The sequence below is a fragment of the Limnohabitans sp. Jir72 genome (assembly GCF_003063575.1).
GTDB lineage: Bacteria > Pseudomonadota > Gammaproteobacteria > Burkholderiales > Burkholderiaceae_C > Limnohabitans_A.
In genome coordinates this window covers 279271-328190 of sequence record NZ_NESC01000003.1, presented here as the reverse complement: position 1 = coordinate 328190, position 48920 = coordinate 279271, and the positions used below count along the sequence as shown (strand labels likewise).

At 61.0% G+C, this 48920-nt stretch carries 45 protein-coding genes, 1 tRNA gene and 1 pseudogene (1 of these 47 running past the window's edge); 32 read left to right on the top strand and 15 right to left on the bottom strand.

Translation table 11 applies throughout. The features are described from left to right. Positions 1-129 precede the first annotated feature (129 nt). The 3 genes and pseudogenes from B9Z52_RS06350 to B9Z52_RS06340 all read right to left on the bottom strand — a co-directional run. Positions 130-962: pseudogene (locus tag B9Z52_RS06350) on the bottom strand (IS3 family transposase); the annotation flags it as partial. A gap of 48 nt (positions 963-1010) precedes the next feature. Then, positions 1011-1271 carry an IS3 family transposase gene (locus B9Z52_RS18095; RefSeq protein ID WP_233251837.1) on the bottom strand — a complete coding sequence of 87 codons (261 nt, stop codon included), beginning with the start codon at positions 1269-1271 and terminating at the stop codon, positions 1011-1013. 279 nt (positions 1272-1550) lie between these two features. Further along, on the bottom strand, positions 1551-2120 hold the full coding sequence (locus B9Z52_RS06340) for a DUF2889 domain-containing protein (RefSeq protein WP_233251836.1): 570 nt from the start codon (positions 2118-2120) through the stop codon (positions 1551-1553). A gap of 60 nt (positions 2121-2180) precedes the next feature. Between B9Z52_RS06340 and B9Z52_RS06335 the strand changes: the two genes are divergently transcribed. Beyond that, entirely contained in the window at positions 2181-3752 is a 1572-nt protein-coding gene (locus tag B9Z52_RS06335; RefSeq protein ID WP_199222045.1) for an acyl-CoA synthetase, read from the top strand. 21 nt (positions 3753-3773) lie between these two features. On the opposite strand, the gene gndA is transcribed toward B9Z52_RS06335, so the two are convergent. Continuing rightward, positions 3774-5183, bottom strand: coding sequence for an NADP-dependent phosphogluconate dehydrogenase (gene gndA, locus B9Z52_RS06330; protein WP_108413021.1), 1410 nt, complete (start codon positions 5181-5183; stop codon positions 3774-3776). 199 nt (positions 5184-5382) lie between these two features. On the opposite strand from gndA, the gene B9Z52_RS06325 reads away from it, so the two are divergent. From B9Z52_RS06325 to B9Z52_RS06245, 17 genes are all read left to right on the top strand, one after another. Then, entirely contained in the window at positions 5383-6186 is an 804-nt protein-coding gene (locus B9Z52_RS06325; protein ID WP_199222044.1) for a GntR family transcriptional regulator, read from the top strand. Positions 6187-6208: 22 nt separating this feature from the next. Further along, a complete protein-coding gene (locus B9Z52_RS06320; RefSeq protein ID WP_108412979.1) occupies positions 6209-7411 on the top strand; it encodes an ABC transporter substrate-binding protein in 1203 nt (400 codons plus the stop codon). 26 nt (positions 7412-7437) lie between these two features. Further along, a complete protein-coding gene (locus B9Z52_RS06315) occupies positions 7438-8310 on the top strand; it encodes a branched-chain amino acid ABC transporter permease (protein ID WP_108412978.1) in 873 nt (290 codons plus the stop codon). Next, the gene (locus B9Z52_RS06310; protein WP_108412977.1) at positions 8307-9299 is read left to right on the top strand and encodes a branched-chain amino acid ABC transporter permease; all 993 of its coding nucleotides are present in this window, start codon (positions 8307-8309) and stop codon (positions 9297-9299) included. Before B9Z52_RS06315 ends, B9Z52_RS06310 begins: the two co-directional genes overlap by 4 nt. Continuing rightward, the gene (locus tag B9Z52_RS06305) at positions 9296-10072 is read left to right on the top strand and encodes an ABC transporter ATP-binding protein (RefSeq protein WP_108412976.1); all 777 of its coding nucleotides are present in this window, start codon (positions 9296-9298) and stop codon (positions 10070-10072) included. The genes B9Z52_RS06310 and B9Z52_RS06305 overlap by 4 nt, the downstream gene beginning before the upstream one ends. Beyond that, the gene (locus B9Z52_RS06300) at positions 10069-10779 is read left to right on the top strand and encodes an ABC transporter ATP-binding protein (protein ID WP_108412975.1); all 711 of its coding nucleotides are present in this window, start codon (positions 10069-10071) and stop codon (positions 10777-10779) included. The genes B9Z52_RS06305 and B9Z52_RS06300 overlap by 4 nt, the downstream gene beginning before the upstream one ends. A 74-nt stretch (positions 10780-10853) precedes the next feature. Next, positions 10854-11777 (top strand): tripartite tricarboxylate transporter substrate binding protein, encoded by a 924-nt coding sequence (locus B9Z52_RS06295; RefSeq protein ID WP_108413019.1) that lies wholly within the window; start codon positions 10854-10856, stop codon positions 11775-11777. After that, complete coding sequence (locus tag B9Z52_RS06290; protein ID WP_108412974.1) at positions 11774-13060, top strand: 3-isopropylmalate dehydratase large subunit; 1287 nt, start codon at positions 11774-11776, stop codon at positions 13058-13060. The genes B9Z52_RS06295 and B9Z52_RS06290 overlap by 4 nt, the downstream gene beginning before the upstream one ends. Beyond that, positions 13057-13560: a 3-isopropylmalate dehydratase gene (locus B9Z52_RS06285; protein ID WP_108412973.1), complete on the top strand. Its 504-nt coding sequence runs from the start codon at positions 13057-13059 to the stop codon at positions 13558-13560. The genes B9Z52_RS06290 and B9Z52_RS06285 overlap by 4 nt, the downstream gene beginning before the upstream one ends. Positions 13561-13592: 32 nt before the next feature. Then, positions 13593-15257: a hydantoinase B/oxoprolinase family protein gene (locus B9Z52_RS06280; protein WP_108412972.1), complete on the top strand. Its 1665-nt coding sequence runs from the start codon at positions 13593-13595 to the stop codon at positions 15255-15257. Beyond that, positions 15254-17326, top strand: a complete 2073-nt coding sequence (locus tag B9Z52_RS06275; RefSeq protein WP_108412971.1) for a hydantoinase/oxoprolinase family protein — start codon at positions 15254-15256, stop codon at positions 17324-17326. The genes B9Z52_RS06280 and B9Z52_RS06275 overlap by 4 nt, the downstream gene beginning before the upstream one ends. Then, on the top strand, positions 17323-17925 hold the full coding sequence (locus B9Z52_RS06270; protein ID WP_108412970.1) for a cysteine hydrolase family protein: 603 nt from the start codon (positions 17323-17325) through the stop codon (positions 17923-17925). Before B9Z52_RS06275 ends, B9Z52_RS06270 begins: the two co-directional genes overlap by 4 nt. A 4-nt stretch (positions 17926-17929) precedes the next feature. Then, positions 17930-19330 (top strand): FAD-dependent oxidoreductase, encoded by a 1401-nt coding sequence (locus B9Z52_RS06265; RefSeq protein WP_108412969.1) that lies wholly within the window; start codon positions 17930-17932, stop codon positions 19328-19330. Continuing rightward, the gene (locus B9Z52_RS06260; RefSeq protein WP_108412968.1) at positions 19327-20208 is read left to right on the top strand and encodes an oxaloacetate decarboxylase; all 882 of its coding nucleotides are present in this window, start codon (positions 19327-19329) and stop codon (positions 20206-20208) included. The genes B9Z52_RS06265 and B9Z52_RS06260 overlap by 4 nt, the downstream gene beginning before the upstream one ends. Continuing rightward, positions 20205-21278, top strand: coding sequence for an amidohydrolase family protein (locus tag B9Z52_RS06255; protein WP_108412967.1), 1074 nt, complete (start codon positions 20205-20207; stop codon positions 21276-21278). The genes B9Z52_RS06260 and B9Z52_RS06255 overlap by 4 nt, the downstream gene beginning before the upstream one ends. 23 nt (positions 21279-21301) lie before the next feature. After that, a complete protein-coding gene (locus B9Z52_RS06250; RefSeq protein ID WP_108412966.1) occupies positions 21302-22282 on the top strand; it encodes a tripartite tricarboxylate transporter substrate binding protein in 981 nt (326 codons plus the stop codon). 43 nt (positions 22283-22325) lie between these two features. Beyond that, positions 22326-23111: a fumarylacetoacetate hydrolase family protein gene (locus B9Z52_RS06245; protein WP_233251835.1), complete on the top strand. Its 786-nt coding sequence runs from the start codon at positions 22326-22328 to the stop codon at positions 23109-23111. A 20-nt stretch (positions 23112-23131) separates the two neighbouring features. On the opposite strand, the gene B9Z52_RS06240 is transcribed toward B9Z52_RS06245, so the two are convergent. Next, a complete protein-coding gene (locus B9Z52_RS06240; RefSeq protein WP_108412965.1) occupies positions 23132-24352 on the bottom strand; it encodes a polyhydroxyalkanoate depolymerase in 1221 nt (406 codons plus the stop codon). A 131-nt stretch (positions 24353-24483) separates the two neighbouring features. Between B9Z52_RS06240 and B9Z52_RS06235 the strand changes: the two genes are divergently transcribed. Continuing rightward, entirely contained in the window at positions 24484-25140 is a 657-nt protein-coding gene (locus tag B9Z52_RS06235) for a glutathione S-transferase (protein WP_108412964.1), read from the top strand. A gap of 49 nt (positions 25141-25189) precedes the next feature. Here B9Z52_RS06235 and B9Z52_RS06230 read toward each other — a convergent pair whose 3' ends face one another. Both B9Z52_RS06230 and B9Z52_RS06225 read right to left on the bottom strand, forming a co-directional pair. Next, entirely contained in the window at positions 25190-25612 is a 423-nt protein-coding gene (locus B9Z52_RS06230; protein WP_108413017.1) for a cupin domain-containing protein, read from the bottom strand. Positions 25613-25789: 177 nt separating this feature from the next. Beyond that, a complete protein-coding gene (locus B9Z52_RS06225; RefSeq protein WP_108412963.1) occupies positions 25790-26617 on the bottom strand; it encodes a 2-keto-4-pentenoate hydratase in 828 nt (275 codons plus the stop codon). A 111-nt stretch (positions 26618-26728) separates the two neighbouring features. Between B9Z52_RS06225 and B9Z52_RS06220 the strand changes: the two genes are divergently transcribed. Continuing rightward, positions 26729-26805 (top strand) — tRNA-Met (locus tag B9Z52_RS06220). A 71-nt stretch (positions 26806-26876) separates the two neighbouring features. Here the strand turns inward: B9Z52_RS06220 and B9Z52_RS06215 are convergent. After that, positions 26877-27656 carry an enoyl-CoA hydratase gene (locus tag B9Z52_RS06215; protein ID WP_108413016.1) on the bottom strand — a complete coding sequence of 260 codons (780 nt, stop codon included), beginning with the start codon at positions 27654-27656 and terminating at the stop codon, positions 26877-26879. Between the two features lie 171 nt (positions 27657-27827). Between B9Z52_RS06215 and B9Z52_RS06210 the strand changes: the two genes are divergently transcribed. Genes B9Z52_RS06210 through paaK form a run of 3 tightly spaced genes read left to right on the top strand, consistent with a single transcriptional unit; the run spans position 27828 to position 30422 of the window. Continuing rightward, positions 27828-28631, top strand: a complete 804-nt coding sequence (locus tag B9Z52_RS06210) for an enoyl-CoA hydratase-related protein (protein ID WP_108412962.1) — start codon at positions 27828-27830, stop codon at positions 28629-28631. Beyond that, complete coding sequence (gene paaI, locus B9Z52_RS06205; RefSeq protein WP_233251834.1) at positions 28631-29068, top strand: hydroxyphenylacetyl-CoA thioesterase PaaI; 438 nt, start codon at positions 28631-28633, stop codon at positions 29066-29068. Before B9Z52_RS06210 ends, paaI begins: the two co-directional genes overlap by 1 nt. A gap of 52 nt (positions 29069-29120) precedes the next feature. Further along, on the top strand, positions 29121-30422 hold the full coding sequence (paaK, locus tag B9Z52_RS06200) for a phenylacetate--CoA ligase PaaK (RefSeq protein ID WP_108412960.1): 1302 nt from the start codon (positions 29121-29123) through the stop codon (positions 30420-30422). Between the two features lie 123 nt (positions 30423-30545). Here the strand turns inward: paaK and B9Z52_RS06195 are convergent, their stop codons facing one another. The 5 genes from B9Z52_RS06195 to B9Z52_RS06175 all read right to left on the bottom strand — a co-directional run bounded on the left by B9Z52_RS06195 (position 30546) and on the right by B9Z52_RS06175 (position 35750). After that, positions 30546-31511 carry a putative transporter gene (locus tag B9Z52_RS06195; RefSeq protein ID WP_108413015.1) on the bottom strand — a complete coding sequence of 322 codons (966 nt, stop codon included), beginning with the start codon at positions 31509-31511 and terminating at the stop codon, positions 30546-30548. Between the two features lie 11 nt (positions 31512-31522). Beyond that, a complete protein-coding gene (locus tag B9Z52_RS06190) occupies positions 31523-33292 on the bottom strand; it encodes a M61 family metallopeptidase (protein ID WP_108412959.1) in 1770 nt (589 codons plus the stop codon). A gap of 85 nt (positions 33293-33377) precedes the next feature. Next, complete coding sequence (locus B9Z52_RS06185) at positions 33378-33836, bottom strand: DUF3429 domain-containing protein (protein ID WP_108412958.1); 459 nt, start codon at positions 33834-33836, stop codon at positions 33378-33380. Continuing rightward, entirely contained in the window at positions 33833-34540 is a 708-nt protein-coding gene (locus B9Z52_RS06180) for a DsbC family protein (protein ID WP_108412957.1), read from the bottom strand. Before B9Z52_RS06180 ends, B9Z52_RS06185 begins: the two co-directional genes overlap by 4 nt. Positions 34541-34583: 43 nt before the next feature. Then, positions 34584-35750 (bottom strand): FAD-dependent monooxygenase, encoded by a 1167-nt coding sequence (locus tag B9Z52_RS06175; protein ID WP_108413014.1) that lies wholly within the window; start codon positions 35748-35750, stop codon positions 34584-34586. 186 nt (positions 35751-35936) lie between these two features. On the opposite strand from B9Z52_RS06175, the gene B9Z52_RS06170 reads away from it, so the two are divergent. The 5 genes from B9Z52_RS06170 to ychF all read left to right on the top strand — a co-directional run bounded on the left by B9Z52_RS06170 (position 35937) and on the right by ychF (position 41407). Further along, a complete protein-coding gene (locus B9Z52_RS06170) occupies positions 35937-36968 on the top strand; it encodes a rod shape-determining protein (RefSeq protein ID WP_108412956.1) in 1032 nt (343 codons plus the stop codon). Then, positions 36943-38049 carry a hypothetical protein gene (locus B9Z52_RS06165; protein ID WP_158270516.1) on the top strand — a complete coding sequence of 369 codons (1107 nt, stop codon included), beginning with the start codon at positions 36943-36945 and terminating at the stop codon, positions 38047-38049. The genes B9Z52_RS06170 and B9Z52_RS06165 overlap by 26 nt, the downstream gene beginning before the upstream one ends. Positions 38050-38255: 206 nt before the next feature. Then, entirely contained in the window at positions 38256-38705 is a 450-nt protein-coding gene (locus B9Z52_RS17835; protein WP_158270515.1) for a nuclear transport factor 2 family protein, read from the top strand. Positions 38706-38797: 92 nt separating this feature from the next. Continuing rightward, a complete protein-coding gene (locus tag B9Z52_RS06155) occupies positions 38798-39970 on the top strand; it encodes a L,D-transpeptidase family protein (protein WP_233251843.1) in 1173 nt (390 codons plus the stop codon). Positions 39971-40315: 345 nt separating this feature from the next. Next, positions 40316-41407 carry a redox-regulated ATPase YchF gene (gene ychF / locus B9Z52_RS06150; protein WP_108412952.1) on the top strand — a complete coding sequence of 364 codons (1092 nt, stop codon included), beginning with the start codon at positions 40316-40318 and terminating at the stop codon, positions 41405-41407. Positions 41408-41473: 66 nt separating this feature from the next. Here the strand turns inward: ychF and B9Z52_RS06145 are convergent, their stop codons facing one another. Both B9Z52_RS06145 and B9Z52_RS06140 read right to left on the bottom strand, forming a co-directional pair. Further along, entirely contained in the window at positions 41474-42427 is a 954-nt protein-coding gene (locus B9Z52_RS06145) for an alpha/beta fold hydrolase (protein WP_108412951.1), read from the bottom strand. After that, positions 42424-42906, bottom strand: coding sequence for a YqaA family protein (locus B9Z52_RS06140; RefSeq protein WP_108412950.1), 483 nt, complete (start codon positions 42904-42906; stop codon positions 42424-42426). The genes B9Z52_RS06145 and B9Z52_RS06140 overlap by 4 nt, the downstream gene beginning before the upstream one ends. Before the next feature lie 189 nt (positions 42907-43095). On the opposite strand from B9Z52_RS06140, the gene B9Z52_RS06135 reads away from it, so the two are divergent. From B9Z52_RS06135 to dusB, 4 genes are all read left to right on the top strand, one after another. Continuing rightward, positions 43096-45300, top strand: coding sequence for a TonB-dependent siderophore receptor (locus B9Z52_RS06135; RefSeq protein ID WP_108412949.1), 2205 nt, complete (start codon positions 43096-43098; stop codon positions 45298-45300). 11 nt (positions 45301-45311) lie between these two features. Beyond that, complete coding sequence (locus B9Z52_RS06130) at positions 45312-45866, top strand: YfiR family protein (protein WP_158270514.1); 555 nt, start codon at positions 45312-45314, stop codon at positions 45864-45866. 60 nt (positions 45867-45926) lie between these two features. Then, positions 45927-47873 carry an ATP-binding protein gene (locus tag B9Z52_RS06125; protein ID WP_158270513.1) on the top strand — a complete coding sequence of 649 codons (1947 nt, stop codon included), beginning with the start codon at positions 45927-45929 and terminating at the stop codon, positions 47871-47873. A gap of 125 nt (positions 47874-47998) precedes the next feature. Beyond that, on the top strand, positions 47999-48920 hold the 5' portion of the coding sequence (gene dusB, locus B9Z52_RS06120) for a tRNA dihydrouridine synthase DusB (protein WP_108412946.1). It continues 110 nt past the right edge of the window; only the first 922 of its 1032 coding nucleotides appear in the window; the start codon lies at positions 47999-48001; the stop codon falls past the right edge of the window.

The following is a 48920-nucleotide window of genomic DNA, read 5'->3' as shown; positions in this document are numbered from 1 at the left end:
GCCAGATCGATGCCTACTGTTGTAACCTTCATGTCGGACGCTCCTGTCTGTTCAAGTGGTTGATTTGCATCTCCACTTTGGCACATTTCGATGCCGTGTAGGTGGGAGCGTCCATCCCATTGCTTACGAACTGATGTATTCCGGGCCGTTGTCACACCGAATCACCTGTGGCTTTCCTCGCCACGAGATGATCTGCTTGAGCTCCCGAATCACCCGCTCTGAGGGCAACGAGAAGTCGACTTCCATACCAATGGCTTCGCGGTTGAAGTCGTCAATGACATTGAACAACCGAAACGTTCTGCCGTCTTCGAGCTGGTCGTGCATGAAGTCCATCGACCACACCTGGTTGATGCCCTGTGGCAGCGTCAGCGCCTCAGGTTTCTCGCGCACCAGCCGCTTGCGGGGTTTGATCCGCAAATTGAGCTCCAGCTCCTTGTAGACGCGGTACACACGCTTGTGGTTCCATTTGAAGCCATTGACGTTGCGCAGATACAGGTAACACAGGCCAAAGCCCCAGCTGCGGTGGTTGTCCGTCAGCTTCATCAGCCAATTGGCCACCTCGGCGTTCTCGGCATCGAGTTTGCGCTCGTAGCGGTAGCAAGATTCGCTGATGCCAAACGCTTGGCACGCCTGCCGTATGCACACGCCGCGTTCTGTCACTGCTTTTTGGGCCATCTCCCGTCTGCGAGATGGCCTCACCACTTTTTTTCGAGCGCCTCCGCCACGATCTCGGCCTTGAGCTTTTCCTCAAGGTACATCTTCTTGAGCCGCCGGTTCTCGTCTTCCAGCTCTTTCATGCGCGACATCATCGACACGTCCATGCCGCCGTATTTGGCCCGCCACTTGTAAAACGTCGCGGTGCTGATGCCCAGCTCCCGACAAATGTCGGGCACCGCAAAGCCCGCTTCGACCCGTTTGACCGCATCCATGATCTGGCTGTCGGTGAACTTTGACTTTCTCATGTAGAACCTCTTCCGTTGGAAAAAATTCTACTTCTCAGCCCTTTGGTTCTAGGGGACGATTACCATGAGTCGCGCGACACGGTTTTCTCCGCAGGCCACACCTGTTTCACGCAGGTCACAGAAGATGCGCGGACTGCTGTAGATACCCATACGCTGGTCATAGAACTCTTTGATCTTCAGAGTTAACCCCTCGTTGAGTTTGGCACGAGGTGATAACGGCACGTGCAGCCAGGCATAGAAACCGCTGCGGTGAGCCCTGAGGTCTCGGCACATGCTGGTGAGTTTGAATTCGGATCGGTGGGCTTGCATGAACGCATACTTCACCCGGACTGTTTTGCAAAGTACGCTGCGGCCTTTTTTAGGATGTCGCGCTCCTCAGTGGTGCGCCTTAACTCAGCCTTGCGCTTGGCCACTTCGGCCTGTATCGCTCGCATGCCTCCCAACGGAACACCATCAGCGGCCTTGGACTTGCGAACCCACTTGTACAAAACTCCTTCGACCGATCCTAGGCGGGAGGCAGCACCTCTTTGAGGTAAACATGCGGATTATGACCGTTGAGCCTGGCCGACTGGTAATCGGGTAAGTGATTTACTCGGCCTTCGGCTTGAAAAACATCGGATACGCCCTCTGCACCGTCGGGCTGTCATAAGCCCAGCTGTGGCATTGGCCCAGGTGGTAGGGCGGTTTGGTGATTTCTGGTTGCGGCTGGCCGGCTTGTTCGCGGCGGTGCCATTGGCCTGCGGGCAGGGTTTGGTAGGCGGCGGTCGCCATGTTGAACAACAGTTCTCGCAGGTGGGTGCAGCCTTCGGTGCCGCCCACGTGTTCGTTGATGATCTTGCGCCAGCCCGGGCCCATGGTTTGGCCGATCAGTTTGTGCATGCCGTGCGGGGCACCCGCGCATTCGGGGTGGGGGATGTCGTCCATCGCGGTGACGATGTCCTGGATGACCATTTTGTTGTTGAGGGTGACGCGGATTTTCAGGCCATGGATGGGTTCGTTGGCCGGGAAGGGCCGCTCGTTGGGCACCTGAAAGCCAAAGGTTTTCACGTCGGTCAGATCGGCTTCGATGTCCCACAGACCGTCTTCGCGGTCATAACCGTTGTAAACGACGGTTCGCGTATGTGACAGTTTTCGGGGGGATGATGGGGGTAGTGCCAATGGAATTCTCGCGGGTCTGGTGTTCAATCTTCCGATCATATCGATGCAGGAGCCCACACCATGTCGCACGCAGTCCAAACCGCCATCCACCCCGCCGTTCGCCGACAGACCATTGCCGATGCCCTGCGCCGCACCGCAATCCGCTTGCCCGCCAAGACCGGCATCGTGTGCGGTGCAACCACCTGGACCTATGCCGAGTTCGATGCGCTGGTCAGCCGCCTGGCCGCTGGCCTGGCCAGCATCGGCGTGGCCGAGGGCGACAAGGTCGCGGTGCTGGCCCGCAATTCACACGGTTTTGCGGCGCTGCGCTTTGCGCTGGCCCGCCGGGGCGCGGTCATGGTGCCGATCAACTTCATGCTCAAGTCTGAGGAAGTCGCCTACATCTTGCGCCACGCAGGGGCCAAGACCCTGGCCACCGACAGCGGCTTGGCCGAACTGGCGCAAGCCGCATCCAAGCTGGACACCAAAGTCGAGCAATTCATCTGGCTGCCCTCCGAAGACCCGAGCCAGCCGGTGGCGGGCATGCACAACTTTGACACGCTGGCCGCCTGCAGCGATGCACTGCCCGACTTGCAGTTGGGTAGCTACGACGTGGCCCAGATCGTCTACACCAGCGGCACCGAGTCGTCGCCCAAAGGCGCACAACTGACGCACGATGCGGTCATGTGGCAATACGTGAGCTGCGTGATCGATGCCGAAATTGCCGAGGCCGACCTGGCCCTGCACGCGCTGCCGCTGTACCACTGCGCCCAGCTCGATGTGTTCTTTGGCCCGGCCATTTACATGGGCAGCACCAACGTCATCACCTCCAAGCCCACGCCCGACAACCTGCTGCCGATGCTCGAGAAGTTCGGCATCACCAGCTTCTTTGCGCCGCCCACGGTGTGGATCGCGCTGCTGCGCTCGCCGCTGCTCGATGCCGACAAGCTCGCCCAACTGGCCAAGGGCTATTACGGCGCGTCCATCATGCCGGTCGAGGTGCTCAAAGAGCTGGCCTCGCGCCTGCCCAAGGTGCGTTTGTGGAACTTGTATGGCCAGACCGAAATCGCGCCCCTGGCCACCCTGTTGGGCCCCGACGACCAACTGCGCAAACCCGGCTCCTGCGGCAAGGCGGTGCGCAACGTCGAGACCCGCGTTGTCAACGACGACATGCAGGACGTGGCCGTGGGCGAGGTGGGCGAGATCGTGCACCGCTCACCGCATTTGATGTTGGGCTACTTCCACGACGACGAGCGCACCAAAGCTGCGTTTGAGGGCGATTGGTTCCACAGCGGGGATCTGGGCATCATCGACGAGGAGGGTTACATCACCGTGGTGGACCGCAAGAAAGACATGATCAAGTCCGGCGGCGAAAACGTGGCCAGCCGTGAGGTGGAAGAGATGATCTACCGCCTGCCGCAAGTGAGCGAAGTGGCGGTGATCGGTTTGCCCGACCCCAAGTGGGTGGAGGCGGTGACAGCCGTGGTGGTGGTCAAGGCCGGGCACACGCTGGACGAGGCGGCGGTGATCGCGCACTGCGCCCAACACATGGCCGGCTTCAAGACACCCAAGCGCGTGGTCTTCACCGACGCGCTGCCCAAGAACCCCAGCGGCAAGCTGCTCAAGCGCGACTTGCGTCTGCGCTACGCCTGAACGTTAGCCAGGCTGGGGACGTCAAGCGCCCCAGCGGGTGTGAAATTTGCCGGGCCTGTCGGTGCGCTGGTAGGCGTGTGCACCAAAGTAGTCGCGCTGCGCCTGCAGCAAGTTGGCGGGCAGGCGGGCCGAGCGGTAGGCGTCGTAATACGACAGCGCGCTCATGAAGGCGGGCACGGCCACGCCGTTCAGGGCGGCCATGGCGACCACTTCGCGCAGGTCTTGTTCGCAGTCGGCCATCACGTGGGCAAAGTGGCTGTCCACCAGCAGGTTAGGCAAATCGTTGTTTGCGGCCAAGGCGCGGCGCATGTCTTCCAGCAGGTGGGCGCGGATGATGCAGCCCGCACGCCAGACCGAGGCCACCTTGGCCATGGGCAGTGCCCATTGGTGTTCGCGGTCAGCGGCTTTGAGCAGCGCAAAGCCTTGCGCATAGGCGCACAGCTTGGCGGCCAGCAAGGCGCGCTGGATCTTGGGCAAGACGTCTTCGCGCTCGCCCGCCACCTTGGCCGCAGGGCCTTTCAAGATGTGGGATGCGGCCGCCCGCTCGGGCTGGATGGCGCTGATGGTGCGGGCAAACACCGCGTCGGCAATCGTGGGCGCGGTCACGCCCATGTCCAGCGCGATCTGGCTGGTCCATTTGCCGGTGCCTTTTTGCTCGGCGGTGTCCAAGATCACGTTGACCAAGGCGTCGCCGGTCTCGGGGTCGGTGTGCTTCAAGATGTCGGCGGTGATGCCGATCAGGTAGCTGCCCAGCTTGCCTTCGTTCCAGTGCGCAAAGACCGGGCTCATCTCGGCGGCGCTCATGCCCAGGCATTGCTGCATCAGCCAATAGGCTTCACAAATCATTTGCATGTCGGCGTATTCGATGCCGTTGTGCACCATCTTCACAAAGTGACCGGCACCGCCGTGGCCCATCCAGTCGCAGCAGGGCTGGCCGTCGTCGGCCTTGGCGGCGATGGCTTGCAAGAGGGGTTTCACAAGTGGCCAGGCCTCGGGCGAGCCGCCGGGCATGAGCGCTGGGCCGCGCAGCGCGCCTTCTTCGCCGCCGCTCACGCCCGCGCCCACATACAAGATGCCCGAGCCTTCAAGCGCTGCGATGCGCCGCTGGGTGTCGGTGAACAAGGTGTTGCCGCCATCGATGAGCACATCGCCCGCAGCCAGCAGGGGCCGCAGCTCGGTCAGCACGGCGTCCACCGGGGCGCCTGAAGGCACCATCAGCCACACGCGGCGCGGCACTTGCAAGCTGGCCACCAACTGGGCCAGTGAGTCAGCCGTTTGGGCTTTCAGGTTCTGGGTGCGTGCAGAAAAACTTTGGCGCTTGGTCGCGTCCAGATCAAAGCCGCTGACGGCAAAGCCGTTGCGCTCCAGATTCAGGGCCAGGTTTTCACCCATCACGCCCAGGCCCACGAGGCCGATATCGCTTGCTTGCATGGCTTCCATTCGTCTAAGTCAGGGTGCCCGGCATGCCAGGTTGTGCCCAAAGAGGTGGCCGCGATTTTGCAACACAGACCTGCCCATTCATGGTGCATGCGCGACGCATACGGGTGCGGGAAATCCCTAGTGAAATGTCCTATCAATAGGACTTGATTGTTCTATTGACAGGACATTAGGACTGATCAACGATAGCGGCATGAATCCGAATTTGCCATTGCCCAAGTACCACCAGATTTATCTGGTGCTGCGCGAGCAATTGCGCGAAGGCCGTTTTGATGCGGGCTTGCCCGGCGAGATGGCCTTGATGGGCCAGTTCGGTGTGGCCCGTGTCACGGTGCGCCGTGCGCTGTCGCAGTTGGCGCAAGAGGGCTTGATCAGCCGTGAGCCCGGTCGCGGCACCCGCCCGGTGGCAGCGCGTGCCAACGAAGTGCAGATGCAGGCCTCCACCATGGCCACAGGCCAGCAAGCACGCCTGACGGGCTTGCTCGAGAACCTGGTCACCATGGGCCTGCGCACCAAGGTCAGGGTCTTGTCGGTCGAGCGCATGCGCGCCCCGGTGGATGTGGCCGCCGCCTTGCAGCTGCAAGCCGGATCCACCGTGCAAAAAGCCGAACGTGTGCGCAGCACCCCCGAAGGCCCCTTGTCGCACATCACCACCTGGGTGCCCGAGTCGATCTCTGCGGGCTTTGGCAAACGTGAACTGATGCAAAAGCCCATCTTGGTGCTGCTCGAAGAATCGGGCGTCAAGGTGGGCCGTGCTGAGCAAACCATTTCGGCCCGCCTGGCCGATGTGGGCATGGCCCAGCACCTGGATGTGTCCGTCGGATCGGCCTTGTTGGCCGTGCGGCGGTTGATTTACGACGAGGACGACCGTCCCGTCCAATGGCTGCATGGCTTGTACCGACCGGACCGGTACGAATACCAGATGCAGTTATCCCGCGTTGGCAGCATCGATGCCAAGGTGTGGGTAAGCCAAGAGTTGTCCGCCAACTTTCATTGACCTTCACGAAAAGGATGTTCTCATGACCACACGTCGTACCTTTATGGGCCAGTCCGCTGCTGCGGCATCGGCACTCGCGTTTCCGTTGGTGGGAGGGGCGCAACCCAAGCCCATCAAGATCGGTGTGTTGCACCCCGTGACGGGCGCCTTGGCTTACTCGGGCCAGCAGTGCCGCATGGGTGCGCAAATGGCGATCGAGGACATCAACAAGGCCGGTGGCATCAAGTCGCTGGGCGGCGCCAAGATCGAGGCCATGCTGGGCGATGCGCAGTCCAACCCGCAAGCGGGCATTGCCGAAATCGAGAAGATGAACGAAGCCGGTGTGAGCGCTGTCGTCGGTGCTTTTGCCTCGGCCATCTGCCTGGCCACCACGCAAGCGGCTGCCAAGTACAACCTGCCCCATGTGGTCGACGTCGGCGTGGCCGACCAGATCGTTGAGCGCGGCCTGAAAAACACCTTCCGCTTTGGCCCTGGCTACAAGAAGTGCGCCGAAGTGGCCGTGGCCAGCTTGCACGCCCTGAACACCGCAGCAGGCAAGCCTGCACGCACCGTGATGATCGTGCACGAAGAGTCTTTGTTCGGCACAGGCACCGCCAACTTGTTGGCCAAAGAATTGCCTGGCTATGGCTACGAAGTGAAAGAAATCATCAAGCACGCCAACCCCACGCGTGACTTCAACAACATCGCGCTGCGCATCAAGCAGGTCAATCCCGACATCTTGATCCCCGCCAACTACTACAACGAATACGCCTTGCTGGTGCGCACCTTGCAGCAGCAAAAAATCACACCGAAGGCGATTTATTCGGTGCTGGGTGGCGCGGCGTCGAGCTACAAGTTCGTCAAGGAATTTCCAGAGGCGGCCAACGGCATCATCGACTGCAACCACTGGTTCAACCCCAAGGACAAGCGCTCGGCCGAACTCAAAAAGCGTGTCGAAGCACAAGGCCAGTTCTTCAGCTACGAAGTGTTCATGACCTACACCGCCATGATGCTGTTGGCCGATGCGATCGAGCGCGCCAAGTCGCCTGACCGCGCCGCCATCACCGATGCGCTGGCGTCCAGCAAGTTTGCCAACCACATCATGCCCTACGGTCCTACGCAGTTTGTGAATGGCCAGAACATGGGCGCACAGCCTTTGATGACCCAGGTCTACAAGGGCGACATCAAGGTGATCGTGCCGCGCGACTACCGCGAAGTCGAGCCAGTCTTCCCGCTCAAGGGCTGATCTGGTATTGAACTGAAAGATTCTCGATGCTTGACTTGAACATCCTGTTTCCGTCACTGCTCAACGGCATCACCACCGGTGCCGTGTATGCGCTGATTGCGCTGGGCCTGACGCTGATTTATGGCGTGCTGCACATCATCAATTTCGCGCACGGCGCGGCTTTGATGGTGGCGCTGTACGGTGTGTACATGCTCAAGGACAAGCTCGGGATCGATCCTTACATGGCCTTGCCCATCATGGTGCCCGCCATGTTCGTGCTGGGCTATGCCTTGCAGCGCACTGTCATCAACCGCGCCAGCCACGGCAAGGACGAAAACATCTTGCTGGTCACGCTGGGCATGTCCATCGTGCTGGAAAACCTGGCGCTGTTGTTCTTCAAGTCCGACACGCGCAGCATCGAAACCGCGTACACCCTGAGCACGGTCGAGATTGGCCCGGCCTTCATCGCCTTGCCCAAGCTGGTGGCGTTTGGTGGGGCCTTGGTGGTGTCGGCAGCGTTGCTGCTCATCGTGCAAAAGACCGATCTGGGCCGGGCCATCCGTGCGGTGTCCAAGGAGAAGCAGGGTGCTCGCCTGATGGGCATCGATGTAGACCATGTCTACGCCATGTGCTTTGGCTTGGGGCTGGCCAGCTTGGGCGCTGCGGCCTGCTTTTTGCTGCCCGCCTATTACGTGAACCCGCAAGTGGGCAATGGCTTTGTGCTGGTGGCCTTCACCATCGTGGTGCTGGGCGGCATGGGCAGCTTTGCCGGGGCTTTGCTGGGCGGTTTGCTCATTGGGGTGGTGGAGTCGCTGGGCGGTTTGCTGCTGGGTGAATCGCTCGGTCAGGTGGGTATTTTTGTGATCTTCATTGTGGTGCTCATGTTCAGGCCGCAAGGATTCTTTGGAGCGAAGGCATGAAAGACTTTCGCCGCATCGCGCTGTTTGCCTTGGTCATCGGCGCCGTTCCGTTTTTCACCCAATCGGGTGTGGTGCTCAACTTTGTGATGACCGCGCTGTACGCTTGCTTGCTCTCGCAAGCTTGGAACGTGTTGGGCGGTTTTGGCGGTCAATTCTCTTTTGGGCATGCGCTGTTTTTTGGCACGGGTGCTTATGTGCAGGCCATCGCACAAATGCAGTGGGGCCTGAGCCCCTGGGTGGCTTTGCCATTAGCCATGGCTTTTGCAGCCGGTGTGGGTGCGTTTGTGGGCGCGGCCTCGTTCCGCTACGGCCTCAAGGGCTCTTACTTTGCGCTGGTCACGCTGGCTTTTGCCGAGGTGTTCCGCATCGTGGCCACCTCGGTGCCCTTCACAGGCGCAGGCGTGGGCTTGATGCTGCCGCTCCAGGAGTCGGCTGCCAACATGCAGTTTGCCAACCGTTCCGGCTTCATCTGGCTCATGCTGGGGCTGGTCACGCTGGCGCTGTGCGTCACAGCATGGCTCAAGGCTTCGCGCTTTGGCGCTTATTTGCAGGCGGTGCGCGACAACGAGGACGCAGCCCGCGCCATCGGCGTGAACCCCTTCAGCGTCAAACTGATCGCCACCATTTTGTCAGGCGGCCTGATGGGTGCTGGCGGCGCGTTTTATGTGCAGGTCTTCCAGTACATCGATCCGGGCATTGCCTTTGGCTCGCACACCTCGGTCGAGGCCTTGGTGGGCGCGATCGTGGGTGGCCTGGGCACGCTGTGGGGGCCGCTCTTGGGGGCTGTCAGCTTGCACATCCTGGCCGACCTCACGCGCAATTTGTTCGGCCAATTGCCGGGCATCAACATGGTCATTTACGGCGTGGTGCTGATCGGCATTGTGATGTTCTTGCCCCGCGGCATTGCTGGCTTGGGCACCATCACGCCGCTGCAGTGGTTGCGCGGCAGCAAGGCCTCTGATGGCGAACAACATGGAGGCAAACCATGAGCACGCTGATGCAAATCGACGGCGTGGGCAAATCCTTTGGCGGACTCAAGGCCGTGCAAAACGTCAGCCTGTCGGTGACCGAAGGGCGTCTCAGCGCCCTGATCGGGCCTAATGGCGCAGGCAAGACGACCTTGTTTGCGCTCATGTCCGGTTTCATCCAGCCGGGCACCGGTCGGGTGGTTTTTGCCGGGCAAGACATCACCGGCCAAGCCCCGCACCTGAACGCCCGCATGGGCCTGACCCGCACCTTCCAGATCGTGCAGCCCTTTGCGGCGCAAACGGTGCGCGAGAACATCGCCGTGGGTGCACACCTGCACCTGCCCGGTCGTGCCCAAGCGCTGGCATTTGCCGAGTCGGTGGCAAGCCAAGTTGGCTTGACGCCGCAGCTGGACAAATTGGCGAGTGACCTCACGGTGGCTGGTCGCAAGCGGCTGGAGCTGGCCCGTGCGCTGGCCACGCGGCCACGCTTGTTGTTGCTGGACGAAGTGCTGGCCGGTCTCAACCCGCAAGAGATTGCCGAGATGATCCCGGTGGTGCAAAGCATTGCCCAAAGCGGGGTGACGGTGCTCATGATCGAGCACGTCATGCAAGCGGTGATGAGCCTCGCGCAAGAGGTCTGGGTGCTGGCCCAAGGCCAATTGATTGCCCACGGCACGCCGGCCGAGGTGACGAACAACAAAGCCGTGGTCGAGGCCTATCTGGGCCACGGCACGGCCGAGCGCTTGCAAAAGAACGTGGCCAAAGCGCAAGCCGCCAAGGAGGCTCAGCCATGAACGCTTTGTTGAATGTGCAAGGCCTCAAGTCGGGCTACGGTGCGGTCGAGGTTTTGCGCGGTGTGGATTTGCAGGTCATGCCCGGCGAGACCGTGGCGCTCTTGGGCAGCAATGGCGCAGGCAAGACCACGCTCAACCTCACCCTCAGTGGCCTGGTGACCACGCGGGCCGGGCAGGTGCAGTTCGATGGGCGCGACCTCACCGGCTTGCATTCGCGCGAGGTGGTGACGCATGGCCTGATCCATGTGCCCGAAGGCCGCAAGGTTTTCCCCAACCTGAGCGTGCACGAAAACCTGGAGCTGGGCGCCTTCACCCGGGGCCGCGAGCGCCGGGCGCAAAACCTGGACAAGGTGTACGAGACTTTTCCGCGCCTCAAAGAGCGTGTGACGCAACTCGCGGGCACCCTGAGCGGTGGCGAGCAGCAGATGCTGGCCATTGGCCGAGGCCTGATGGCCGAGCCGCGCTTGTTGATTTTGGACGAGCCTTCGCTGGGCTTGTCGCCGCTCTTGGTCGAGGAAATGTTTGCGCTGATTGCCCAATTGCGCAGCACGGGTCTGGCGGTCTTGCTGGTCGAGCAAAACGTGGGCCAGTCGCTGGACATTGCCGATCGCGCCTATGTGATGGAAAACGGCGCGATCCGTTTTGCGGGCACGCCCGCCGAGCTGCTGGCCAGCGACACGCTGCGCCAGGCTTATTTGGGCATGTGAAAACCATGAAGCCCGCTGTGTGGACGCGCCGCCTGACACGTTGCTTGAGCAGCTTGCTTGGCCTTGGCCTGTGGATGCCTGTGTGCATGCCAGTTGCGGCGCAGGTGCCTGCGCAGCCGCCCATCCGCATTTTGGTAGGGGCGCCCGCCGGTGGCACCACCGACACCATGGCCCGCACCTTGGCGCAAGCGCTGGGCTTGCAGCTGGGCCGCACGGTGCTGGTGGACAACAAGGCCGGTGCGGGCGGCAACCTGGCGGCCGATGCGGTGGCCAAGGCCGCGCCCGATGGCAACACCTTGCTGATGAGTTTCACCAGCCACGCGATCAACGCCTCGCTGTACCCCCATTTGCCTTTTGACCCCGTCAAAGACTTCACGCCATTGACCATGGTGTCCACCTCGCCCTCGGTGTTGGTGGCCCACCCCAAGCTGCCCGCCAACAATGTGTCCGAGCTGATCGCCATGGCCAAAGCCAAGCCCGGTCAGCTGAACTTTGCCATTGGCGCCATGGGCTCGTCGCTGCATCTGGCGGGCGATGCGTTCAAGATGAAAGCGGGTGTCTTCATCGTCAACATCCCTTACCGTGGCACCGCCCCTGCCGTGCAGGACGTGCTGGCTGGGCAGGTGGATTTGATGTTTGCCGCCGTGGGCAATGTGCAGGCGCACATCAAGGCGGGCAAGCTCAAGGCCTTGGGCGTGACCAGCGCCAAGCGCCTGGCGGCGTTTCCGGATGTGCCGGCCATTGGCGAGAGCTTGCCCGGCTACGAGTCGAGCGCTTGGTTCGGTTTGTTCGGGCCTGCGCGCATGAGCCCCGAATTGAGCAAGAGCTTGTCCGATGCCGCCCGCGCTGCCGTGCAGACGGCGCAGGTCAGGCGCCGCATCGAAAGCGAAGGGGCCAGCCCCGTGGGCAACAGCCCCGAAGAATTTTCACGCTTTGTCAGCCACGAGATCGTGCGCTGGAAAGCCGTGGTCCAGTATGCAGGAGCCCAAGCCGAATGACCGCCACTACTTCTTTGCCACAAACCTTGGCCCAGAAGCTGATTGCCCGCGCCGCCGGGCGCAGCCATGTCGCCGTCGGTGAGGTGGTCACTTGCAACGTGGACTTGGCCATGTTCCACGACTCGTCCGGCCCCCGGCGTCTCAAGCCCATGCTGGACGAGTTGGGCGCCGAGATCTGGGACAAAAACAAAGTCGTGCTGGTGCTGGACCACTACGTGCCCGCGCAAGACGCGGATGCGCAAAAAATCATCCAGATCACCCGCGACACCGCCAAACAATGGCAGCTGCCGCATGTGATCGACAGCGAAGGCATCTGCCATGTGGTGCTGCCCGAGCGGGGCCATTTGAAGCCCGGCATGTTTTGTGTCGGCGGCGACTCGCATTCGCCCACGGGCGGTGCCTTTGGTTGCTACATGTTCGGCATCGGTGCCACCGAAATGCTGGGCGTGTGCGTGACCGGCCAGATCTGGGTGCAGGTGCCACGCACCTTGCGCATGCATTGGTCGGGCCGCTTGCAAGCCGGTGTGTCGGCCAAGGACATGATGCTGCACATGATCGGCCGCTTTGGCATGAACGGCGGCCAATACCAAGCGGTGGAGTTTGCAGGCGCTGCTGTGCAGGCCTTGTCCATGGCCGAGCGCATGACCTTGTCCAACATGAGCGCCGAGATGGGCGCGCAGGCCGGGCTGATTGCGGCCGACGCCACCACCACCGCGCACTTGCAGTCGATCGGGGTATCGCCCGAGCGATTGGCCGGGGCCGAACAATGGTTCACCGACGAAGACGCCGAGTTTGAACAGCACCGTTTTGACGCGAGCACCCTCAGCCCGCAAGTGGCCGCGCCGCACAGCCCGGCTAACACGCGCGGTGTGGCCGAGTTTGCCGACGTGGTGCCCAGCATTGCTTACATCGGCGCCTGCACTGGCGCCAAGCTCGAAGACCTGCGGGCCGCCGCATCGGTGCTCAAAGGCCGGCGCGTGGCTGCGGGCGTGCAGCTCATGGTGGCGCCCGCCAGCGCCCGCGAACAAGCCCAGGCCCAGCAAGAAGGCGTGATGCAGATCCTGCAAGACGCTGGTGCTGTGGTGCTGTCCAACAGCTGCGGCGCGTGCGCGGGTTACGGCGCGACTTTTCCTGAAGGGGCCACCGTGATCTCCAGCACAGCGCGCAACTTCAAAGGCCGCATGGGCCCGGCCAGTGTGAATGTGTATTTGGCATCGCCCTACACCGTGGCGGCTTCGGCCTTGCGCGGGCGCATCAGCGATGCACGGGAGGTGCTGGCATGAGCAATCGATCGATGGCCAACGCACGCGTTTGGCGCTTGGGGGCCGACGTGGACACCGACGCCTTGGCGCCCGGGGCCTACATGAAGCACGGTCTGGAGGTGATCGGCTGGCATTGCCTGGAGGCGGTGCGCAGCGACTTTGCCTCGGGCGTGCAAGTGGGCGATGTGATCGTGGCGGGTGCCAACTTCGGTATCGGCTCGTCGCGTGAACAGGCGGCGGGTGTGCTCAGGCACCTGGGCCTGGCAGCGGTGATCGCACCGTCTTACAGCGGCTTGTATTTCCGCAACGCCTTCAACTTGGGGCTGCTGCTCTTGACCTGCCCCGAGGCCGACCAGATCGAAGAGGGCGAGCGCGTGGGCGTGCTGTTTGAGGGTGAGGCCCCGGTGGTGCTGCGCGCCAATGGCCAACGCCTGGCGTGTGCGCCCATTCCCGGTTTTTTGATGGACATGGTCGACGCAGGCGGCTTGCTGCCCCTGCTCAAACAAAGAAAGCAAGGATGAACCCGATGAATCCCAATTCACCACCGACAGGCATGGACCCGGTCATGGACCCCGTGACTTTGGCCGTGCTGCGCGGCCGACTGGAACAAATCGCCGACGAGATGGACGCGACGCTGTACCGCAGCGCCTTCAACCCCATCATTGCCGAGGCGCATGACGCTTGCCACGGCTTGTATGACGCCATCACTGGCGACACCCTGATTCAGGGCAAGTCGGGCCTGCCCGTGTTTGTGGGCGCCATGGCTTTTGCCGTGCGCGCCGCCATGCGCGTGGCGGCCGAGCGCGGCGGCATGCAGCCGGGCGATGTGTGGTTGTTCAACGACCCCTACGAAGGCGGCACGCACGCCAACGACTTCAAGCTGGTCAAGCCTTGCTTTCGCAACGGGCAGCTGTATTGCTTCCTCGCATCGGCCGCGCACTGGCACGACGTGGGCGGCGCGGTGCCCGGCAACTACAACCCGGCGGCCACCGAGTGCTGGCAAGAAGCGGTGCAGATTCCGCCGGTGCGCATCTTGCGCGGCGGCGTGCTGGACGACGATGTGTTGGCCATCCTGCGCGCCAACACCCGCCTGCCCGACAGCCTGTGGGGCGACTTGAACGGCCAACTGGCCGCGCTCGAATTGGGCGCTCGCCGTCTGGACGGCTTGCTGGATGAATACGGCGACGCCAAAGTGGCCCAGGCCCTGGTGGAGCTGCGCACCCGCGCTGTGCGCCTGATGCGCTCGCACATCGGCAGCCTGCCCGATGGCCGCTACAGCTTTGAAGACGTGCTGGACAACGATGGCGTGAAAGACGAGTTGCTGACGATTGCGCTCGACATGACCGTGGCCGGTGACCGGTTGACGCTGGACTTTTCGCGCACCTCGGCGCAGTGCGCAGGTCCCGTGAACATCTCTCGCGCCACGGCGGTGGCCGCTTGTTATGTGGCTTTGAAGCATGTGTTCCCCGACGTCCCCGCCAACGCGGGTGTGCTGGATGCAGTGGACTTTGTGATCCCCGACGGCTTGGTCATCAGCGCTTCGCGTCCGCGTCCGGTGGGCGGCTACACCGAAACCATTTTGCGCATGATCGACGTGATTTTCAGCGCCACGGCCTTGGCCGACCCACAGCGTGCCGTGGCCCATGCCTACGGCACCATCAACGCCTTGTCGATCGCCGGGCATCGCACCGATGACAAACGCAAAGGCCAGCGCTGGGTGATGTTCAGCTTCTTTGGCGGTGGACACGGCGGCCACTCGGATGGCGACGGCTTGTCGCACGGCAATGCGCCGATCTCGACCGCCACGATCCCGCCGATGGAGATTCTCGAAGCGGCTTACCCGGTGCGCTTCACCCAGTGGGCCTTGCGCCCTGGCTCGGGGGGCGATGGCCAGCACCGGGGCGGTCTGGGCGCAATTTACGAGATCGAATTGCTTGAAGACAGCGCCGAGGCTTTCATCTTTGGCGAGCGTGGCAAGTCCGCGCCCAAGGGCATCCACGGCGGCAAGCCTGCGCTGCCCAACGTGTTTGAGTATTGCCAGAACGGCGAGTGGAAGACCCCACCCATGGTGTCCAAGATGTTGGGCATCCATTTGAAAAAGGGCGACCGCGTGCGCCTGCAAACGCCCGGCGGCGGCGGCTGGGGCGCTCCGGCTGAGCGCACTGAAAAAGACCGCGCCAATGACGCGGCACTCGGTTACACCAAGGAGCAAGCATGAGCGAGCCAACATTGAATCAGCCGCATTGGGTGGTGGGCGTGGACGTGGGCGGGACCTTCACCGACCTGTTTGTGCTGGACGAAAAAACCGGTCAAGCCCGCATCGTGAAAGTGCCCTCGACCCGGGGTGAAGAAGCCCGGGGCTTCATGAACGGCATCGCCAAAGTGACCGGGGTCACGGGTGCCGAAGGCGCCAAAGACATCGCCACCATCGTGCATGGCACCACGGTGGGCACCAACGCCTTGCTGGAGCGTAAGATCGCCCGCACCGGCATCATCACCACACGCGGGTTCCGCGATGTGCTGGAAATGCGTCGCCGCGACCGTCCGCAAACCTGGGGCCTGCGCGGCAGCTACACCCCGGTGGTGCCGCGTGCATGGCGCTTGGAAGTGGACGAGCGCGTGCTGGCCGATGGCCAACTGCACACACCCGTGAATCTGGATCAGGTGCGCGAGCAAGCCCGCGCTCTGCTGGCCGAAGGCTGCGAGGCGGTGTGTGTGTTCTTTGTGCACGCCTATGCCAACCCCGGCAACGAACAAGCCGCTGTGGCGGCTGTGCGCGAGATCTGGCCCAACAGCTATGTGACGGCGGCCAGCGAAGTGCTGCCCGAAATCCGTGAGTTCGAGCGCTGCTCGACCGCGACCCTGAACGCCGCTTTGCAGCCCGTGGTGGGCAGCTATTTGCAGCGCCTCGATGGCGACTTGCGCGCCCAGGGCTTTGGTGGTGAGTTGCTGATTGTGCAAAGCAATGGCGGCGTGATGTCGCGCCAGACTGCTTGTGATGTGCCGGTGCGCACCGCTTTGTCAGGGCCTGCGGCGGGTGTGATGGCCTGCGCCGAGATTGCGCGCGCTTCGGGCTTTGAGAACGTCATCACCGGCGACATCGGCGGCACCTCGTTTGATGTGTCTTTGGTGGCGGGGGGCGAAGCGGCACTGGCGGCGCAAACGTCGATTGAGTTTGGCCTGGTGGTGCGCTCGCCCATGATCCAGATCGAGACCATCGGTGCCGGGGGCGGCTCGATCGCTTCGGTCGATGCGGGCGGCATGCTGCAAGTGGGCCCCGAGTCGGCCGGCAGCATTCCCGGTCCGGCCTGTTATGGACGCGGCAACACCCGGCCCACCTTGACCGATGCCAACGTGCTGCTGGGCCGCATTGCGGCCGACCGGCCTTTGGGCGGCGGTTTGTTGCAAAAGCTCGATTCGGGCTTGTCCGAAACAGCCATCACCCAGCATGTGGCCGAGCCTTTGGGCTTGACCGCACTGGCCGCGGCCGAGGCAATTTTGACGGTGGCCAATGCCCGCATGGCGGGTGCGATTCGTGTGGTGTCGATTGAGCGTGGCCACGATCCACGCCAGTTCGCCTACATGCCCTTTGGCGGCGGCGGTGGTTTGCATGTCTGCGCCATGATGCGCGAGGTGGGCGTGACCACCGGCATCGTGCCGCGTTATCCGGGTGTCACTTCGGCGCTGGGCTGCGTGATGGCCGACATGCGCCACGACGCGGTGCAGACCTTGAACGTGGCCCTGGCCGATGTGGCTTGGCCCAGTTTGATGGAACGTGTGGACGCACTGGCCGAGGCTTGCCAGGTGCGCCTGGACTCCGCCGGTGTGAACTTTGTACGGGTCGATGAAGTCATCAGCTTCGACATGCTCTACATGGGCCAGACGCACACCCTGCAAGTGCCTGTGAAGCGCGAGCAATTGAATGCCGCCGGTTTGTTGGCCGCGTTTGAGGCCGCTTACCAACACGCCTTTGGCCGTGTGTTGCAAGGCCCGGTGATCCGTGTGATGAACCTGCGTTATGCCCGCATCGGACGGCGTCCCAAGTTCGACTTGGCGGTGCTGGCGCCGCAAGGCGAAGGCCGCACCACCCCGGTGGGCGAGCAGCAGGTGTACCACCAAGGCCAGTGGTGGACCGCGCAGCGCTACGAGCGCCTGAGCCTGCCCGTCGGCACCGTGGTGCAAGGCCCGGCGATTTTGGAGCAGCCCGACACCACCGTTTGGCTGGAGCCGGGCTTTGATGGCCGTGTCGACAAACTGGGCAACTTGTTGGTGGAGCGCACAGCATGAATTTGCAAAACGCCAAACTCGGCATGGTCATCGTCGACCTGCAAAACGACTTTCTCGCGCCCGACGGCGCTTATGCCCGGGGCAACACCCTGAGCGCCGAAGCCGTGAAGCTGCCCGAGCGCATGGCGCCGGTGGCGCGTGCCATCAAAGCCCATGGCGGCTTGGTCACGGCCAGTTTGTTCACGTTGTGGCCCAACGCGCAGGGCGAGCCCATGATCTCGGCACACCTGAAAGAGCGCCGCCCGTTTTTGCGCCAAGGCGACTTTGCGCCGGGCAGCCGGGGTCAGGCCAATGTGGACTTGCTCGCCCCGCTGGTGGATGTGTCGGTGTTCAAGGTGGCTTACTCGGCCTTCTTCAACACGCAGCTTGATTGGGTGCTCAAGAAATCGGGCATCGACACCTTGGTGGTGTGCGGCATCGTCACCAACGGTGGCGTGGCCAGCACGGTGCGCGATGCGCATGTGCGTGACTACCATGTGATCGTGTTGTCCGACGGTTGCGCCGCCTTCAGCGACGCCGCGCACCAAGCCGCGTTGGCCGACATGGCGTCGGTGGGCGATGTGATGGACAGCGCCACTTTTTTGAAACAACTGGGTTGAAGCCATGAACGCGCCGCTGCCGCAAGTTCGCCGGGCTGCTGATTTGCAAGCCGAGGACCACACACCGGTCGTGATCGTGGGCGCTGGCGCTTGTGGCCTCACGGCTGCGCTGGCTTTGCACAGGCTGGGTGTGGAGTGTGTGGTGCTGGAGCGCGATGCCTTTGCTGCTGGCTCCACGGCCTTGTCTTCTGGCTTTGTACCTGCGCCTGGTACGCAAGCCCAACAGGCCCAAGGCATCACCGACAGCGTGGACTTGTTCGCATCAGACATTCAAGCCAAGGCCCATGGCCAAGCTGCACCCCACCTGGTGCAAGCCTATGCTCACAACATCGGCCCCGCCATGGACGCGCTGGCCCAACACCACGGCATGCCCTGGCAGGTGCTGGACAACTTTTTGTACCCGGGCCACAGCGCCCACCGCATGCACGCCGTGCCCGAAAAAACCGGCGCCGGTCTGATGAGCCGCCTGCAAGCGGCGGCCGACGCCGCAGGCGTGGTGGTGCTCACGCAAGCGCAAGTGACCGAGCTGTGGGCCGACGACGCGCAGCGCATCCACGGTGTGGGTTTTGTGCGGCCCGATGGCCAGACCGAGCGCATCCGCTGCGATGCGGTGATCTTGGCTTGCAACGGATTTGGCGGGGCTGCGGCCATGGTGAAAGAGATGCTGCCCGAGATGGCCGAGGCCACTTATGCAGGCCATGTGGGCAACGATGGCAGCGCGATCGCCTGGGGCCAACAACTGGGCGCGCGATTGGCCGACCTGGGTGCGTACCAAGGCCACGGCTCTTGGGCCGTGCCGCAAGGGGCCTTGATCTCGTGGGCGCTGATGATGGAAGGCGGCGTGCAGATCAACGCCCAAGGCCAGCGCTTTCATGACGAAACCCAAGGCTATTCGGAGGCTGCGGTGCATGTGCTGGCGCAGCCGGGCGGCGTGGCATGGAATGTGTTCGACGGCGCGCTTTTGAATTTTGCGCAAGAGTTCCCGGATTTTGTGGCAGCCCAAGGCGCGGGCGCGGTGCAACACGCCGCCGATGCGGCCGCACTGGCGCAACTGATCGGCTGCCCGCCAGACGCTTTGCAAGCCACCTTGAACGCGGTGCAGCCCGGCACCGACCCGGCCACGGGCCGCACGTTCAAACGCGCCTTGCAAGCGCCGTTTCACGCCATCAAGGTGACCGGCGCTTTGTTCCACACCCAAGGCGGTTTGGACATCGACGCGCAAACCCGCGTGTTGCGCCAAGACGGCAGCCCCTTGCCCAATGTGTTGGCAGCAGGCGGCGCAGCGCGGGGCGTGTCGGGGCAAGCGGTCTGGGGTTATTTGTCGGGCAACGGTTTGCTCAGCGCCATTGCGGGTGGGCACATTGCGGCACACACCGCACAACAACTTTTGAAAGACACGCCATGAGCCAGCACACCACTTTGGCCCAGCGCCTGCAACAACCCCAGGCTTTGCTCGCCCCCGGTGTGTACGACGCACTCACCGCGCTGGTGGCTCAGCAGGCCGGTTTTGAAGCCGTGTACCTGTCGGGCGCATCGATCGCTTACACGCGCTTGGGTCGCTCTGACATCGGTCTGACCACCGCCACCGAAGTGGCGCAGACCCTGGCGCACATCACCGACCGGGTGAACATCCCGGTCATCGTGGACGCCGACACCGGCTTTGGCAATGCGCTCAACACCCAGCGCACGGTGCGCGACTTCGAGCGGGCCGGGGCCGCGATGATTCAGATCGAAGACCAGACATTTCCCAAGCGCTGCGGCCATCTGGACGGGAAGGGTGTGGTGCCCGTGGCCGAGATGCAAGGCAAGCTGCGTGCAGCCTTGGACGCCCGCCACGACAAGAACACCTTGATCCTGGCCCGCACCGATGCGGTGGCCGTGGAAGGACTGGACGCGGCGCTGGAGCGGGCCGAGCGTTATTTGGAATGTGGCGTCGATGCGCTGTTCATCGAAGCCCTGCGCTCCGATGAACAAATGAACCGCGCCTGCGCCCAGTTTGCCAAGCGTGTGCCGCTCTTGGCCAACATGGTCGAAGGTGGCAAGACACCGGTGCAAAGCGCGGCCGAATTGGGCGAGCGCGGCTTCAAGATCGTGATCTTTCCGGGCGGCACGGCGCGGGCCGTGCTGCACACCTTGCAAGGCTATTACGCCAGCTTGCACACGCACCAGACCACACGGCCTTGGCAAGAAAAGATGCTGGACTTCGATGGCCTGAACGCCGTCATTGAGACACCCCAATTGCTGGCACAGGGTCAGCGTTACGAAGCAGGAGAAACCCCATGAGCAAGACCTTGATCCAACTGCCCCAGCGGCCTTATCGCCGCATTGCCACCGAGGAGGCGTTTTGCCCGCCCGAGATGCTGGACATCTACAACCAGATACTGGCCAAGGGCGATGTGGATGTGGGCTTCAAGCACCTGATGGGCTTTTACATGAGCAGCCCCAGCGAACGGGCGCAGCACATCATGCGTTGTCTGGTCGATCTGGACGATTTGCGCTTGCAACACATGGACGAAGCGGGTGTGGATGTGCAGGTCATTGGCCTGACCTCGCCCGGCGTGCAGATCATGGACAAAGACACGGCGGTGTCGTTTGCGCCTGTGGCCAACGATATCCTGGCTGCGGCCATGCGCCGTCACCCTGATCGCCTGGTGGGCATGATCGCGGTCGCGCCGCAAGACCCTGCCGCAGCCGCCAAGGAAATCCAGCGCGGTGTGAACCAGCTGAACATGCATTCGGTGGTGATCAACTCGCACACCCAGGGCGAGTATTTGTCAGACACCAAGTTCTGGCCGATTTTTGAAGCCGCCGAGGCGATGGGCACGCCGATTTATTTGCACCCCAATGCCATGCCGGCCAGCATGATCCAGCACTTCATCGAAGCGGGTCTGGATGGCGCGATTTACGGTTTTGGTGTGGAGACCGGCTTGCATGCGCTGCGTTTGATCACCTCGGGTGTGTTTGACCGTTTTCCCAAGCTGCAGATCATCTTGGGTCACATGGGCGAGGCCTTGCCGTTCTGGGCTTACCGCCTTGACTACATGCACGCGGCCACCGTCAAGTCCAAGCGCTACCCGAGCATCCAGCCCACGAAGAAAAAGCCCAGCGATTACCTGCGCGAGAACTTCCACATCACCAACAGCGGTGTGGCTTGGGGCGCTGCACTCAAGTTCACGCAAGACTTCATGGGGCCTGACCGCGTGCTGTACGCGATGGATTACCCCTACCAATATGCGCCCGAAGAAGTGGGCATTTTGGAGGGCCTGGACATGGCACCGCAGGTGCGCAAGGCGTTCTTCCAGGACAACGCCGAGCGGCTGTTCAAGATCCCGCCAGCAGCCAAGACCGCTTGAATCAACCCAAGGGAGATCCACCCATGAACCGCATCCATCGCCAGAAAATCGCGGCTTGCGCCGCACTGTTGCTCGGGGCCTTCAGCCTGGGAGCGGCTGCGCAAAGCGCCTACCCCACTCAGGCCATCAAGATCATCGTGCCATTCACCCCAGGCACGGGCATGGACACCATCGCCCGCGTGGTGGCACCGCGCCTGGCCGAGCGTCTGGGGCAATCGGTGGTGGTGCAAAACCAACCGGGTGCCAGCGGCAACATCGGTGCCGATGCGGTGGCCAAAGCGGTGCCCGATGGCCACACCATCTTGATGGGTGCCAACACCATGTTGATCGCGGCCCAGATGTACAAGAACGTGACGTTTGATCCGGTCAAGGATTTGTCTGCCGTGTCGATGGCCGCTTATGGCTCCCTGATGATGGTGGCCAACCCCAAAACCGGCATCAAGTCGGTGGCCGATCTGGTCAAGCAGGTGAAGGCTCGGCCGGGCTCGATCAGCTTTGGCTCGCCGGGTGTGGGCACACCCCACCACATGGCCATGGAGCTGTTCAAGCTGGAGACCAACACTTTCATGCTGCATGTGCCTTACCGGGGCACGGCAGGCTATACACAAGACCTGTTGGGCGGTGAGTTGAACGTGGGCTTTTTGCCGGTGCACATCGCGCAGGGCTTTGTGAAAAACGGCAGGCTCAATGCCCTGGCCTTGGGCAGCACCAAGCGCCATCCGGTGGCTCCTGATGTGCCCACCTTTGAGGAAGTGGGCGTCAAGCGCATCGATGTGGACCTTTGGTATGCCTTCTTTGTGCCCAGCAAGACGCCTGCCGCCGTGGTCACTCGCTTGAACACCGAGATGTCGGCCATCTTGCGCCAAAGCGATGTGAAAGAACTGCTGGGCAAAGCCGGTCTGGATGCAGTAGCCTCTACGCCAGCCGAGCTGGCTGCCATCGTGGCCAAGGATTACCCGCGCTGGGGTGCCGTGATCCGCACCAAGCAGATTTCGGCTGAATGATTCCACAGGTCAGAGACCGTTGTTGAAACACAAGGAGACAAGCATGGACCGTCGTCATTTTTTCCAAAGCACAGCGCTGGTCACCACGGGCGCCGTGGTCGGCTGTGCCACGCCGGGCATGGCGCAAAGCCAGCCCAAGACACCGTTCGCGGTGCCTGCGACCTACATCCCCATCGAGGGCACGGACGAGATGTTCCCGGTGCGGCGCATCTATTGCATCGGCCGCAACTACGCGGCCCATGCGCGTGAGATGGGCTCGGACCCGACGCGCGAACCGCCGTTCTTTTTCCAAAAACCGACCGACGCCATCCAGTATGTGAAGGCGGGCACGGTGGCCAACCACACCTATCCACCGCTGACCAAAAACTACCACTACGAGGCCGAGCTGGTGGCCGTGCTGGGCCAAGGCGGGCGCAACATCCCCAAAGAAAAAGCGCTGGAGCATGTGTATGGCTACACGCTGGGCCTGGACATGACACGCCGTGACTTGCAGCGTGGCATGGGCGATCAGAAAAAGCCCTGGGAGATCGGCAAGAGCTTTGACCAATCGGCCCCGATTGGCGCGATCCGCAAGGTGGCGCAATCGGGCCATTTTGAGCAAGGCAGCATCTGGCTCAAGGTCAATGGCGTGACCAAGCAAAACGCCAACCTGAACCAGATGATCTGGTCGGTCGCCGAGCAGATCGCGCAACTGTCCGAGGCTTTTGAGCTGTTCCCCGGCGACATCATCTACGCCGGCACACCCGAGAACGTGGGCCCTGTGGTGCGCGGCGACGTGATCGAGATGCATGTCGATGGCTTTCCCAACCTGAGCGTCAAGATCGTTTGACGCCGAGGGCGTGATCCCGTTCAGACCAGGCTGACGTGGATCGCGTCGCGCACGCGGGGGTAAATCTGCTCGTTCCACTTGCGGCCGCTGAAGACGCCGTAGTGACCCACGCCCGTTTGGATGTGGTGCGTTTTCAAATAGGGTTTGATGCCGGTGCACAGGTCTTGTGCGGCCACGGTCTGGCCCACCGAGCAGATGTCGTCGCGTTCGCCCTCCACCGTTATGAGGGCGGTGCGCCTTATGGCGGCCGGGTTCACGGTGCGGCCTTTCCAGGTCAGCTGACCCAGCGCGAGGTCGTAGGTCTGGAACACTTTGCGCACTGTCTCCAGGTAAAACTCGGCCGGTAAATCGTTCACTGCCAGGTACTCGTCGTAGAACTTTTGAATGGCCTGCGCTTCGTCCACGCGGCCTTCGTCCAGGTGGCGGTACATGTTTTTGAAGGCGTCCTTGTGGCGCTCCAGGTTCATGCTCATGAAGGCGCTCAGTTGCACAAAGCCGGGGTACACGCGCCGCATGAAGCCGGGGTGCGGCAGGGGCACATGGCTGATCAGGTTTTTCTCGAACCATTCAATCGGCTGGCTCACGGCCAGCTCGTTCACGCCAGTCGGGTTGACGCGGCAATCGACCGGCCCGGCCATGAGGGTGAGGCTGCGCGGTTGCGCCGGGTCCTTGTCTTCGGCCAGCAGTGCCGTGGCCGCCAATGCCGCCACACAGGGCTGGCAGACCGCCACCATGTGCACACCCGGGCCGATGGTTTGCAAAAACTGCATCAGGTAGCTGATGTAGTCGTCCAGTCCGAAGCCGCCGTGCCACAGGCCCACATCGCGGGCGTTGTGCCAGTCGGTGATGTAAACGTCGTGGTCTTGCAGCAAGGTGCGCACCGTCTCACGCAGCAAGGTCGCGAAGTGGCCCGACAGCGGCGCGGCCAGCAAGACCGGTGGCTGTTCGGGTGCGTTGGCCTCGCCCACTTTTTTGAAATGCAGCAAGGAACCAAAGGGCAGGCTCAGGACGGTCTCCTCTTGGATGCCCCAGCTTTGTCCTGCCGACTGCACGCGGGCGATGCCGTAAGCCGGTCGGGTGTGTGTCAGTCTCATGCGCGAGAGCACATCGCAGGCGGCAGACATCTTTCGCAGCACGCTGCGCTCGGTGTCTTGCAGCCACAAGGCGCTGCTCAGGTGCTGCGCCATCAGGCGCCAAGGTGACGTGAAGTCGGACTGGAGTTGGTAGGCCTGGTACAGCATGTCGGACTTTGTTGGAGAAGGTGCTTGACCTGACGCAAGTTGCGGGCCAGATGTGTTGCACTGGCATGGTGCTGTGAACGCTCAATGCTTTGGCACGGCCCTTGCGTCATTGGCTTCAACAGGAGAAACCCATGACGAAAACTGTCCTCACCATCAGCAGCAAGAACTACGGTGCTTGGGCCTTGCGCGGCTGGCTCATGGCCAAGCTGGTCAAGCTCGACTTCGAGGAGCACATCATCTCGCCCGATGACCCGAGCATGAAGGCCGAGATGTTGCTGTTGTCGGCCTCGATGCGCGTGCCCGCTTTGGTGCACAACGGGATCCACGTTTGGGACACGCTGGCCATTGGTGAGTACCTGCACGAGATCAAACCCCGTGCGGGATTGCTGCCTACGGAATTGGACGCGCGCACCCATTGCCGAGCCATTTGCGGCGAGATGCATTCGGGGTTTACCGCATTGCGCTCGTCTTTGCCCATGAACATCAAGGGCCACTTTCCCGGCTTCAAGCTGTGGTCGCGCGCGCAAAGCGACATCGCCCGCATCGTGAGCATCTGGCAGGAGTGCCTGCAGACGTATGGCGGGCCTTACTTGTTTGGCCAAAAGCCCTGCCTTGCCGATGCCATGTTCGCGCCGGTGGTCACGCGTTTCATGACCTACGACGTGCTGCTCGATGAGGTTTGCCAGGCCTATTGCCAAACCATCATGGCCTTGCCCGCCATGCAGGAATGGGTGGCTGCAGCGCAGAGCGAGCCCGATGAGATCGATGAGCTGGATGCCGAGTTCTGAAACCGATTTGAGACGCCCTTCAGGCCCGCATGCAGCGGGTCTGAATGCATCAGTTCCAGGGCGTGGGCGCTGGGATCTCGCACACGGGGTCAACCTCGATGGTTTTGAAGTCCGCGGGCGAGACAATCTCCAGGTACTCCATGTCGGGCGAGTAGTCGAACAGGAAGTGGCGAATCCCCGGGCGCTGGTGCACGCAGTCACCGGCCTCGACCAAAGTGACTTGGTCTTCGTACATGAATTTAGCCCAGCCCTTGACCATGATCACGATCTGGAAGTCCGCCTCGTGGCGATGCCATCCGGTGCCTTTTTCGGGTGCCATATTGGCCTTGACCAAATGGGCGATCACTTGGCCGTGGGTGGCCTCGGCAATGCCTAAGTCGCGGTATAAAAAGAAATCACGCAGACCGCCGCTGACATAGCCCTTGTCGGCGGGTTTGACGTGGGAGAACAGGGTTCCGGTTTTGTCCAACATGCAGTACTCCTTGTGAGCGGGGCCAGTTGACCCCACGGTGGACACTGCAAACCGTGTGCCAGCCATGGGGCCATGTGCAAGGGCATGGTTGCGCGCTGCTGGTGCATGTGCTTGGTCGGGATGCACGGCTTTGACGGATCTGTCACCCAAGTCGGGGCGTGCGCAGCCGGCGGCTACTTATTTGGCAAAAGTCATACAGACAGTGCCCAGTGGACCGTAATCGGCGTTGGCGCTGTCTCCGGGTTCAAGTTCCAGCGGCACCATGCAGGTGCCGGTGGTCACCACTTGGCCTTTTTGCAAAGTGATACCCAGGCGGGACAGCTGATTGGCGAGCCAGGTCAGCGCGATGCGCGGGTCGCCCAGCACGTTGCCACCGGTGCCCTGTCGTGTGTACCGAGGCGCGTGGCCTTGATCCACGCGCGCGTTCACAGGGTAGGTACTCAAATCGAGAGTGCGCCACAAATCGGGCGCGGCCGGGCCCAGCACAAAATGCCGGGCGCAGGCGTTGTCGGCCAGCAGCTGCGCTTCGCCTGCGGCCGTGAAGGGTTCCAAGCGCGAGTCTGGCACTTCGATGGCCGGGTGCAGGGTGGCCACGGCGGTCATGACCTGCTGCTGTGTGTAGGGGGTGCTTTGCGGCGGCAGGTCCTGCCCCATGGCAAAGGCGAACTCGGGCTCGGCCACGCGCATGCGGTTGCCTGCCGAGGGCACGGTGGCTCCGCTGTCAAACACCTGGCCTGACAACAAGCGCCCGGCCAGTGGCCCGCTCACATTGATATGTTTTTGCCCATTGGTGCTGGTGGCAGCGATCTTCCAGCCGAGCACCGTGCGGCCAGACACGCAAGGCAATTGCGCCTGGGCCGCGTAGCCTTGCTCGGCGGTCAGTGGGCGGCAGGCTTCGGGCAGGGTGCTCAGCACTTGGTCCGACTGCCAGTGTGACCAGATCACCTGGGCTGCTTGTTCAGCGAGATCGGCATGCGGCAGGAGTGGGGCGCCTGGGGTGTTCATGGTCCGATTGTTCCTTGGCTTTGGGGCGAGCTTAATTTTTGTGTATAATTTTTGGCTTGATGACGCAAGTTGTCCGCTGAAAAACTTTGTGTTTTGAAGCAACTGGTTTTCGGTGGTATAGCTCAGCTGGTTAGAGCGCAGCATTCATAATGCTGATGTCCCAGGTTCAAATCCCGGTACCACCACCAAGTACAAAACCCCAACTCGAAAGAGTTGGGGTTTTTTGCTTTGAGGCCTTGGTGTTCAGGCCACGCAAGCGTCAGCCGTTCACAAAGTTCGGTGCGCGCTTGTTCAGGAAGGCGTCCATGCCTTCTTTTTGGTCGTGGGTGGCAAACAGGCCGTGGAAGATGCGGCGCTCGAACATCACACCGTCGCTCAGGCCGCTTTCAAAGGCGCGGTTCACGCTTTCCTTGGCGGCCATCACCGACAACTGGCCATAGCCGCAGATCATCAGTGCGGCGCCCATGGCCTCGTCCATCAGCTTGTCCAATGGCACCACGCGGCTGACCAGGCCGCCGCGCTCGGCCTCGGCGGCGTCCATCATGCGGCCAGTCAGCACCAGGTCCATGGCTTTGGATTTGCCCATGGCGCGCGGCAGGCGCTGCGTGCCGCCCGCGCCGGGGATGATGCCGATCTTGATTTCAGGCTGGCCGAACTTGGCGTTGTCGGCGGCGATGATGAAGTCGCACATCATGGCCAGCTCGCAGCCGCCACCCAGGGCAAAACCGGCCACAGCCGCGATCACAGGCTTGCGGATCGAGCGGATGGTTTCCCAGTTGCGGGTGATGAAGTCTTGCTTGTAGACCTCGTGGAAGTTGTACTTGGCCATGGCCGAGATGTCTGCGCCCGCAGCAAAGGCTTTTTCGCTGCCGGTGACGATGATGCAGCCAATCGCCTCGTCGGCGTCAAAGGCTTTCAGGGCGGCGCCCAGCTCGTCCATCAAGGGGCCGTTAAGCGCGTTCAGGGCCTTGGGGCGGTTCAGGGTGATGATGCCGACCTTGCCGCCTTCGGTGCGGACTTCGATGTTTTCGTAGCTCAAGGACTTCTCCAAATGGGATGTGAATTGCAAAGGTCACTATAACCAAGGCAGCTGCCGCAAGTCTGTCAAACCGGGCGCAGCGGCGCACGCGTACAGTCGTCTCACTAGGGGAAAACATTAACCAACCGATCGGTCGGTTAATGGTAAATTCGAAGATTAAGGAGACATTCCATGACCGAATCCACCGTTCCCACAGTGCTGTACGAAGAGCGAGGCGCTGTAGCCGTGATCACCTTCAACCGCCCCACCGCATTGAACAGCTTCACACGCCAGATGCACCACGATCTGTGGGCCGCGCTCGATCAGGCCGAGGCCAACCTTGCCATCCGCGCCGCCGTCTTCACCGGCGCAGGGCGCGGCTTTTGTGCAGGCGCCGATTTGTCCGACTTCGATTTCACGCCCGGCCCCAACCGCGTCGAACGTGCCGATCCCGGCCCGATCATCGATCAAGCCTTCAACCCCAGCACGCGCCGTTTGCAATCGCTGCGCATGCCCACCATCGCAGCCGTCAATGGCGTGGCTGCTGGCGCTGGTGCCTCGATGGTCATGGCCTGCGACATCGCGATTGCCGCGCCTGGTGCCAGCTTTATCCAAGCTTTCAGCAAGATCGGTTTGATCCCCGATGCGGGCGGCAGCTGGCTGTTGGTCGAGCGCCTAGGTCTGGCCCGTGCGATGGCTCTGGCCATGACCGGCGACAAGTTGAGCGCTCAGCAAGCCAAGGACTGGGGCATGATTTGGGATGTGGCTGACGATGCCTTGGCCGCGGCCTTGGCCATGGCCGAGCGTTTGGCACAGATGCCCACCAAAGCCCTGGTGGCCACGCGCGCCTTGCTGCAGTCTGCGACCACCCGCACACTGTCTGAACACCTGGACGCCGAGCGTGACACCCAGTCGGCGCTGGGCCGCACACACGATTACTTCGAGGGGGTGCAAGCCTTCCTCGAAAAACGCCCGGCGCAATTCAAAGGCGAATGATGAGCACCTCCGATCCCAAAGCCCTCGCCCGTTTGGTGGGCGAGACCATGTTCGCGGTGGACGTGGCCTCCAAAGACACCATGGGCATGGAACTGCTGGCCTGCGAGCCCGGCCGTGCCGTGATGCGCATGGTGGTCAAAGAACTGCACCTGAACGGCCACCAAATTTGTCATGGCGGCTTCATCTTCACGTTGGCCGACTCGACCTTTGCCTTTGCCTGCAACAGTTACAACAAGAACGCGGTGGCGGCCGGTTGCAGCATCGAGTTTTTGAAGCCCGGCAAGCTGGGCGACGTGCTGACTTGCGAAGGTGTTGAGCAGACCCTGAGCGGACGCCACGGCATTTACGACATGAAGGTCACGAACCAGAACGGCGAAGTGATTGCCATGTTCCGTGGCAAGAGCGCGCAGATCCCGGGCTCTGTGGTGCCTGAATAAATCAACGGGGACAGGCCTACAGCGCTGTCTCAAAGATCAAGTGGAGTATTGAATGAACCCTAAAGCCTTCCCCCTGGAGCCGATTGAAAAGGCCAGCATCGACGAGCTGCGCAGCCTGCAGCTCAAGCGCCTGCAGCAAACCCTGCAGCACGCCTATGCCAACTCGCCCGTGTACCGCGCCAAGTTCGACGCAGCAGGTGTGCACCCGAGCGACTGCAAAAGCTTGAGCGACATCGCCAAGTTCCCTTTCACGACCAAGGCCGACCTGCGCGACAGCTACCCGTTTGGTATGTTTGCTGTGCCGCGTGAGAACTGCGCCCGAATCCACGCATCGAGCGGCACCACCGGCAAGCCCACGGTGGTGGGTTACACCCTCAAAGACATCGACACCTGGTCCACCGTGGTGGCCCGCAGCATCCGCGCAGGCGGCGCCAAGCCCGGCGACATGGTGCATGTGAGTTATGGCTATGGCCTGTTCACGGGCGGCATGGGCGCGCATTACGGCGCAGAAAAACTCGGCCTCACAGTCGTACCCTTTGGTGGCGGTCAGACTGAGCGCCAGGTGCAGCTGATCCAGGATTTCAAATCCAACATCATCATGGTCACGCCCAGCTATATGCTGGCGATTGCCGACGAGTTTGAGCGCCAAGGCATCGATCCAAAGACTTCTTCGCTGCGCATCGGCATCTTTGGTGCCGAGCCGTGGACCAACGACATGCGAGCCGCTATCGAAAAACGCATGGCCATCGACGCGGTGGACATTTATGGCTTGTCTGAAGTGATGGGCCCGGGCGTGGCCAGTGAATGCATCGAGACCAAGGACGGCCCGACCATCTGGGAAGACCACTTCTACCCCGAGATCATCAACCCCGACACGGGCGAGCCGGTGGCCGACGGCGAGATGGGCGAGCTGGTGTTCACCAGCCTGACCAAAGAAGCGCTGCCCATCATCCGCTACCGCACGCGCGACTTGACGCGCTTGTTGCCCGGTACCGCCCGCACCATGCGCCGCATGGAAAAGATCACCGGCCGCAGCGACGACATGATGATCATCCGCGGCGTGAACGTGTTCCCCAGCCAGATCGAAGAGCTGATCTTGAAGCGTGCCGAGCTGGCGCCGCACTACCAGTGCGTGCTGACCCGTGAAGGCCCGATGGACAATCTGAAGGTGCTGATCGAGACCAAACCCGGTGTGGCCCCCGACGGCAGCGAAGCCCGCGCCGCCGCTAAGATGCTGCAGCACGAGATCAAGGTCTACATTGGCTCCAGCGTGGCGATCGAACTCAAGGCCGAAGGCGGTGTGGAGCGCAGCCAGGGCAAGGCCAAACGCGTGGTGGATTTGCGCGGCAAGTAAAGCGTGATTGATTCAAAGAAAAACCCCGACGGGTCACCCGTCGGGGTTTCTCATTTGTAGGAGCCGCACCCCGTGCGCGATGGGGTAAGTGGTTCACTGGCCATCGCCGACGCGGTCGCGCTCCTACAAGGTTTTCTCAAAAGCACGCAAGCGCTTGAACACCGAGACCAACTCCACGATGCTGGACCAGCTGCGCACCAGGTACTGGAAAGACTCTTGCACCTGAGAAAACGCACGGGCAATCTGCTCCATCACGCCCAGGGTGAAAGCGCCCGCCACGATGCTCGGGGCCAGCGCGATATAAGGCACCAGCACGCCCGCTTGCAGGTAGCTCCACTTGGCGGCATCGAAATACATGTAGTGGAAGTACATGCGAAAGTGGTTGGTGCGCACGGCGGTGAACAGGTCTTTGAGTGTGGGCGGTGTGGCGCGCAGGGGGTCGTCTTCGCCAAGCACGAGTTCCTTGCGGTAAGCCGCTTCCACGCGTTGGTTGGCGTATTCGAGACCAGGCAATTTGCCGCCCACGCCGGCCAGCAGCACGGTGCCAAAGATCGCGAACAGCAAAGCCACATAGACCAGCGAATGCGGCACCGGGCCGATCCAGGGCAAGGCGGTGACTTTCTCGGACAGCGTCCACAAAATGGGCAAAAAGGCCAGCAAGGTGAGCAAGCTGTCCATCAGGCCCAGGCCCAGTGTTTCCATCAGGCGGGCAAAGCGCATGGTGTCTTCTTGCACGCGCTGTGAAGCGCCTTCGATGTGGCGCAGCCGTGACCAATGTGCCACATAAAAATCGTTCATGGCGGTGCGCCAGCGGAACACGAAGTGCTTGGCCAAAAACTCTTGCAGTACGGCCACCAGCACAAAGATGGCCGCGATTTGGAAGAAGCTCAGCAACAAGCTCAAGTAGCTCGCTTCGGTGATCGAGCCGGGCTGGCTCAAGGCTTTTTGAACCGAGTCGTAAAATGCGCCGAACCAGTCGTTGATCTGCACGCTCAGTTGCACCTTGTACCAGGTGCCCAGCAAGATCAGGCCGCTGCCCAACCAGGCCCAGACCCACCAGCGTTGGTTGCCAAAAAATGAACGGAACATGGGGATGCCTTTCAGGCTGCGGGCCAAGGGCTGGTGCGGTCTGTGGCCATTTCGAGTCGCCAGACGGAACTTTGCTGCGGCACCGTGAGCGGCAGGCGAAGCAGTTGTCGGTCGCGAGAGACCAGTGCGGTGAGTTGGCGTTCCTTGCCCAGCAATTCGGGCACTTCGGCGAGTTTGGCAATGCGCCAGCTACCGCCCCGGCCTTTGGTGCCGACTTCCACGCCCAGCCATTCGTCATGTGCGGCGATGCCCGACAGTTCGGCGGCGCTGCCGCGCAGGACTGCTTTGATCTGTACGCCGCTGGCGCTGTCGGTGTGGCGCAGGCCCAAGCGGTCTGCAAAGCTGCCGGTTTCTACATGGATCTGGACACCCTGGCTTTTGAGCAGCGGGGCCAAAGGCAATTCGGCGGTGGAGTGTACCCAGGCTGTGATTTCGGCTTGCCAGCTGCGGCCGGTCTGGGCTTGCAGTTCGTCCAGCAGGTCTTGCTCGCGCATGGGTCCGGCTTTGCAGCGCTTGTACAGGCCGCGCATCACATCGTCCAGCGTGTGGCCTTTGCCGTGGCCCTCCTGGCGCAAAGACAGGTCCAGACACAGGGCCACCAGCGCGCCCTTGGTGTAGTAGCTCACGGTGGCGTTGAGGGTGTTTTCGTCCTGGCGGTAATACTTCACCCAAGCATCGGTACTGGCCTGGGCCACGGTCTGCACATGGCGGCCCGGCGTTTGCTGCACTTGGGTGATGGTTTTGTTCAGCAGCTGGAGGTAAGCGGCATCGTCGATCAGCCCTGCGCGGCGCAGCAGCAGGTCGTCGTAGTAGCTGGTGAAGCCTTCAAAGAACCACAGCAGCTGGGTGTAGTTTTCTTGTGTGTAGTCGTAGCGCGCAAACGCATGCGGGCGCAGTTGCTTGACGTTCCATGTGTGGAAGTATTCGTGGCTGATCAGGCCCAGCAAGGTGGTGTAGTCCTGGCTGGTTCGGGGGCTGCTCAACCGAGGCAGGTCGCTGCGCTTGCAAATCAGCGCGGTGCTGTTACGGTGCTCCAGACCGCCGTAGCCGTCGTGCACAGCGTTGAGCATGAACAGGTAATTTTTATACGGGGTTTTTTGACCGGCGGATTTGCCTTGACCATGCCAGAAGTGGATTTCGGTTTCGCAGATTTTTTGCGTGTCGGCGAGTAAGCGGTCGCCGTCGAACGATGGCAAGGCACCCGCCACCACGAAGCGGTGCTGGATGCCGCAAGCATTGAAGCTGCCGTACCAGAAGTCACCCAGTTCGACAGGACAGTCGACCAGCTCGTCGTAGTTGTTGGCGGTGTAATGGCCGAAGCCGCGCTTGTCGACCTTGGTCGGCGTCAGCCCTGTGGCCGCTCGCCATGAGGCTTGCTCTTTCACTGGCAACAGGTGCAAGTGGTGCGCCATGGCTTCTTGCCCATGCACCCGCAGGCACAAGCTGGTGCCGTTGAAAAAGCCCCGCTGGCTGTCGAGCCAAGCGGTGCGCACCGAGTTGTCGAAGGCGTAGACCTCGTAGCGCAACACCAGCGGCTCGCCTGCACGGCAAGTGATGTGCCAAGTGCATTTGTCTTGTTGCACCAGCGCAGGCTTGCGACGGCCTTGTCGGGCCGTCAGGCCCTGCAGGTTTTTGGAGAATTCGCGCACCAGATAACTGCCGGGAATCCATACCGGCAGTGACACGGTTTGTTGTGCTGCAGGCGCTGGGATGGTGAGCGTCACCCGAAACAGGTGGGCGTGCAGGTCGGCGGCTTCAACGGCGTAATGGATGGCGTGCATGTTTGATTTCAGTTGACAGAGGGGTGTCGCAGGCCTTGGCGGTAGACCTTACCGCGAGTCGCTCGCCATGACGGCAGCGCTCGGCTCAGGTTGCGCCTGCTGCCAAAAAGCAGCTGAGTGCAGACACGATGGTCAATTGCAAGCGCATCGGTAGCCACGGTGCCAGACCTGCGGCAGGCCAAGTGCGACGGTCCACCGCGTAGCAGCCAATCAGCACAAAGCCCAGCAGGGGCAAGCCTGCAAAGGCGGGCATCATCACGCCCACCCAAGCGAGGATGGAGGGGGCAATGCCCCAGGTGAAATGGATGCGCGGCGCCTGCGGGGTGATCAGCGCATTGCGAAAGCCCACGCCCCAATGGATGCCGCCCAAAAATGACACGATCACCGCCCCATAGCCTTGCATGGCCAGTGCCACATAAGGGTGCAAATCAGGCCCAACCAGCCACAGGCACAGTGCCAGAAACACAAAAGGGATCAGGCCGGCAAAGCCCAGACGGCGGATCAAGCGCCAGGTGGTGTCTTCGGGGTGCTTGAGGGCGTTCATTTGATGTCAGCCAAGAGTTTCTCGACTTGGGCGATCGGCACGGCGCCCGGCACGCGGGTGCCATCGGCAAAGAACAGCGTGGGCGTGCCGGTGATGCGGTTTTTCTTGCCAAACTCGACGTTGGCATCCACTGCAGCGGTGTCGCAGTTGGCGGTCACGGGTGTGGTGCCGCTGAGCATCCAGTCGTTCCAGCTTTTGGCCTTGTCTTTGGCGCACCAGATGTTCTTGGATTTGACTTTGGAGTCTTCGCCCAGGATGGGGTAGAGCAGGTGGTGGATCGTCACGTTGTCGAGTTTTTGCAGGTCTTTTTCAAAGCGCTTGCAATAACCGCAGTTGGGGTCGGCAAACACGACCAGCTTGCGTTTGCCGTTCCCACGCACTTGGGTGAAGGCGTTTTTCAGGGGCAGTTGGTCGAACGCAACGGCCGACAGTTTCTCGACGCGTTCTTCGGTCAAGTTGCGGCGCTGCTTGACGTCAATCAGGTTGCCCTGAATCAGGAAGCTGCCCTCGGCATCGCTGTACATGATGTCGCTGCCCATGCGCACTTCGTACAAGCCGTTCATAGGGGTTTTGCTGATCTCGTCGATCTTGGGCAAATTGGCCAAGCGCTCGCTCAGGCTTTTGCGGATGGTGGCTTCTTGGGCGAAGACCGGGCTGATGGCCAGTGCGAAAACACAGAAGGCCAGTGAGCGAAAAGGTGTCATGAGGGGAGGTTCCGTATCAAAAACGCAGGTTGGGATGGTGTGTTCAATGCGCATGGGGTGCATCGGCACCCATGGCGTGCCGTGTCATCCAGTTTTTCAAAGGACCGCTGCGGTCAAAGCCGCGCATGCCCCAGTTGCGCAGGTTTTGCCATGCCGGGCCGGGCCGGGCAAACAGGCGCTGCAGACCATCGGTGACATAAGCCATGGCCTGCACATCTGCTTGGCGGGCGCGTTCGTAGCGACGCAGCAGTTTGCTGTCGTGCAGTGGACGCCAGAATTCTTTGGCCTGGATCACGCGCACCAACTCGGCCACATCGGCCAGGCCGATGTTCAAACCTTGACCCGCCAAGGGGTGCAGGCTGTGTGCCGCGTCACCAGCCAGTGCAAAAGCCTGTTTCGTGGTGCCGGGCATCTCGCCGATCCAGCGCGAGGCATGGGCCAGTTGCAAGGGCCAGACCGCACGTTCAGCGCTCAGCGTCATGGGGCCAAGGGCCATGTGGCAAGCTTGGCTGAGTTCGCTGGCAAAGTCTTCGGCGCTCAGACCCATCAGGTGGGGCACGCGCAAGGGGTGGACTGACCACACCAGCGCGACCTCGTGGCCGCCTTCGCCGTCCAGGGGCAGCAGCGCCAGAATCTCGGCCTGGGCTTGGGCGTGGCCAGGCACTTGCCCCCAGGTGAACCATTGCCGCGCCACGCCGCCGTGAGGCTCTTCGCAGCGCAAGCGGGCGGCCACCGCGTGTTGTTCGTAGGCTGTGATGGCAAAAGCCACGCCCAGTTCGGCGCGGGTTTGGCTGGCGCGGCCTTCGCAAATCACGGTCAGCGGCGCAGCCACGGGGGCTTGCACCACTTCGATCTGTGGTTGAAATTGCACGGCCGCAGCCAGACGCGCTTCGAGCACGGGCACGTCCACGATCCAGTTGAGCTCCCCTGCGCCCAGGCCTTGTGCGCCAAAGGTCAAATCGCCGCCGTGGTCGCCAAAGACCCGCATCTGGTGCACCGGTGTTACAGCGGGGCTGTCGGGCCAGCAGCGCAGGTCTTGCAGCATGCGCTGCGCAGCGCTGTTGAGCGAGTAGGCCCGCACATCGGGGCCCCTGGGCGGAGCGGGCGACTCGACCAGCGTCACGCGCACCCGTTCGCGGGCCAGCAACAGGGCCAAAGTGCGGCCCACAATGCCGGCGCCTCGGATGCAAATATCGGGTTGGTTTGCCATGGCTGCATTGTAGGCATGCCGACGGATGCGCACGGTTGACGAAACAGGGGCCAAAACCTTCCCTTTTGGGAGCCTGTGGTGCTGCCCCGTTCATTGAACTTGACGATGAAATGCCAGGGGTTTAAAGATAATAAATAATGTAAAATTGTTCGATTCAAATAAATAAATAAAAACAGCAAAAAAATAATGTTTTCGAGTAAGTTTTTCAAAAATGATATTGCCATTGACTTGGGCACGGCCAACACCCTGATTTTTGTGCGAGACAAGGGCATCGTGCTCGACGAGCCCTCGGTGGTGGCGATCCGTCACGAAGGCGGCCCCCAGGGCAAGAAAACCTTGCAGGCCGTGGGCCACGAAGCCAAGGCCATGTTGGGCAAGATGCCTGGCAACATCGATGCCATCCGCCCCATGAAGGACGGCGTGATCGCCGACTTCACTTTGACCGAGCAGATGCTCAAGCAGTTCATCCGCATGGTGCACCCCCGCAGCACTTTCCGCCCCAGCCCGCGCATCATCATCTGCGTGCCTTGTGGCTCTACCCAGGTCGAGCGTCGCGCTATCCGTGAATCGGCGCTGGGTGCAGGCGCTTCTGAGGTGTACCTGATCGAAGAACCCATGGCCGCAGCCATTGGCGCGGGTCTGCCCGTGTCGGAGGCTTCGGGCTCCATGGTGGTGGACATTGGTGGCGGCACCACCGAAGTGGGCGTGATCTCGCTGGGCGGCATGGTCTACAAAGGCAGCGTGCGCGTGGGTGGCGACAAGTTCGATGAAGCCATCATCAGCTACATCCGTCGCAACTATGGCATGTTGATCGGTGAACCCACGGCAGAAGCCATCAAGAAAAACATCGGCTCGGCCTTTCCTGGCAGCGAAGTCAAGGAGATGGAAGTCAAGGGCCGCAACCTGTCAGAGGGCGTGCATCGCAGCTTCACCATCAGCTCCAACGAAATTCTGGAAGCGCTGACCGATCCGCTGAACAACATTGTGTCGGCCGTCAAAACGGCTTTGGAGCAAACGCCTCCTGAGCTGGGTGCCGACATTGCAGAGCGCGGGATGATGCTCACGGGCGGTGGCGCTTTGCTGCGTGACCTGGACCGCTTGCTGGCCGAAGAAACCGGCTTGCCCGTGTTGGTGGCCGAAGACCCGCTGACTTGCGTGGCACGTGGCTGCGGCATGGCTTTGGAAAAAATCGGTGAAGCAAATGACTGGTTTGTCTGAATACAGCGGCCGTTGGTTTTTGTCTTTCGGCGGACTGTGTCTTCTTGTATCGGCTGCTTGTTTGTTGCCAGCACAAGTGCATGGCAGCAATGAGGGCGTTGGAACGCGGGTTGAAAAGCTGTTGAAAGACGGCCGTTATGGCGAGGCTGAAAAAGAAATTCGCCAGGCACAAGCAGCCGATGGTGACAGTGCGCAGTTGAAGTTTTCGGCCTGCGTATTGCTGGCCCAACAGTCGGCGGCTAAAAAAGCGATTGCATGCTTTCAGCAGCTGTCACAGGCGCATCCTGAGATGCCTGAGATTTACAACAACATTGGCGTTTTATATGCTGGAATCGGCGTGCAACTCGAGGCGAGAAAGTGGTTTGAACGCGGCTTGAAGCAGCAACAGGCTTATGCCGTATTGCATCAGAATTTGCTGAATCTTCAGGCTGAGATCAATCGGAATGCATATGCAGCGGCCTTGCAATTGGATATTTCCAAAAGCAACGCTCCACCCAAGCTCAGTCTGCTGGGAAAGCTCACATCTTTACCGGAGGCAACTTCTCCGTTGCTCAGTTCATCTGGTGCCGCCTTGCCTGGCAAGGCAACGGCGCTTGTCGCTCCTGTTGTTGGTCCCGAGGTGGCAAAGGGCCAGCTTGCGGGGAAGTTGACCCAGACGTCACCAGTCATGTCCGCTTCTGTTCAGGCAGCGGAGTCACCCGACAAGACAACGGATCTGAATGACCCATCACAGGTTCGCGAGACGGTTCAGGCTTGGGCGAATGCCTGGAGCAAGAAAGACCTGAATGCTTATCTGAAGGCTTATTCGCCCAGTTTCAATCCAGGGGTCAATTTGTCACGCAGCGCTTGGGAAGCGCAGCGCCGTGACCGCATCATGTCCAAAAAACAAATCCAAATTGAGTTGAGTGATTTCAACATCAGTTTCTCCAAGGTCAATGCGAAAGCCACAGCCACAGCAACATTCCTTCAAAGTTACCAATCGGGCACCATCGTCACGGTAGGACGAAAGACGCTGGAGCTGTCCGAGGACAAGGGCCAATGGTTGATCACGCGCGAGATGGTTATTGGTGCTGGATCATGAGATCAAGGAACCTGTTTCTCAAATCCAACGCTACACAAAGGGCAGGTTGGGTGTTGCTCGCACTCTTGGGGGTAGGGAGTGTCGTCGTTCTTCTGATGCACCCCAAAGAGATAAAACGTGATGACTGGGCTTGGCAGTCCCCTATTGAACCGCCAGGTGTCACCATCGTTTCACAGGAGCCGCAAGCTTTGCTTGTTCCTGCATCCATGCCTTCAGTATCGGATGCGCAAAGCCGTGCGCAACCGACGCCCTTTGTTGAGAAGTCAGCACAGGTGGTCAAAAATGTGGTGAACCCCGCGCCAACGGCAATGCGGCTCGACGACCGTGCTCAGATTCGCCAGGTTCTGGAGCGCTGGAGTCAGGCGTGGAGCTCACGCAGCATGGACGCTTACTTTGATCAGTACGCGACGTCGTTTGTTCCTGCGGGCGGTCTGAGTCGATCTGCCTGGGAAAAAGTGCGCCGCCAAAGGATCTTGTCCAAGGGGCAGATCACGCACGAAATCCGTGACTTGCAAGTCACCTTGGACGGTGAGATGGCGACTGTTAAGTTTGAGCAGTTGTACGCCACAGCGCAAACGCACTGGGTCGGTCCTAAAATCCTGCGTCTGCAAAGGGAGGGCGTCAGGTGGCGCATCATCTCCGAGAGTGCCAATTGAACTGGCGGACGGCATCTGTGCGGTTTGTCTGGTGCTTTGCTTGGATCAAGCAAAGCGCTTGGGCGCATCATGGCCTATTGGTCTTTTTGATTGTGCTGCCGCTGGGCTTGTTGCCCGATAAGAGCTGGGAAGTCGTTGCTGGTCAGCGCCTGAACTTGCATGTCATTCCTTGGGAAACGCAGTTTGAGAACGCCTCAGCTCAGGAGCCTCCTGCGCAGCCCGATGCAGAGTCTTTGTTGCGTGAAGCCCATCGGCGCTTGTTGAAAGGACAGAGGGCTGAGGCATTGGGTATTGCGCAAGAACTTGTTGAGCGTCACCCAAACTTCCAGCTCGGACAGTTGTTATTTGCCGACTTGCTCAACCTCACATCGGATCAACCCATCGATGCGCGTTCTGCACTGCACATCGGCGAGCCAGGGGTGACGCAACAACGCTTGAAACAGCTCAACGATGAAGCTCGGCAGCGCCTGACAAGACCCGATGCTGCCGTTTATGCCGGTAAAGAGCCTGAAGGACTGGTCTATTTGTCACCCAAAGTGCCATTTGCCGTGGTCGTGGATGCGTTGCATTCCCGCTTGTATTTGATGGGGCACGCATCTTCCGAAGGGGCTCAAGACGCAGGCCCAGGTTTGCAGGTCATTTTTGAAAGTTACATGTCCGTGGGTCAGCGCGGCATTGGTAAGCAGCAACGCGGCGATGGCAAGACCCCATTGGGCGCTTATGTGGTTCAGAAATCCTACCCAGGGCATGTCTTACCCGACCTCTATGGTTCGGGGGCGCTGACGCTGAATTACCCAAATGAGCTGGACCTGCTCGACGGAAAAACCGGTTCGGGTATCTGGATCCATGGCTCGCCCAGCGATCAGTATGCCCAGGCTCCAGAGTCTACGGATGGCTGTGTCGTGCTTTCCAATCCGGACATGGAGGCGTTGCTGAAATTTCAACTGCCAGCGGGTACACCTGTGTTCATCCTGCCGCAGATTGAGTGGGTGCCCCCCCAAAAGAACAAGAATTTGAGAGACCCATTGAAGGCGCTTGGACAAAACAACGCGATAAAAGGAAAAGATGACACGCTGGCTTTGTTGAGCTGGCAAGCGCAAGGCCGCAAGATGGCGGCCATCTTGTCTGGTTCAGAAGCCTCGGTCATGGGACAGCCCAGTTGGGCGACACCCAGCTATTGGGTTGAGCAAGCGCATCAATGGCGGGCTGTTTCTGTCAGTGCCAGCACAGGTGCCAGATCTTCAATCAAGGGCGTGGTCAGATGATGGGATCGCGCTGGCGCTGCCGTGCAAGGGCGTGCTCTGACGCCAGATGACAGGAGCACCCGCGGCAATTCTTCGCGCAACAATGGCATGCCGTCCACAAGCGGAGCACCGCTCGGGGTCGATTTCCAGGCGCGGCGGTGCCAAGAAGTCGCAGTTCGCTGATCAGTACAATCGAGCCCATTCACCCGAGGGCAAAACCATGAAAAAAACAGCGCCCTGGGTGCGGTTTTTGACGGTATGCCGCTGCGCAGTGGCATCCACTTGTCTGCGCGGACCGGGCATTCGACCCCACCCAAATCGGGCTCGATCGTGCATGTGCGATCTTGATTTATAAGGAAAAAATTCATGAGCCTCCAATGCGGCATCGTGGGTTTGCCCAACGTCGGCAAATCCACCCTTTTCAACGCCCTGACCAAAGCCGGCATCGCCGCTGAAAACTACCCCTTTTGTACCATCGAGCCCAACACGGGCGTGGTCGAGGTGCCCGATCCGCGCTTGCAGCAGTTGGCCGAGATCATCACGCCCGAGCGCATCGTGCCGGCCATCGTGGAGTTTGTGGACATTGCCGGTTTGGTGGCTGGGGCCAGCACGGGTGAAGGCTTGGGCAACAAGTTTCTGGCCCACATCCGCGAGACCGACGCCATCGTCAACGTGGTGCGCTGCTTTGAAGACGACAACGTCATCCACGTGGCCAACAAGGTGGACCCGATTGCCGACATCGAGGTCATCCAGACCGAGCTGTGCCTGGCCGACCTGGCCGCAGCCGAAAAGGCCATCCACCGCGTGAGCAAAATCGCCCGCTCCGGCGACAAGGAAGCTGTCAAGCAGATGGCTGTTTTGGAAAAGTGCTTGGCGGCACTGAACGACACCCAGCCGGTGCGCACCATCGACTTCAGCAAGGAAGAGCGCGCCGAACTCAAGCAGTTCTACTTCATCACCGCCAAGCCGGCCATGTTCGTGGCCAACGTGTCGGAAGACGGTTTTGAAAACAACCCTTTCCTCGACCGCCTCAAAGCCTTTGCCGCCAAGCAAAACGCACCCGTGGTGGCCATTTGCGCCAAGATCGAGGCCGAGTTGTCCGAGATGGACGATGCAGACCGCCTCGAATTCTTGAAGGAACTTGGCCAGGATGAGCCAGGCCTGAACCGCCTGATCCGCTCGGCTTACGCCTTGCTGGGCCTGCAAACCTACTTCACCGCCGGCGTGAAGGAAGTGCGCGCCTGGACCATCCACGTGGGCGACACCGGTCCGCAAGCGGCAGGCGTGATCCACACCGACTTTGAAAAGGGCTACATCCGCGCCCAAACCATCGCGTTTGACGACTTCATCGCCTTCAAAGGCGAGCAGGGTGCTAAAGACGCGGGCAAGATGCGCGCCGAAGGCAAGGAATACGTCGTCAAGGATGGCGATGTGATGAACTTCTTGTTCAGCTCCTGAGCCCGCCGAGGCTTCAACAAAAAACCGCTCTGAGGAGCGGTTTTTTTGTGGTGCCAAGGCGCTGGGTCAGCGTTTGGCCGCCAGAAATTTCAACACCTCAGCCACGCTGCGCTGTGGGTCTTCCTCTTGCGGCACATGGCCCAGGCCGTCCAACACCACATATTGGCTGCCAGGGATGTCTTGGTGAAAGCGTTGACCTGAGGGCTCGGGGATGAGCCGGTCCTGTGTGCCCCACAAAATCAGCGTGGGCTGCCCGATGGTGGCAATCAGCCCGGCGGACTGGGCATCGGTTTCGCGCAGCTTCATGCGCTGGGTCAGGCTCTCGCGGTTGCCCGCGCGCAGCGTCAGCTCGTAGTAGCGGTCCACCAGTTCGGGCGTGACCTTGCCCGGGTCGGCGTAGACGTTGCGCACGCTGGATTCGATCATGCGCCGGGGCAAGAGTCGGCTCATCACCGGCTTGAGCCACTCGATCTGGGCCAGCCGAAAGCCCAGTGGCACCGAGGTCGATTGCAACGGGTAGCCTGTGGCGTCTACCAGCACCAGACGGCTGACCCGTTCGGGGTGCTGCACCGCGGTGCGCCAGGCCACGCCGCCGCCCAGCGAATTGCCTGCCAGCACCGCACGGCGCACGCCCAGCTGGTCCAGCAGGGCGGCGATGAAGTCGGCGTAACGGGTCATGCGGTAGTCGCCATCGGGCGCGGGGCCGGTCAGGCCAAAGCCGGGCAGGTCCATGCGGATGACGCGGCGCTGGCCTTTGAGCGCCGCTGTCCAGCCGTCCCAGGTGTGCAAGCTGGCCGAGGTGCCGTGGATCAGCACGATGGGCTCGGGGTCATTGCGTGGGCCTTCGTCGCGCAAGTGCACCTGCATGCCTTGCAAGGGGATGAATTGCGACGGGGCGGGTGCCCACCGCTCTTTGAGGTTGTCCACGCTGCGGTCGGGTGCCCACGCCAGGCCCATGCCCGCAAACAGCACCACCACCAAGATCAGCGCCGACCAGCGCAGCAACCGCATTGTTTTCATGCCATCACCCCTTGAGGAAAAAACCAGAGCAAGGCCAGCGACATGCACAGGTAGCGCAAGAATTTGCCGATGGCCATGTAAAAAGTGCAGGGCCAAAACGGCAGCTTGAGCCAGCCCGCGACCGCGCACAGCGGGTCGCCGACCACCGGCAGCCAGCTGAGCAAGCAGGCCTTGGGGCCGAGCTTTTCAAGCCAAGCCAGTGCCCTCAGGTGGCTGGTTGACGCCTGCTGAGGGCCCATCGCTGCGCGCCCCCCTCTGCCCATCCACCAGGTCAGCATGCCACCCAAGGTGTTGCCTGCGGTGCCCACCGCAATGGCCGACCAAAACAGTTCTGGGTTGAGTTTGATCAGGCCAAACACCGCTGGTTCAGACCCGAGTGGCAGCAAGGTGGCCGAGACGAAGGCGGCCACAAAGACCGTGCTCAGGCCATGCTGGGGCAGGGCCAGCCAATGCAGCAGTTGATCAAGCCAAAGTTCCATGCAGGTCAGTGTAGCGGACCTGTCCGTGGTGACGCGCAGGCACACGCCTGTGGTTCGGCGGTGTTCTGCACTTTAAATTGAATTTGATGAATTGATGGTATTTTGAAATTATTTAGATGTATAAAAACAAAAAATGTAAAATCAAATAATTGATTTTCATGAGGCCTAAAGCCCAAGCAGGAGTTGTTGATGTTGCAAAACAAAAAACGAAGTGCATTCTTGCGGCGATGGACTCTTCTTGCGTGTGCGGTTCAGGTCACCACGGCCAGTGCAGCCAGCAACGAGTTTCTGGACATGTCGCTCGAAGAATTGGTGGATTACCGCCTGATGTCGATGTCCAGAAAAGAGCAGCGGGTGGCCGACATGGCCGCCGCAGCCTACGTGATTTCTGCCGAAGAAATCCGCCGATCCGGTGCGCAATCCATTCCCGAAGCTTTGCGTCAGGTGTCCGGGCTCAATGTGGCACAGATCAGCCGCAACAGCTGGGCGGTCAGTTCCCGGGGGTTCAACGAACGCTTCTCGGGCAAGTTGCTGGTGCAGGTCGATGGGCGCAGTGTTTATTCGCCGCTGTTTTCGGGTGTGCTGTGGGAAACACAAGACACCGTCATGGAAGACATCGAGCGCATCGAAGTCATTCGTGGGCCTGGTGCCGCCTTGTGGGGCACCAATGCCATGAATGGCGTGATCAACATCGTCACGCGTTCGGCGGCGTCGAGCCAAGGCACGCTGCTCAGCGCGACGGGGGGTACTGGGGATTTGGCATCGACTTCTTTGCGTCATGCCGGTGTGCTGGAGCAAGGCGGTCATTACAAGGTGTATGGCAAGCTTGGCTCGATGGGCGGCGCATCAGAGCGAAATTCCGGCGGGGTCTCTCCAGACGGGTCGAGTCAGCAGCGCGTGGGTCTCAAGTTGGAGCCGCAAGTCGACAGCGGCCAGCTCAGCATCAAGGCTGAGCTGTACCAGCACCGCACCAAAGAAGGTTGGGTCACCCCATCGATCTTGGCTTTCAGCGATGCCAAAACGCCGTATTCCAGGGACGCGCTTTTGTCCGCCAACGACCAGGGCGGCTCTGTGCAAGGCCGCTACAGCTGGAAAACCGCCGATGGCGCCGAGAACATGCTGCAAGCTTCGCTTGACCACGAAAGCACCATGCACAAAGGGGTCTGGGGGTCAGGGGCCAGTTCATTGACCATGCCGCTGGGCCTGGTGCCAGCGCTCATGACCATGGGGGGTGTCAAGACCGATTTCGATGTCGACTTCCAGCAGCGCAAGCTGTATGACGCCCACGATTTCATCTGGGGCCTGAATTTGCGGCACACACGCGATGACCTGGTCTTGCCGGCATCGCCGTATTACCTGAGCAATGGCAAGGACCAGCGGCTCAGCTACAGCGCATTCGTCCACGATGAAATTGCCTTGGTGCCTGAGCGCTTCAAGCTGATTCTCGGCTCCAAGTTCGAGAAAGACGGCTTGACCGGTTTCAACGTGCAGCCCAATGCACGGGTGCTTTACACACCAAGCCAAAAAGAGGCGTATTGGGGCGCATTGTCGCGCTCGGTGCGTTCGCCACGGCGCACGGAAAGCATGTCCACCATCGACATCAGCGCGGCCGATGCCGCCAGTTTGAATAAGATCACGGGACTGAACCAGCCAGCGAACATGCTGACCGCATTGACGCAGGTGTCGCCATTGGCCAATGCCTCAGTGCAAGCCGAGAAAGCCATCAGTCTGGAAGCGGGTTGGCGCAAGCAGTTCTCCAACTTCCTGAGCATCGATTCATCGCTGTTCCTGACCGATTACAGCCAGTTGCGCGGTGGCCGCATGGCGGCCAACCCCCTTTCGCCTTTGGATGTGCAGCAAGCCATGGCGTGCCTGTACCAATTCGGTCCGGGTGCCTGTTACTTCACCGTGTCGGGCTACAACACCAACTTGGACAAAGCCCGCTCTTGGGGCGGCGAAGTGTCATTGGAGTGGCATCCTTACTCTTGGTGGAAACTGCAAACGTCCTACAGCCATGTGCGCATCAAAGGCGAGCGCACCGGGGATGTGCTGGGCAACATTCAGCTGACTTCGCATGAGAACGCCTCGCCAAGGCATCAAATTTCGTTGAACAACAACTTCAGTTTGGCGCATGACCTGAATCTGGATGTGCGTTTGCGATACCAGTCGGAAACGGCCTTCTACACGATCAACACATCTGAACCCACACGCATTGCAGCCTATACAGGGCTGGACATGCGTTTGGCGTGGCAAGTCAGTCGCAACACCGAGTTGTCGGTCATGGGGCGCAATCTGCTCAAGGACCGCCACACGGAGTTCATGAACATCTTCCCCACGACGCGCGCCTATGACGTGCAACGCAGTGCGTTGGTTCAAGCAGTGACACGTTTTTGAAGGACATGACCATGAACATGCACCTTCCATTCATCACCTCCACCGTCCGATTTTTGGCGCGCAGCCTGTGCGGCTTGATCGGTACTTTCGCACTGACCGTGAGCGCTCAACCCGACATGCAAACGGCTGACCGCATCAAAGCGGCCTATGTGTACAACTTCGCCAAGTTCGTCGAAATGTCCGGCACCGATGACAAGACCATCCGCCTGTGTGTGTTGGGCAAGGATGACCTCAATGGGGCCATGCTGAGTTTGAACCGCCGCATGGCGCAAGGCCGCGAAATCCTGGTGCGCAAAGATGTGCCCATGGACCAGATCAAAGACTGCGCCATGGCGTTCATTGGCGAGAGCGACGCCCGTCTCTTGTCCGCTGCCGCACGCCAGTTGGGCAACGCACAGGTTTTGTTGGTCAGCGATGCCCGCCAGGCCATGGACTTGGGGGCACACTTGTCACTGGTTTTCAGCGATGACCGCGTGGAGTTTGATGTGAACTTGCTGAACCTGCAAAAATCCAACATCAAAGCCAGCAGTCAAATGCTGAAATTGGCCCGAGCCGTGATCCGGTAAAAACGTCATACAGTGGTGCGCATGAATTTTTGGCGTCGAGAAAGACTTTTGCATCTGCCCATGCAGCACAAGCTCAACCACATCTTGGCGCTGGGGATTTGGTGCGTTTTGCTGCTGTTCTTTGTGGTCACTTCTCTGTGGCAAGCCGGCCAAACCTTGCAAGCCACCCAAGCGGCCGCCAAAAGTCTGGCCGAGCTGGCCGCCGAGAGCAATGCCGCCGCTGTCCGTTTTGATGACCAGGCGGGTGCACAAAAGCAGCTGGAGATTTTTCGGCACATCCAGAATGTGGAGATGGTGGACATCTATGTTGACCCGGCCCGCGCCAAACCCTTTGCGCATTACCCGGTGCTCAAGGCGGGGGCTCGCCCACTGGATGACGTCCCCGCTGAGCTGATCAAGGGTGAGCGCACGTCGCTCCTCACTTTCAGTACCTACAGCATCCGCCTGCCCATCGTGCAAGACGGCGAGCATCTTGGTGTGGTGGTGGTGCGCACCCGACTGGACAGTTTCTGGTGGGGCATTGCCATCACCTTATTGGTGGCTGTGGTGGCCATGTGGCTGGCCTACACCTTGGTGCGCCACTTCTTGGGGCGCTGGATTGCGGTGATCATTCAGCCCGTTCTGGATCTGGCTGACGTGATGGGGCGCATCACCCGTGTGCACGATTACAGCCAACGCGCACAAGTTCAAAGTCAGGATGAGATCGGGGAGCTCGTGGCCGGCTTCAACTCCATGCTGGACCAGATTGAACACAAGGACAAGGCCCTGGGTCAATACAGCCAGGAGCTCGAGTCAGAGGTCCAGGCCCGCACGGCCGAGTTGTTGCTGGCCAAAGAGCATGCCGATGCCGCCAACCGCGCCAAGAGTCAATTTTTGGCCAACATGAGCCATGAGATCCGCACGCCCCTCAACGGTTTGATCGGCGTGTCGGAGTTGCTCGGTTCTACCGAGCCGACCGAGCAGCAGAAAAAACTCATCAGCATGATCAGCTCGTCTTCGTCGACGCTGTTGTACCTGATCAATGACATCCTCGATTTTTCGAAAATTGAAGCGGGCATGCTCCATCTCGAAAAAGTGCCTTATGGCCCCGAGTTTGCAGCCCGGCAGGTGTGCGCCTTGTTCGAGCCGCATGCGCAGGACAAAGGTCTCAATCTGGTGTTCCAGCCTCCCGGCGACGGTTCGGCCTTGATGATTTTGGGCGACCCGCACCGCTTCACCCAGATCATCAGCAACCTGATTTCCAATGCTGTCAAATTCACCGAACACGGCCAGGTGACCGTGAGCCTGAGCCACACCGTTCAAGAAGATGGTCAGATCCGTGTGCGGTGCACCGTGCAGGACACCGGCATTGGCATCAGCGAAGCAGAAGCGCAGCGCTTGTTCAGCGCTTTCTCGCAAGCAGACATTTCGATGGCGCGGCGCTATGGCGGCAGTGGTTTGGGCTTGGTCATTTCGCGCCAACTTGCCGAACTGATGGGTGGACAGGTGGGTTTCAGCAGCCAGCAGGGCCAAGGTTCGTGTTTCTGGTTTGAAGTGTGTGGTCCGCGACTCAAAGACATGTCCGTCGAGAAAAACACCCATGCAGCGCAAGTGCCCTTGTCGCTCGATTGCACCGTCCTGATCGCCGAAGACAACGATGTGAACCGTGAAATTTTGGTCACCATGCTCAAGGCGGCCGGTTGCCGCATCCTGCAGGCCCACAATGGCCAGCAGGCGGTTGAGCTGAGTGCGTCCGAGGCCTACGACATCATCTTGATGGATGTGCAAATGCCGCAGATGGACGGCATCGCGGCCACCAAGGCCATCCGAGCCAGAGAGTTGGCTTTGGGCGCGGTGCGCAAACCTATTCTGGCGCTGACCGCCAATGCCTTGGCCGATGACAAGGCCAACTGCCTGGCCGCTGGCATGGACGATTACCTGACCAAACCTTTTATGCGCAGGCAGATCTTGGAGTTGATGGGCCGGTGGCTACAGCACCAAGCGGCTGAGCCGATAAGTCAGATTTGAGGCCCCTTGCCTCACCCGGCAACAGCTTGCCCTATAACACACCCAGCTTTCATTTGCTGAAATATTAAGCAACTACAATCGTGCCTCCTTTTTAGGCATTCCCTTTTCCAGCACACCTTCCAGTCATGCAGATTGGCCCTTACCTATTGCCGAACAACTTGTTTGTCGCCCCCATGGCCGGGGTGACGGACAGGCCTTTTCGCCAGTTGTGCAGGCAGTTCGGGGCGGGCTATGCCGTGAGCGAAATGGTGACCTCTCGGCCAGATCTGTGGGCTTCGCTCAAAACCTCGCGCCGCGCCAACCACGACGGCGAGCCCGGACCGATCGCGGTGCAGATCGCAGGCACCGAGGCGCAGATGATGGCCGACGCCACGCGTTACAACATCGACCGGGGTGCACAGATCATCGACATCAACATGGGCTGCCCGGCCAAAAAGGTCTGCAACAAATGGGCCGGTTCGGCCCTGATGCAAGACGAGCCGCTGGCGCTTCAGATCATCAGTGCTGTGGTCGAGGCGGCCTTGCCGCACGGTGTGCCCGTCACACTCAAGATGCGCACCGGCTGGTGCGACGCCGAAAAGAACGCCCTGAGCTTGGCACGCGCCGCCGAAAGCGCCGGGGTGCAGATGGTCACCGTGCACGGTCGAACCCGTGAGCAGGGCTACAAAGGTTTTGCCGAGTACGACACCGTGGCCGCCGTCAAAGCCGCGCTCAAGATCCCGGTCGTGGCCAATGGCGACATCGACTCGCCCGAAAAAGCCCGTGATGTGCTCAGGCTCACTGGCGCAGACGCGGTGATGGTTGGCCGCGCCGCGCAAGGCAGCCCTTGGATCTTTCGCGAGATCGGCCACTTTTTGGCCACGGGCGAACACTTGGCCCCGCCGCTGGTGGCCGAGGTGCGCCGCGCCTTGCTAGAGCACCTGCAAGACCACTATGGCCTGTATGGCGAATACACCGGCGTGCGCTCGGCGCGCAAACACATTGGCTGGTATGTGCATGCACTGCCAGGCGGTGACCTTTTCAAAAAACACATGAACACCCTCGAAA

Bases quoted from the DNA above. Each gene is read 5' to 3' on its own strand.
- B9Z52_RS18095 (WP_233251837.1), bottom strand. From the start codon at position 1,271: ATGCAAGCCCACCGATCCGAATTCAAACTCACCAGCATGTGCCGAGAC.
- B9Z52_RS06335 (WP_199222045.1), top strand. From the start codon at position 2,181: ATGTCGCACGCAGTCCAAACCGCCATCCACCCCGCCGTTCGCCGACAG.
- gndA (WP_108413021.1), bottom strand. From the start codon at position 5,183: ATGCAAGCAAGCGATATCGGCCTCGTGGGCCTGGGCGTGATGGGTGAA.
- B9Z52_RS06325 (WP_199222044.1), top strand. From the start codon at position 5,383: ATGAATCCGAATTTGCCATTGCCCAAGTACCACCAGATTTATCTGGTG.
- B9Z52_RS06320 (WP_108412979.1), top strand. From the start codon at position 6,209: ATGACCACACGTCGTACCTTTATGGGCCAGTCCGCTGCTGCGGCATCG.
- B9Z52_RS06315 (WP_108412978.1), top strand. From the start codon at position 7,438: ATGCTTGACTTGAACATCCTGTTTCCGTCACTGCTCAACGGCATCACC.
- B9Z52_RS06310 (WP_108412977.1), top strand. From the start codon at position 8,307: ATGAAAGACTTTCGCCGCATCGCGCTGTTTGCCTTGGTCATCGGCGCC.
- B9Z52_RS06305 (WP_108412976.1), top strand. From the start codon at position 9,296: ATGAGCACGCTGATGCAAATCGACGGCGTGGGCAAATCCTTTGGCGGA.
- B9Z52_RS06300 (WP_108412975.1), top strand. From the start codon at position 10,069: ATGAACGCTTTGTTGAATGTGCAAGGCCTCAAGTCGGGCTACGGTGCG.
- B9Z52_RS06295 (WP_108413019.1), top strand. From the start codon at position 10,854: ATGCCTGTGTGCATGCCAGTTGCGGCGCAGGTGCCTGCGCAGCCGCCC.
- B9Z52_RS06290 (WP_108412974.1), top strand. From the start codon at position 11,774: ATGACCGCCACTACTTCTTTGCCACAAACCTTGGCCCAGAAGCTGATT.
- B9Z52_RS06285 (WP_108412973.1), top strand. From the start codon at position 13,057: ATGAGCAATCGATCGATGGCCAACGCACGCGTTTGGCGCTTGGGGGCC.
- B9Z52_RS06280 (WP_108412972.1), top strand. From the start codon at position 13,593: ATGGACCCGGTCATGGACCCCGTGACTTTGGCCGTGCTGCGCGGCCGA.
- B9Z52_RS06275 (WP_108412971.1), top strand. From the start codon at position 15,254: ATGAGCGAGCCAACATTGAATCAGCCGCATTGGGTGGTGGGCGTGGAC.
- B9Z52_RS06270 (WP_108412970.1), top strand. From the start codon at position 17,323: ATGAATTTGCAAAACGCCAAACTCGGCATGGTCATCGTCGACCTGCAA.
- B9Z52_RS06265 (WP_108412969.1), top strand. From the start codon at position 17,930: ATGAACGCGCCGCTGCCGCAAGTTCGCCGGGCTGCTGATTTGCAAGCC.
- B9Z52_RS06260 (WP_108412968.1), top strand. From the start codon at position 19,327: ATGAGCCAGCACACCACTTTGGCCCAGCGCCTGCAACAACCCCAGGCT.
- B9Z52_RS06255 (WP_108412967.1), top strand. From the start codon at position 20,205: ATGAGCAAGACCTTGATCCAACTGCCCCAGCGGCCTTATCGCCGCATT.
- B9Z52_RS06250 (WP_108412966.1), top strand. From the start codon at position 21,302: ATGAACCGCATCCATCGCCAGAAAATCGCGGCTTGCGCCGCACTGTTG.
- B9Z52_RS06245 (WP_233251835.1), top strand. From the start codon at position 22,326: ATGGACCGTCGTCATTTTTTCCAAAGCACAGCGCTGGTCACCACGGGC.
- B9Z52_RS06240 (WP_108412965.1), bottom strand. From the start codon at position 24,352: ATGCTGTACCAGGCCTACCAACTCCAGTCCGACTTCACGTCACCTTGG.
- B9Z52_RS06235 (WP_108412964.1), top strand. From the start codon at position 24,484: ATGACGAAAACTGTCCTCACCATCAGCAGCAAGAACTACGGTGCTTGG.
- B9Z52_RS06230 (WP_108413017.1), bottom strand. From the start codon at position 25,612: ATGTTGGACAAAACCGGAACCCTGTTCTCCCACGTCAAACCCGCCGAC.
- B9Z52_RS06225 (WP_108412963.1), bottom strand. From the start codon at position 26,617: ATGAACACCCCAGGCGCCCCACTCCTGCCGCATGCCGATCTCGCTGAA.
- B9Z52_RS06210 (WP_108412962.1), top strand. From the start codon at position 27,828: ATGACCGAATCCACCGTTCCCACAGTGCTGTACGAAGAGCGAGGCGCT.
- paaI (WP_233251834.1), top strand. From the start codon at position 28,631: ATGAGCACCTCCGATCCCAAAGCCCTCGCCCGTTTGGTGGGCGAGACC.
- paaK (WP_108412960.1), top strand. From the start codon at position 29,121: ATGAACCCTAAAGCCTTCCCCCTGGAGCCGATTGAAAAGGCCAGCATC.
- B9Z52_RS06195 (WP_108413015.1), bottom strand. From the start codon at position 31,511: ATGTTCCGTTCATTTTTTGGCAACCAACGCTGGTGGGTCTGGGCCTGG.
- B9Z52_RS06190 (WP_108412959.1), bottom strand. From the start codon at position 33,292: ATGCACGCCATCCATTACGCCGTTGAAGCCGCCGACCTGCACGCCCAC.
- B9Z52_RS06185 (WP_108412958.1), bottom strand. From the start codon at position 33,836: ATGAACGCCCTCAAGCACCCCGAAGACACCACCTGGCGCTTGATCCGC.
- B9Z52_RS06180 (WP_108412957.1), bottom strand. From the start codon at position 34,540: ATGACACCTTTTCGCTCACTGGCCTTCTGTGTTTTCGCACTGGCCATC.
- B9Z52_RS06175 (WP_108413014.1), bottom strand. From the start codon at position 35,750: ATGGCAAACCAACCCGATATTTGCATCCGAGGCGCCGGCATTGTGGGC.
- B9Z52_RS06170 (WP_108412956.1), top strand. From the start codon at position 35,937: ATGTTTTCGAGTAAGTTTTTCAAAAATGATATTGCCATTGACTTGGGC.
- B9Z52_RS17835 (WP_158270515.1), top strand. From the start codon at position 38,256: ATGCCTTCAGTATCGGATGCGCAAAGCCGTGCGCAACCGACGCCCTTT.
- ychF (WP_108412952.1), top strand. From the start codon at position 40,316: ATGAGCCTCCAATGCGGCATCGTGGGTTTGCCCAACGTCGGCAAATCC.
- B9Z52_RS06145 (WP_108412951.1), bottom strand. From the start codon at position 42,427: ATGAAAACAATGCGGTTGCTGCGCTGGTCGGCGCTGATCTTGGTGGTG.
- B9Z52_RS06140 (WP_108412950.1), bottom strand. From the start codon at position 42,906: ATGGAACTTTGGCTTGATCAACTGCTGCATTGGCTGGCCCTGCCCCAG.
- B9Z52_RS06135 (WP_108412949.1), top strand. From the start codon at position 43,096: ATGTTGCAAAACAAAAAACGAAGTGCATTCTTGCGGCGATGGACTCTT.
- B9Z52_RS06130 (WP_158270514.1), top strand. From the start codon at position 45,312: ATGAACATGCACCTTCCATTCATCACCTCCACCGTCCGATTTTTGGCG.
- B9Z52_RS06125 (WP_158270513.1), top strand. From the start codon at position 45,927: ATGCAGCACAAGCTCAACCACATCTTGGCGCTGGGGATTTGGTGCGTT.